The following is a 56944-nucleotide window of genomic DNA, read 5'->3' on the forward strand; positions in this document are numbered from 1 at the left end:
ATTCCGGATAAGTACGGCGAAGCGCATTAAACGCATACACACCGTCGCCACAACACACTACCACATCGGTTGCTGTGAGGCTTTTTAATATAGCCTCTGCGCTGCTATCAGGATGAAACGAAGCATAACGTACAAGCATTAAAAAGTTACCGTGTGTTCAGATTGGGTTAATAACTGGCGAAGTGCGCTGGCATCGAGTAATTCCAGGTCATCCTCATCGATACCCAAATCGGCAACGGTCAGCTGTAATGCGGTTAACGACGCCTGACAAACGTATACCGGCTCGATATCGTAAAAAGGTAATACCCGTGCCTGTTTTAATTGATTCTTGCGCAGAGCCGGTTGCTGGTTTGCTAGTAGCTGTAGTATTCCTTTACCGCTGAATACTACCTGGCATTCGTGGCCGTAATTGGTTGACGCCAGAGCAAACTCGATTCCGTCTGCCGCTTGTTGAGAAGCGTAGGGCGCCTGGGTTAATAAAACGGTGATAGTTGCCATTAAAATTGCACCAGTTTTGTGGAATTGTGCAGTAATGTGAAAAATTCGCCCAGGCCCACTTGTTTAAAGGGTTCAAACAAATTGTGCTGAGGTAAGCCCGCTTGCGTGGCCTGTTCGGCATCCACCACTCCCCGTTTACTGGCAGCCCCGACACAAACCAATAATGGAATAGCATGCTCTGCAGCCAGACTTTGCCACGCTTTAGTTAAATCAACTTCATTCGCAGAAGCATCCATGAGCCCGTTGGCATGATAAACGCCGGCCTGGTAAAAGAAGATTTGATCGATACTCTGGCCCTCATCGATGGCGGCACGGCAAAAGGCCACCGCATCCAGACAAGCGGTTAGTGATTCGGGAGAACTGGTGATTAGTACTGAAATTCGTTGCATAAAACAAAAACACCCCTTAACGGGGTGTTTTCTCAAAACGTGCAGTGCCGATTAATCATCGCCACCGAATGCACCCAGCAGTTGCAGCAGGGATACAAACAGGTTGTAGATGTTCAGGTACAAACCCACTGTGGCACGAATGTAGTTGGTTTCACCGCCGTGGATAATACGGCTGGTATCAAACAGAATGAAACCAGACATCAGGAACACGATAGCCGCGTTAATGGCCAGGTGTACCGCCGGTACCGAGAAGAAGATGTTTGCAATCGCCGCAACAACTACCACCATCATACCTACGAACAGAAAACCACCCATGAAAGAGAAATCTTTTTTAGTGGTAAGTACATAAGCAGATAGTGCAAAGAAAATTAATGCAGTACCGCCAAGCGCCTGTGCAATCAGGGCAGGGCCACCAGGGATAGAAGCATAAAAGCTAAGCATATAGCCCAGAGAGCCGCCCAGCAGGCCAGTGAAAGCAAAGATCCAGTAAATACCTGAGGCAGAATCTGCTTTCTTGTGTACAACAAAAAGTGTAATGAACGCACCGATTGTCATAACCAGTGACGTGATGGGTGAAATGCCAATAGCCATAGTGACACCAGCACACACGGCACTGAACAACAGTGTCATGGCTAACAACATGTAAGTATTACGCAAAACCTTATTGGTTTCTAAAACCGAAGGCCTTGATGCGCTAGTATACACCGAACGATTATCCATTGTTTCCTCCAATAGGACAGGCAGAATTAAACAAAACCATATTACGTTATAGTTTAGTGCATTTGTATGGGTTTTAGTTCCGTTTTTCAATAGGTAAAAGCTATCACCGGGGTGAATTTATGGTTTTTTTTGTTGGCATTAGCGAAATAATCGCATTTTTGCTTAAAACTCAGGCAAACAATTCGTTTTTTAAAAATTAACCCTTTACAGTCATAAAAATTTCATTAAGATTCGCATCACTTCAGGAGAGTTGGCAGAGTCCGGTTGAATGCACCTGACTTGAAATCAGGCGAAGGGTCAAACCTTCCGGGGGTTCGAATCCCTCACTCTCCGCCATATTTAAGAAACCCGCACACGTTGCGGGTTTTTTATTGCCTTTAGAAAAGCAAAACGGCTGACTGTGAGGGTGAGAACCCCTGGGAGGGGTTTGACAAATCGATAGGATAGTCGATTTGCACAGCCTTCAGGCTGCCCTTGATTAATTAAGGGTGAGCGCCATGGACGGCGCGAATGAATCCCTCACTCTCCGCCACATTTAAGAAACCCGCACATGTTGCGGGTTTTTTTTTATTGCCTTTAGAAAAGCAAAACGGCTGGCTGTGAGGGTGAGAACCCCCGGGAGGGGTTTGACAAATCGATAGGATAGTCGATTTGCACAGCCTTCAGGCTGCCCTTGATTAATTAAGGGTGAGCGCCATGGACGGCGCGAATGAATCCCTCACTCTCCGCCACATTTAAGAAACCCGCACATGTTGCGGGTTTTTTTATTGCCTGAAATAAAGTTCGCTCTGACTTTTACACCTTCCCAATATTAATCGCAATGGTGTTCAGTAATCGTAAACTCAAAAGTTTCGCCATCTTGCTCTTTAACTAACAGTTGCTCGCCATCCAGGGTGAAACTGAAATCTCGCATCCAGTTTAGCCTCGATACCATATTTAACTGATAGCGTCCCAGAGGCGCGGGGCATTTTATATAAAAATAGTGATAGGCTTTTCCCATTGCACCGGGATCGAACGTATACACATAAACGGTATCGTTGCCAAATGTTTGCTCGCGGTGCACGTAGTCAGCCGGAGCACTTAATACTTCGCCAAATAAAATACCCAGTAATAACATTGGGATCTGCACTACCACTAACATCCAGGTTGAGATAACGAAGACAGCTCGCAAAACGCCATGCCTGATGGTGTTCTGCATAATCTGATATTTGAAGGCCATTAAATAAGCGGCCACTAAAACCATGACTAGTTTAACTAATTTCAGATAACCTTTTGTTGCATCCATCAGGGCAGGCGATTGCCAGTTTAATCCCCAAAGAGTGGCGCCATGCAGGCTTTCCATAAAAGGCAGATAGAGACAAAAGATAATAAGAATAATGAGTCTGGGCGACGCTTCCGTGTGTGGCAACGCAAAGGATCCTTATTTTGTGCTTAGCATAAGTAAGCAATACTTATAAAAAGTTTATACGCCTGCGCGCGGTAAGGTTCAAGCGTTCGCACGCAGAAGGAGGACTGGTTGCGGCCGATAAAACTGAGTTTGCGAAGCGAAATGTGGGTGAAGAACTAAACAAAATCCAACGGTAGTGTCGGTTTTCTAAGCAAATGGCTTGGTTGCTTAAAGTTTCCCTTTACAGACACAAAAATATCATTATGATACGCATCACTTCAGGAGAGTTGGCAGAGTCCGGTTGAATGCACCTGACTTGAAATCAGACGAAGGGTCAAACCTTCCGGGGGTTCGAATCCCTCACTCTCCGCCATATTCTGTACAGGCCTCGCAAATCGCGGGGCCTCGTCGTTTCTAGGGCTTGGAAGAAGGACTACCTCTTGTCGACTGGTACATTGAGGTGGTACAAATGCCAATTATGACTAGTCCTTGGAAACATCCCTATACTGGCGTCTATTATTTTCGACGCGCCGTTCCTGCTGACCTCAGAGAGTCGGTAGGGCGCTCCTTACTTAAAAAATCCCTTGGAACCAAAGATCCGAACGAAGCTAAGCGGCTTATCGTTCCTCATATTGTCGAATCCGACGAGCTGTTCCACATGGCCCGCCTAAGGTTGTCCAAAGGGCCTGACTCTTCGTTAACCCCTAAAGACGCGGCAATAATTGCTTCCCGTTGGTATGAGCGGATGGTCCGTGAGATTGACGATAAGGCCGGGGACGTGGGACTCGTTAAGAAGGTCGTCCACGAGAACGGCTCCGTATCATTCGAAGAGGCGTCCCTAGGGTTAACCGTCGACGGGAGCGACATTTACAGGGCGAGCCGTAAAGAATTGGACCGTCTCGCATCTCAATTGGCTGAGTTTATCGACGAGCAACTCCGGGAGGAGGTCTTAACGGTGCCTAAGGACTCCGACCAATACCGTTGGTTAGCTAAGGAATTCTTCGGCTATCTGTACAGCCTTGAGGGTCTCTGTAAGGCCAGACTCTTAAGCGATTGGTCCTATATGCCGCCTAAGTCGATTGCCGACAGTAAGTTAAGCGTTGAGACAAGCTCAGGGGCGTCCACAGGAAGCAAAAAGGACAGCGGTAAGGGAATCCTCCTATCTCAGTTGTTGAAGGACTACAGGGCCTCTCAGGACGTACAACACGCCGGGAACCTTAGTCGCATGAAGACCCTCGACAGCTACGAGTCCAGCTTTAAGCGTCTTATTGATATCGTTGGGGACGTTCCTGTCGATGGTCTTAAAGCCGCCGACATTATGAGATTCCGGGACACGTTGTTACAGATGCCGAAGAAGAAGCTCCCGGAGATCCGCTCCTTATCGGTAGAGCAACAGATCGAGTACGCCAAAAAGTATGACCTTGAGTGTATTAGCCCGGCGACCGTTAAGAACAACCTTAAGCACATAACGACGATCCTAAGCTATGCCGTCGAGGCTGAGCATATCGACTATAACCCGGCGATGAAGGTCAAGAAGCCAAGCTCGAAGCAGGTAGTCGACGCTGACGAACTCCAAAGGGGCTACACGAAGGACGAACTCACTAAGATCTTTAGTCACCCGATATTTAATGACCCCAAGGCACACAAGCGCCACGGGTGGGCGTCTTACTGGATCCCCCTTATCTGTCGTTACACTGGGGCTCGTCTTAACGAAGTGGGACAGCTCTTAACGGCTGACATTATGCAGAAGGACGGCGTCTGGTGTTTTAACTTCAGACGTGGGGAAGGTCAGTCCCTTAAGAACAATAGTTCGGTTCGTTATGTGCCGATCCATCATCACCTGATTGACCTGGGCTTCCTTGAGTATGTCCAAGGGACGACGACTCAAAGATTGTTCGACGAGGTCCCCAATACGAACAAATACGGTAAGACCACAAGCGTCCTCAGTACATGGTGGGGGGATATCGTAAGGGGTCAAGGAGTTGATCCTAAGGCCCCGGCCCATGAGTTCCGCCACACCATTAAGTCGGAGCTTAGGGAGCTAGGCGTCCCGGATAGTACGAGCGACCGCATAACAGGCCACGGACCAGCGAACGAAGGGGCAGGCTATGGGGGCGTCGGTATGGCGGCTCGTAAGGAGACGATCGATAGGGTGGAGTCTTTATCAATAAGGTCATTAGACTAGTTTGGTTAAGTGTTTTACCAGATAGCGTTGGGCTGATTTGGCGCTACCTCTACTGGTAGCTCAAATTCAATACCATCCTGAACTCTCACAACAGATGCTATGAACACCTTGTCTACACCCTTTGTTTTGAATGATCTAGCAACCGCTAATAAGTAAGTTTCATCAACTTGAAAATTACCTAATTTAAATAATTCATGGCCAAGTCTTGTAGCAGCAAGGACTGATGTTCGTTGTTTGAATATAAAGTTTGGGTCAGCACACTGCAGAACTACAGCACGATCATTGAGGCTGTTAGCAACGTATATGTATCTATCGGTTTCTAGTGAATTGCAGGATGTTGTGAGCGACCCTGCGGCGACTCCACTCAATACGTTGAGCTCTTCGAGGTTTAGAAGGTCTACAAAGTTTAGGCCTGACCTTTCCAAGATGAGGTCTTTATGTTCCCAAAAAATGCTTCCTTTCAGGATAAACCTCGAAACCGTTTCGATGACTTTTGCTTCTTCTTTAGATAAACATTTAAGAAATTCTAATGTTCTAACTGAAAATGTACCGGGTTGTTTAATTTCACCGGCTAATACTTTCCCCCACAAGGTTTGTAGTTCTTCATCGGATACTTTACCTGCGTTATCTCGCCACGTATAAATCCAATCATCATTCAATGGGTCGTCATTCGGTGGAGCTTTATCGTCACAAAGTTCGTCTTCAGCGACTACAATCGCCTTTGCAACATTAACCTCTTTTCTAATTTGTTCTAAGGTTTCCGTTTTTCTGCAAATATCTATGGTGGATAACTCGCCGATGTAAGGTTCAACTCGTTTTTCAGTTCCTAGTAGATAAATTGAATCATCACTGCCACTTTTGATAAGTTCGACTTGCTTTTCTGCTTTTGCAATTAGTAATAACTCGTCTTTTTTTGCTTCTGCCCTAGCTTTAGACAATCGCTTTATCTGATATGGCTCAAGAAGTCCTCCTATACCTTTATCAATAAGCGTATCCCACATTTTCATCAAAAATTGTTCGCCAGGCGCTTCCATTTGTAATCCTATTTTTCCTTAATAGATTTATCGATGATATTAGGGCATGCATTGGTTAGCAAGTGTATCCTATGGGTAATAATAATAAGCCCCTCAAGATCCCTGCCAGAAATGAAACAGCGGGGTGCGAATTACCCTCCGGGATCAAGCCTCCAAAGGACCCGCGAGACTCTACCTAGATGCGCGTGTGTGCCGCGTTCTTGTTGAACTCGATAAGATGCTTTAGCGGCGAGGAGAGGCCCTCAGGTGGGGTCTGTGGGCTACTCTTCGGGGCTATCTTTCGGACCTCCGGGGGACTAAATTCCCGAGACTTCTTTCTTGAAGTTGGACGCAATGACCCGGTCGAGGGTATGCGCTTTTCGGCTGTTCTCCGAGGGCCTTAACGGCTGCAAATTGTCGATTGCCCAACAGTCTCGCGCTTCGGCTGGATCGCTAAGGTTGAAGACTCGTTGCGGGATCTTATGGTCTATTTGCCATGAAGACGGGACCTCGACGCTCATCCCACTTTCAAACTGTGAGGTTAGGGATTGAAAGAGGGCATCCAAGGGGTAGCCGAGGATCCGCTCCACGGCGCAAGAGGACTCAAATTTAAGTACCCCGGGGGAGGCTTCAAGAATGTCCTCAAAGCCATTCAATGAGGGTTTTTCCTCAGGGCGATCCTTCTCCAGTTTCTTTGCGATTTGTCGTTTAAGCCGTTCTCTTAGCATGAAGACCGGATCTAATTTGTATCGGAGGCGATAGGACTCGGCCTTAGTCAATGCAGAAGACAGCCAAGGCTTAGCCGCAACGAGTTTCCTCCGTTGTTCTGCTCGCTTGGACCGGCGAAGGGCCTCGTCTTTGGCTCTCTGTGCGGCGTCCCTCTGGATCTCCTCCTTTGGTTTGTACTCGAAGGTGAAGCCCTCAAGGCTCCCGTGAGTCTCGACATAACGGCGCATAGCTTCGTCTTCGGCTCGTTTCCGTCGGACTTCCTCGCGTTGCCTGTTAGCTCTCCTTGCGGCAATAGCCCCGGGGGTCTTTTGTTTTGCCCTTGAGCATTGGCGACAATATGACGAGAGGCCGTCCTTACGGGCGCTGTCCTTGGTAAAGTCTTTGCGGGGCTTAGTGGTGTTGCATCTGATACAGGTTTTGTCTTGTGGGTCGTGGGTCGTAATTTTCATAGGTAGGGGGGGTATATTTGATTGTTCGTGCGTGGGACTTTAAGGCTCGCTCGATATGGAGAGCCGCAAAGCCTATTACGGAGACTATTCGCCAGCCGTTATGGTGAGATACGCCGAGGGCCGCTGAGACCCGCTTCGGGGTTAGGTCTCCGGGTAAGGCGTTAAGGACCCTAACGACCTTCATTAAGCTGACATAGGGACTCTTTGTCGTTGCCCTCTGGTCTCGTTCTCCAATGGCCCTAATGGCTCCGGTGAGTATGTCGTCAAGCCAGATCAAAGGACGTCCGTCTTCGTCCATGTAGGTTGTCTCAGGTACAAGATCGAGCGGGTTTCTTACGGTTAACGGAGGTCGTCCTCGGGTTCTCATTGGAGGCCCCGGATCGGAGGCCATAAGGTCCGGCTCGTCATCGAAAAGATCAACGAAGTCTAACTGTGAAAAGGTCATAGGTATTTTATTAGGTAATATAAAGAGAGTCATAAGGGGTAGTCCAAAAGGGGCCTTTAAGACCATCGATTAATTTATGATGTAATATAAAGAGAGTCCTAAAGACGGGTCCCAATGAGAGCTAAAGACCCCGGATCCTTTTTGTCTGGTATAAGTAAGGGGATCGTTGAGGCTGTCTTTAAGACGAGGCTTCGAGGGGCGACCTCAATGTCCTAAAGATTCAGCCTCGAAGGTGAGTCGATAAGGTGTCCTTGGATTGGCTGTTAATTCTGCTTAGTAAACAGCCCTTCCTTAAGGAGCGTCCTAAAGACGACAGGAAGGGACTTAAAGACTACCAGCGAATATCCCGAAACTGGTCTGAGAGCGACTTAAAGTTCGCCCCTAAGTTCGAGGTGTGTCTTTGGCTCTCCTCAAGGTCCCGTATCTGTTCCTTTGCCTTACCGAGAAGGATTCGGTAGACGCCTATAGCCTCGTTTTCGGATAAATCGTAGGTCCTTTGGAGCCAGTCTTTAGTCTGCTTCTTGAGGACAAACGGTTGATAATTACCGAAGTCACAAATTACGACCCTCACTCCTATGTCTCCGGCCTTACGGTCTTCATCCGCATCGCCGTGTCTTAGGGTCACAAAGGCTCCCTTAGCCTCACTTATTGCCAGCTCAAGGGCAGGGCTTCGGGACTGCTTGTCGGTTTTCTTAAAGATTTTCATTGTTGATTACTCCTTTTAGTCTGGGAACCCCGAGGTCTCCCCCGGGGCTAGTCTTTTGGATCGGACCTATTAGGCGATCCCTGTCACCTTAACGAAGCTCTCTTGATTCAGGACTTTAGCGTCCACGTCGAAAAGAGAACGGATTCTTGTGGAGCCAGTCTCCGGGACGCCTTCGGGTGTGTACGTATGAGCTAAGAACTCAATGTCCGATCCTGTGACTGCCTGATAGTCGGCATACCGTCCCGCAATAAGAGTGCCTGAGGGCATGAATTTTGAGACCAACATCTTATTGGTCTGTAGGCTTAAGGCCGGGTGAGTCTTTGCGCCGGTCTCAAGGCGGAACTTCTTGGCGACATCCGGAGCCATTAAGACAGAAACATCTTCCTTAGCTAGTCCATTACCTTCGAGGACCTCAAGGGCATCCCCAAGGATTACAAGGCCAGTCTTCGAGGCCCCGGATAAGACCTGATCGACTACCTGCTTTACGAGGCCGTCCGGTTGGTTCGTATCGACTGCCTTATCGCCATTAATCAGGGCCTGCTCTACAGCATTCCGGATAGCGATAGACTGAGCGATCTTAACCTGTGGGAGGGCCTGAGGGGCCAATTTAAGGAATCGTCTTGAGGCAATCGAGAAGGCTCCGACCGTATGGATTGAGTAAGGGAAGGCGACCGTTGCGGCTGTCTGTTCCGGTAGCTCAGCGTTCTCTCCTAACCATGTCGTCTGGAAGTGGGAATCGAAGCCAGGGAAATAAGGAGTCCCCTCGAAGTACCCGCTCGTATCGAATGACACGCCGGCTTTCGCGAGGATCCCTGAGGCTAAGATCATGTGTTTCCACGTCGCTGTATTGGGCTTTGAGGCGTTCACTAAGTCAGGACTATTTGTGGTCGTCAAGTCACGTCTTAGGGCCGCTCGGGCGGCAACAGGAAGGCCGTTAAGCTCGTCCTTAGTGGCGATAGCGTCGTCCAGTGAGACCTTAAGCGTTGAAGGCGTCGAATAACGGAAACCCTTAAAGGCTTCGGTCTGTTTGTCGAACGTTGGGACCTTCTCTGGTTGAGCGTTGGCGATAAGATCCTGAAAGTTACGGTTCATAATGGTGTTTAGTTGCATTGCGCAATTTCCTTTAGTTATGTTGAGGTTGAGCCGTTAGGAAGTGGCTCGGGAGGTGGCTAAGGTTATTATTCACTAGGGTCCGTGAGAGGGTCTTAAGGACGCAAAGCTAACCCACCTAAGCCGGGGGATTCGTTACAGTTAATGGAGGGCGTCGAGGAGACGTTCTGCAAGGGCTTCATAGTCTTCCCGTTCTTCTTTCTGTTTGGTTGCTCTTCGCTTGTGAGCTAAAAGTCTCCCGGCGTTTAGTTGCAAGGCGACCTCTGTTCTAGAGCGTCTTTTTGTCTCTAAAATCCAGTAATGGAGCAGGGCCTCTATGGCAATAATGGGAGAGACTTTCTTCCCGGAGATATACTGGATGTCTCTAATGACTTCTTTTAAAGCCTCTTCTGAGGGCGTACTCATACAAGGAGCCAGATTAGGGGCCGGGGAATTTAATTTACCCTCCTTGAAGCTCAACAGAGGAGGAGCTGGCTTAAGGTCTGTCCCCACGACATAACGTTTCTTCATTCGGCTGTCTCCTTAAGGATCTCTGCTACCTCTGCGGGCCAGCGTTCCTTATTGATGGCGTTGTAAACAGCGGTGTAGACGAAAGGGTTATCGATCTCCGTCATGGTCCAGCCCTTGGGAACATCATTAGGCCAGATACGACCGCACTCGAAGACGTGGTCTAAGTTCGGGAGGCGGTCTTCAAGGTGGGTGCCTATCAACACAAAATAAGTGTTGTTCTCCTTAAGCGTATTAACGAGGAACTGTTCTCCGTTAGGTCCAGACCATAGGGTGATAAAGATCATTGCCTTGAGGTCTTCAAAACGAGCTTTGGTGTCCATTGGGTTTACTCCTTGGGTTCGTGGTTTGAGGTTGTGGCCTTCTTTAATGAGATAAGTCATAGCGACAGACAGGCTAGGCTTCGCCCCGGTAAGCTCCGTAAGGCGCTCCTGAGCTTCCAGAATGAAGCTCTCGGTTTGCTTGTCGGCGCATAGCATTACCCGGCGTCGAGTCGTGCCGTAGTGCTTACGTAGTTGTCGTTCTGTGGTCATGGTGTTGATTCCTTATGTGGTGGTTAAAAGGTGTTCAGCGAGTTTGCAAAAAGGGGGGGACGCCCCGGAGGACGTCCAAAGTTATCCACTTTGCGCAGGAACTAATGGAATAGGATTGCCCGACGGCTTACCTACAAGACGGTTCGGTAAGTCTGACGTCGGGACTTGGGCCTAACGACCACGTAGGCAGGAGTGGACCTCGTGGGGTGTCGTTAGGATTGAAATCGTTCTGTGTCCTTTCTCCTATACGGAGCGACTTTGACGGAGGCCGCATTCTGTAAGGGGCGGCTTTTAGGTTCACTGCGTCTCTTCTTCATGTTTGAGGGGACAAATCTGTAGGGCCTATTCTGTAAGGGTTTGCCCTTAAGGTTCCTTTGGAGCGGGAGGACTCGTTCCACTCGACGAGGAAGAAAGAGACGGACTCCTTAAGATGTCCTAGGGGGTTGTCCTAAGGACTATCCTTAAGACTGTCCTAAGGGTCCACTTCGTCGAATGTTCTTTCTCCTATATGAGGGGACTTTGACGGAGGCCGCATTCTATAAGGGTTTCAGCGATTCCCCGGATCGGCCCTTTTTAGGCCGGATAAACCCACTCACCGGACATATTCGAGACGGAATAATCCGCGACTCTCTGCTCGAAGAAGTTGGTCAACTGGTCCCTGTGTCGATGTGTCCTTTCTCCTATATGGGGGGAGTGTTACGGAAGCCTTATCAGACAAGGAGGAAGCGAAGGGGAGGTATGTCTTTTCTCCTATATGGAGCGAGAGCCACGGAAGCCGCATTCTATAAGGGTTTGTTCTAATGGCTTTCTTGTTTCTTTTTCCTATATGGGGGGACTTTGACGGAGGCCCCTAAAGACGAGGCCTCACGACATCTCAGTGACTCAGCTTCTTACCGGCATAGAAGTCTGCCCCAACGATAATGAAAGGACGCCACTCTCGGATTGTCTCGGCGATCGTCTCCGGGTCGGTAACTTCATCCCATTGGTACTTAAGAACGTTGTTCACAGTGACATTGAAGAGGTCTTGTGGGGCCGCTGCCCACAGGAAATCAGGGATGAGGTCCTCAGGGTAATTGGCGGCGGCGCATTGCTTCTCACAGAAGACTACAGGCTCGTTAAAGTTCATTGTGTTTGCTCCTTGTGGTTGAACTCGGGAGACATCCTAAGATGGGGTTAAACCTGTTGTAAATCATTAAATTAAGTCCCATTCGTGGGATTGTTCCACTAGTGGGACGGAGCCCTTTAGCTGAGGTCTTGGAGGCTTTAACTCAATGGAAGACGTCCTCAATCCTGTGGTGTAATATCCCTTGTATACGTAAGAAAATAATTTTAGTTGTAGGCCGGAGGGAGAGACCTTTTGGTCATCTTTTAGACAGGGAGACGTTATGCGTTCAAAGATTAAGTGGGGCCGTAGACGAACAATTAGCAAGCTACGGTGGTACTACAGGTTTAAATGGTTCTGGCGTGGGGCTGCTCTCGTCGTTACTTTCTGGTTGTTTAATGCCTTCATTTATCCTTTGTGGGTCCCGAGTCTGTCCTCAAGAGCGTCCAATGGTGATGCCTTCGGGGCCGTCAATGCGCTATTCAGTGGGTTAGCCTTTGCGGGTCTTATTTACACTATGATTATGCAAAGACAGGAACTTGAGATGCAGCGTAAAGAGCTTGCAGCTCAAAGGAAAGAGATGAAGGAGTCTCGGGGAGAGCTTGTGGAACAAAATAGAATTCAGGCTGAACAAGTGGTACTTAGGAATAAGGAACTTAAATACCAAAGGTTCGATATGGAATTCAGATTTTTGAAGGGGAAACTCGATAATATGAAGTGGTCTTATGCAAATTCAACGGACAACAATAGTCGAATAAAGCAGAAGAATGCTATCTTCAAGTTAGAAGAAAAATTAAATGGTTTGGTTAGTCAAATGGATGAATTAACTTAAGGTACAAAAAACTGGTACATTTCTCCAAAAGGCGCTATCTTTAAGTTGTTGTATTAATTTAGGTTTGTCGATAGGTTGTAGTTCCGGGGGTTCGAATCCCTCACTCTCCGCCAAATTTAAGAAACCCGCACATGTTGCGGGTTTTTTATTGCCTTTAGAAAAGCGATACGGCTGACTGTGGGGTTTGACAAATCGACAGGAAAGCTGCTTTCACTATCCAAACTTTCAATTCATTTCTAAAAAGCTAAATACGCCGGCTTTCGCTGCGAATAAGTTGTGCAGTAATAGCCGTTGGCGGCGGGAGCTTTATTTTCAGTGGGATGGGGTGGTTGGCGAAAACGATAAAAGCTTACTTAGCTGGCAGTTTGACCAAGCCGGAGAGCCATTACACGTGCTAGCGGCGGAAATATCGGCCAGCAGCGGCTTCACGTTGGTCACAGGGGCCGCAAGCCGGGGCATTGTGACTGGCACACATTATGGTTCAGGTAAGGTCGCCATTAGCCTGACTAATCAAAGTCGTGAAGGCAATTCACTGGCTCTGCTGCCTCAGGTCGATCACGTTTACCAGAATCTTGCCTGCAGTGTGATTTACCCGGCCTCAGCTGGCCGGCAACACTTAAGGTTATCGGCAACCAATGAAACCGTCTCCCAGGCCTTGTATATATATGATGATAATGACTGGCAACCGGAATATTACGGGTCTTTGCTGGATTAAATATCGCCGAAGACGCGCTGTCGTGTTTAAAGTGAGGGCTGACAGCGCGGGTTTATTGTCTGATTTATACCCATGCCGCTAAATTAACATTCATTTAGGCTTACCTTTACCCGTATTTTTGATTAATATGCGCTGTATTGGCACAGGAAAAGGTGCAATTGCTCGTTTAATAAGTGAGAGACGAGCGGGGTACAGGACACCTTTCATAAATAATGACTAAAACAGCCGAAGTGAGTAATACATGATCAAGATAGCGCTAGTAGATGATCATGACCTGGTGAGAACGGGTATCAGACGTATTCTTGAGGATGTCGCCGACTTTTCTGTTGTATGTGAAGCAAAAGATGGTGAATCAGCCGTAAAGAACTGCAGGAAGCTTGCGCCTGACGTTGTATTAATGGATTTAAATATGCCGGGCATTGGTGGTCTTGAAGCCACACGCCAAATTTTGCGCATTGGTGAGAGCATTAAAGTAATTGGCCTTTCCATGCAAAAAGAAGATCCAATTCCATCTCAGGTAATACAGGCGGGGGCGTTTGGTTTTTTAACCAAAGACGCTGAGCCGGATGAGATGATCAACGCGATTTACAAAGTGGCCTCTGGTCAGAAATACCTGAGCCCGGAGATCGCCCAGCGCATCGCAATGAGCAAGTTATCGCCAGACAACGATAACCCTTTTAGTGACTTGTCGGGACGAGAGCTGGATATTGCCATTCGCATTACCCGTGGTCAGAAGGTGCCGGATATTGCTGAACAATTGCATATTGCCGCGAAGACAGTAAACACGTATCGTTATCGCTTGTTCGATAAACTTGAAATCAGCACCGACGTTGAGCTAACCCACCTGGCATTGCGCCATAAGCTTATTGAACTGTCGTAGTTGCTGACAGGATTCAATGACAGAATTTGATTCTAACGCTTTTCTTAAATCGTTAACTCATCAGCCCGGCGTGTACCGCATGTACAACGCCGCTGATGAAGTTATTTATGTAGGAAAAGCCAAAAACCTGAAAAACCGCGTTTCCAGTTATTTTAAACAACACCTGGATAACCCGAAGACGATTTCGCTGGTCAGTCAGATAGCCCGTATGGATGTGACGGTGGTAAACAGCGAAACCGAAGCCTTCCTGCTTGAAAATAACTTCATCAAGAAATACCGGCCACGTTATAACGTGCTGTTGCGTGACGATAAGTCTTACCCTTTTATTTTTCTTTCTGCCCATGAACACCCAAGGCTAGACTTTCACCGTGGGCCACAAAAGCGTAAAGGGGAATACTTCGGACCTTATCCCAGCGCCTGGGCGGTAAGAGAAAGCCTGCGCACCATGCAGAAACTGTTTCCGGTACGCCAGTGTGAAGACAGCTACTACCGCGCACGCAGTCGCCCGTGTTTGCAATACCAGATGCAACGTTGTTCGGCGCCTTGTGTAGAAGGTTATATCAGTGATGAAGAATATGCCGAACAGGTTCAGCTGGTCCGAATGTTTCTTAAAGGAAAAAACCAGCAGGTCATCAATTCTTTAGCCGACAAGATGGAAGCCGCCAGTGAACAGCTTAACTTTGAGGCTGCAGCGCGTTATCGTGACCAGATTGGCGCATTGCGTAAAGTACAGGAGCGCCAGTGGGTGGCTGGCACACAGGATGAAATGGATATCTTTGGGTTTGCCTACCGTGGTGGCATGGCCTGTATTCAGGTGATGTTTATCCGCGACAGCCAGCTGTTAGGCAGCAAAGCGTTCTTCCCGAAAATTCCATCGACCACCACCGAGAGCGAAATTTTCGAAGCATTTCTGCTGCAGTTCTATCTGGCCGGCAATAAAATTATTCCGAAACAAATTGTGTTACCCCAGGGACTGTCGGATGAAGCCGCTATTGCCGATCTGCTCAGTCAGGAAGCCAAGCACAAAGTACGCTTTTACCGCGGCGCGAGAGAAGAAAAGAAACAATACCTGCAACTGGCACAGGCCAATGCGAAGAATGCCCTGGATGCCCAGTATGGTCAGCAAAAGTCGGTGTTTGCCCGGTATATCGATTTAGAATCAGCACTGGAGTGGGACGATCCTATTCAGCGCATGGAATGTTTTGATATCAGTCATACCTCCGGTCAGCAAACCGTGGCCTCTTGTGTGGTGTTTAACCGTGAAGGGCCATTAAAGAGCGATTACCGACGCTACAATATTGAAGGCATTACACCCGGTGATGACTATGCCGCCATGGCTCAGGCCTTAAAGCGGCGTTATAAAAACGTGCAGGATGCGGAGAAAATCCCTGACATTCTCTTTATCGACGGCGGTAAAGGGCAGTTGGGCCAGGCTGAAGATTTCTTTGCCGACTGGCCGCACGACAAAAAGCCACTGCTAATTGGGGTAGCCAAGGGCACCACCCGTAAACCCGGTCTGGAAACGCTGATCCTGGCTGATACCCACGATACCATTCCCCTTAACGCAGACCGTCCGGCACTGCACCTTATACAGCATATTCGGGATGAGTCGCACCGATTCGCCATAAGCGGGCACCGTAATCGCCGTCAGAAAGTCAAAACAACCAGCTCACTGGAGTCTATCCCGGGAGTCGGGGCTAAGCGACGTCAGGCGCTACTGAAATACATGGGGGGTCTGCAGGGGCTTAAAAAAGCCAGCCGCAATGAGATTGCCAGTGTACCGGGGATCAGCGATGAGCTGGCCGAGACGATTTACGACCATTTGCATAATTAATAAGAGTCACCTTATATTAAATTCAATTGGCAGTTTCTTAATCGGTTATATCGTGTGACAATAGCCTTAATAAAAAGGAAACCCCTTCCGAGTAGTTTATGTGGACGATCCCTAACGTAATTACCCTAATCCGGGTAGTGCTAATTCCAATTTTTGTAGGTGTGTATTTTCTCGACTGGCGTTGGGCGCACGAAACGGCTGCTTTTATTTTTTGGTTTGCGGCCATTACCGATTGGTTTGATGGCTACCTGGCCCGCAAGTTACAGCAATCAACACCATTTGGTGCGTTTTTAGATCCCGTAGCTGACAAACTGATTGTTGCTGCGGCTTTATTAATGATTACTCATTCTTATGATTCAGTCTGGATCACCGTGCCGGCTATTTTACTGTTAGTGCGGGAAATTTATGTTTCCGCCTTACGGGAATGGATGGGTTCTCAGGGAGTACGGGATACTGTTCAGGTGTCTTTTATCGGTAAAGCGAAAACCACTGCGCAAATGTTAGCCTTAATTGGGCTGTTGTCGGGCCTGGAAGAGTTTATGGGTTTTCCAATTTACTGGGTTTCACTGGGTTATATTTTACTCTATATCGCTACCTGGCTGTCGGTTTGGTCAATGATTAGCTACACGCGGGCAGCCTGGCCGCATTTATCAGGCATTAAAAATTAGCAATTTTTGAGCTAAATGACGGATTTATGACCAAACGATCCGTTTTTGGTGAAAATAGCGTCGAATGTGGTTTTTTAGTAGTTGACACATTCGTGAGGGCAAGTAAAATGCCTCCCACATTCGAAGCAGGACATACTGACTAGAACGGAGCACAACAACTCTCAGGAGTTTTACCATCAGGTAAGTGAGCCATTCGGTAAGTTAACCAGCACGAAATTAAAGCGGGAATAGCTCAGTTGGTAGAGCACAACCTTGCCAAGGTTGGGGTCGCGAGTTCGAATCTCGTTTCCCGCTCCAATTTCTCGAATGTTGCGTTTGCAGTAGACGGCCTGTCGTCACAACGCAATCAAAGGCGGAATGGCAGAATGGCTATGCAGCGGATTGCAAATCCGTGGATCTCGGTTCGACTCCGGGTTCCGCCTCCATTTTTTAAGGGCAACCAGCCCGCACCAGCACACCAGTGCAACCCATGCCCGGGTGGTGAAATTGGTAGACACAAGGGATTTAAAATCCCTCGCTGGTAACAGCGTGCCGGTTCAAGTCCGGCCCCGGGCACCATTTCAAATATAAACTTCTCTATTATTCACAAACTCAAACAGACTTTGATATCTGCTATTGTGTCCGGATTATATTGTTTTACTTCTGCAATTTTCCTTTTTTAAAACTCCCCCTGAATACCGATTATCATAACGGGTAAAATCGTCATTCCGCACCTAATTAACTGATTTATTTTTCTTGACACCGATCCCCCATTTTGATCTATTACTCATCTTTGGGTGCAACAAAATGGCTATTTCTACTTCCTCCCTATCAGGGTTAACTATCAAACGCATGGACCATCTTGGTTTAGTATCCGGTATGTGTCGGGAGCTTGGTATCGCTAAGATGATTGACGCGGTTATCCCAAAAAACAATGAGCATAAGGTGACTCATGGAGAAGCCTTTGTCGCCATGCTTCTCAATGGTTTGGGTTTTCACAGTCGCACCCTACACATGTTTGCAGATTTTTTCGCTGACAAACCCACTGAACGCCTGATTGGTCCGGGTGTACAGGCCAAGCACCTGAATGATGATGTACTTGGTCGGTGTCTTGATGCCCTCTATGAAGCAGACGTGTCGTCGCTATATCAAGTCATGGCTGAGCGAGTGGTCGACACGCTGGGGTTAGCCAGTAACGCTGTGCACCTGGATATCACCAGTTTTCATGTCGATGGTGAATACGCTGTTGATGAACAAGATAGCGAGACTAAACGCATTGAGCTGGTTAAAGGTTACAGCCGGGACCACCGGCCAGAATTAAACCAGGTGATACTGGAGCTGATTTGTGAAAATCAAGCCGGTATCCCTGTCTATATGCAGGCTTTAAGTGGCAATACGAATGACCAGAAAGCTTTTGCAGAAGTCACCCGTCACCATATTCAGTGTTTAAAGGCCGCACAACAATGCCGATATTTTGTTGCCGATGCGGCGCTTTATACTGAAGAATCTATCACTGCCCTGGCAACACAGAACCAATTGTTTATCTCACGAGTCCCCATGACCATCAAAGACGCCAGGCAGCACGTAAGCAACGTGACGGAAGCCAGTCTCACTGCCATGGGTAACGGTTACCACGGTTGTTGGGTGGATGCAGACTATGCCGGAGTGAAACAGAAATGGTTGATTCTGCGCAGTGAGCAGGCGACTAAACGGGAGCAGCAGACACTGGCCCGCAATTTACTTAAAAGCAGTGAAAAAGAGCACAAGCAATTTATTAAATTGTGTAAGCAACGCTTTGCCTGCCAGACCGATGCCGAGACGGCAATGAAAGTCTTTAGCAAGACGTTAAAAACAACCCGCATCAGTGAGTTTGACTGTATAGCCCACCCCGTGTTCTTAGGTAAAGGTCGCCCCAAAAAAGGACAACAGCCAGCATACTATGAATACCAACTCGATGGGCTGATAGCCACCTGTTTGGATAAAGTTGGAATAGCTCAGGCGCAAACCGGGATGTTTATCCTCGCAACCAATGATTGTAGCGGGGAACTCAGTATGCAGACAGTGTTAGATACCTACAAATCCCAGCAACATGTTGAGCGGGGATTTCGTTTTCTCAAAAGTCCGGAATTTCTGACATCCTCACTGTTTCTAAAGAAACCGGAAAGGATTGAAGCGCTGCTCATGGTGATGACGTGCAGTCTGATGATATACGCCGCCCTTGAACACCGGATCCGAACGTCATTAAAAGAAAGACAACAATACTTCCCTGACATGAAAAAGAAACCGTCCCAGAAGCCAACGGCACGATGGGTATTTCTGTGTTTTAGTGGGATCCACGAAGTCAGCATTGGTGACTCTCCCCCCGTAATCACAGACAAACAGGAGCGCCAGCAGGTGATCATTGATGTACTTGGCACATTATACCAAGAGATTTATTCCTGAATTTGATGCGGAATGTCGGGTAAAACCAAATCTGATTAGTTATTAAATTGTTAATGTCGTATTGTATTATGATAACTTAATAAGGATAGGCTACTAACTAATACAGGATACTCAATGAAACGCTACGGAATGATATTGCCGATTTGCCTGGCAACCGTTATTGCGCCCAAGACGGCGTTGGCTGAACTACTGGAAACAATCAAAGGGCCGGATAATCAACTCGCCGTTTCATTGTCACTATCAAAGGGTAAACCTCATTACACTGTTACCTATATGGGTGAAGTATTTCTGGAAAGTTCACCGCTGGGACTAAACAGTTCTATTGGAGATTTTAGTCAGAACCTGACGTATATCGACAGCAAACGTAACACCATTCTGGAACAGTACGAACTCGATAGAGCAAAAGTCAGTCAGGTGACTTATGAGGCCAACGGTTTAACCAGTCGCTTTCGTAATGCAAAAGGGGATGAGATCAGCATCATATTCCAGGTGTCTGATAACGACATCGCACTGCGTTACCACGTGGTATCCAATAATGAAGCGACCCGCTTCAAGGTACTCAGTGAAGCCACCAGTTTTAACCTGCCAAACAAAGCGACAACTTTTATTACCCACCAAGCCCTGCCTATGACAGGCTGGAACGGCACTAAGCCCAGTTACGAAGAAGGGTATACCTACCATGAATCGATGGCCAAAGCCTCTGTAAACGGCGTTGGCTATACTTTTCCGGCATTGTTTAAAAATGACGACAAGGGCTGGCTATTACTGTCTGAAACCGGGGTAGACAGCCATTACGTAGGCTCTCGTCTCAGTGAGGGCAATGCCGAAGGGATTTACAAGATTGCCTTTCCACAACCCGGTGAAAATGCCGGTATTGGTGATACCTATGCCTCTATGGCATTACCGGCAACCACCCCCTGGCGCACCATTACGGTGGGGCAGGATTTAGAGCCCATTGTTGAAACAACAGTGAGTTACGATGTGGTTAAGCCTTTGTATGAGCCATCTGAAGACTACAAGATGGGTAGGGCAACCTGGAGCTGGATTGTCTGGCAGGATAACAGCATTAATTACGAGGACCAGATCAAGTACATTGATATGGCCGCCGAACTTAATTTTGAATATGTGCTGATTGATAACTGGTGGGATGCCCGTATCGGCCGGGATAAAATGGAAGAGTTGGTGCAGTATGCTGCGGATAAAAACGTAGCCGTGATCCTGTGGTACAACTCAAACGGTTGGTGGAACGATGCGCCACAAACGCCTCAGGACAAAATGAATACGTCTATTGCCCGAAAACAGGAAATGGCCTGGTTGCAAAAGATTGGCGTAAAAGGGATTAAGGTTGATTTCTTTGGCGGTAATAAACAAGCCACCATGGCGCTTTACGAAGGGATCCTGTCAGACGCTAACGATTATGGCATAGGGGTAACCTTTCATGGCTGCACGTTACCGCGGGGTTGGGAGCGCATGTTTCCGAACTTCGTCACCTCAGAGGCCGTTTTAGCGTCTGAAAACCTGGTATTTAGCCAGAATGCACTGGATATGCACGCGTACAGCGCCACCATGTTGCCGTTTACGCGTAATACCGTTGCTGCAATGGATTTTGCGCCGGTTTTTTTAAATGACCGCTTATCCCGCGATCAGCAGCGCGGAACGATTCGTTCAACCACCGACACCTTTGAACTGGCAACCAGTGTGCTGTATCAGTCACCGGTGCAGCATTTTGGCTTAACGCCTAATAACCTCAATGAGCAACCTGAGCATGTACTCGACTTTATTCGCGAGGTCCCCGCCACATGGGATGAAACCCAGTTTGTCGACGGCTATCCGGGTAAACATGTTGTACTGGCCAGACGGCAGGGCAGCCATTGGTATGTAGTAGCGGTAAATGGCGAGAAAAGTGCCAAAGAGCTATCTGTTAACCTGCCGATGCTAGCCGGAAAATCGGTGCAATTATTGTTTGATAACGCAAATAACAAAACGCAAAGCAAAAAAGTCACCGTACCTGAAAATGGCCGGATGACGCTGTCATTAAGAGGCCAGGGCGGCGTTGTGCTGGTTGCCAGATAGCGAAGCCTCATAATCCCTCTATCTATCCACGATGTTCGTAGCAACGGGCATCGTGGTTTAGCTATTATTTTAAATGTTTTCGTGAGATTTTCTTGCTGACGACTAGCGCAACAATGATTCCACGGTAATTGCATCTATCTGGTCTTAAAGGTAAGTTAACCCTATTAGTTTGTCGTTAACGCACTAAAGGGATTTTTGTGTTTAAAGCTAAGGTTTTCGCGTGTTGTTGTTTTTTATTTTTTTTCTTTCCTGTTGCTCAGGCCGCCGAGGCTGAACCATCGCTTTACCAGTATTCCGGTCTCTTTCATTATCGAAATAAAGATACTGCAGAATTTATTGAAGCAGCCAGACAAACCGATCTGTTGACTGCGAATACCCCCGTTGCCCGTGTGTTTCGCTATATTTATGTTCAGGGTGGTCAGCCAGAATTGGCTCAATATACCCCATGGCAATCCATCGAGTCTCCGTCAGAAGCAGACTGGCAAACACTAAAAGCCGGTGATGAAGTTTATTATGCGGCTGCACGCTCTCTGATGGCGGGCTTTATTGAGCAGGACGAAGCTAAGCTTCAGGCGCTTAAACAGGAGCTCTTAATTACCGGCAACAAAGTTGCTGTTGCTCAGGTTGCCAGTATGCTGGCCGTTTTTTATCTCGATTTTAAACAGGACTCATTAAACGCGCTGGAAGAGTTGATGTACGCGCTACCTGAAATACAGGCCAATACCGGTAATGATATGTATGGCCTGTTATTCGATAAGGAATTTGTTCTCTTTCACCTATTTGCCATTCTTTATGACTTAGGAGCTTATGAGTCATCTTACCAATATGGCGAAGCCTATTTTGATTTGGCAACGAAAACTTCACCGCAAATGATGGCCAGCAGTGATTATTTTTTAATGGTTTTGTTAGCCAGCCAGCTGGGTAAATACAACGAGGCGCTTGCTTATGCTGATAAACTGCTGGTTATAGCCCAGCGAGAGCATCCGTCTGCGCAGCTCTATGCCTTACTGGCCAAGGTGTCTGTGTATGCGAGACGTGGGCAACCGGGTGATTTGCAGCAGGCTTTTCAATTGCTTGGGCTGGCCAGGTTGTCGTCAAAACCAGAAGACTGGGATGTGGTTGATGAAGCCAGAATGCTGGCCGTTAATACCACGGAAGCAGGTTTAAGCAGGGATATGCCTGCTGCAAAGGCACTACTTACGCAACTCAAACAGGTTATGGCCGAAAATGAAAACCAGTTTAATCTGACCGATTTTAAACATGTTACTGAGTTAGAACGTTTTTTAGCTGAATTTAACAGTGATTCTGAGCTAGCCATTAAGGCCAGTTATCAACTGGTAAAGCAAGAACGTGACAAGTTACTGAATGCCTTAAATAACCGGCTGGAAAAACTGAGCGGAGGCATGCAGGCAGATATTGAGCTGGTTAATTTTGAAAAATTAAAAGCCGACCACATCGCTCAGCAACAAGTCATCGAAACCGCCAACCTCAAAACGATCATCGCGTTGTTAGTGATGTTATTAATAGCCACTCTGGCAGCCTGGTTGTTTGTGCAACGGCGACGGATCCATCAGTTGGCTTATACTGATCCGCTTACCAATGCACCAAACCGACGTTTTATGTTTAATTTGCTGACCAAGGTTTTTACCAAACCTCGTAAAGGGAATTGTATTGCGTTACTTGATATCGACCACTTCAAGAAAGTTAACGATACCTACGGCCATCAAACCGGTGATGAAGTGCTGGTTAAGTGCAGTCAGATTATACGACAGCGATTACGCAGTACCGATCAATATTGTCGCTACGGCGGAGAAGAATTCCTGCTACTGCTAAAAAACACCACAGTACACCAGGCAAAAGAAGTGATGGATGATATTCGAGCGGCTTTGCAGGCCACTTCCACCTGGCAAAGTACCGCTGAGGAGTTTGCGGTATCTTTCTCTTGTGGGCTGGTCGAACTCAGCAGTTATGAGGATATCGATCTGGCAATTGCCCACTGCGACCAATTACTCTACACCGCCAAAAAGCAGGGTAGAGGACAAACTATTCTGCCCGTCGGAGCTATGCAACCCGCCTGAACAGGCTGTTAATCACTAAACCGGGTAACAATTGCCGACAACTCGTTATCCAGCAAAGTATTACATTGCTCCATGGTGTGACTGGCTTTGGCGAAGTAATCCTGATTGGTAATACTAACCTTATCGGGGCCGATTAACTGCTCGTTAATTAAACAGACCATTTGCAGGCAGGCTTGTTTTGCCTGGTGCAACTGGCTGCTTTCTGAAACGCTGGCGACCTGATTTAACTTACCGAACACGGTTTCGCTCATCAGATTAATCTTTTCGCACAGATAGCCCAGTTTTACTTTATCAATTTGGGTAGACACGCCTTTAGTCGCCGTGGCAACGCCTATTGCTCTGGCCTGACCGATATATTCCACCAGTTGGGGAAATTCCCGCCATAAAAAGTGAGCGTCGTTGATGGATGGGTCCGTCTCGGCAAACTCAATGTGCTCGGCTACGTCCTGTAGCAGGTATAATAAGGTTTCAATCAGGCTGGTATGCTGTTTAAAACTCTCTGGTGGTGTAAGTTGCATACTGGTTGATTCGAGCCGTCGCCAGTGATCCAGGTAGGCTTCCCAGCGTGCCTCACTGGTTGTCAGGCCAATCTGGTTAGCATCACTAATGAGCAACTCAATGTTGCGCCTGATTTCGTGAAGTTCACCCGCTACCGCCTGATTGCCTTGCAGATAAGTAGCGGTTAATCCCCGGTGCTTCTGGCTAAGGCCAATGATGCGCTTAATAATGGCAACCAGTTTTAATGTCGCTCTGAAGTTTTCTTTTTGCTGTTTTCTGGTAATGGATAGCTGAATACCCACCAACACAAACAACAAGATAATCATCCCGGAAATGACAGCAATCATTGGTTTCTCCTAGCGGGTTGTAAGGGTGCGCAGATAATCGGCCACGGTAGACGTCTGACGAGCAATGCTGGCATTTTCCATGGCGCCTTCCACAACTCGTTCAATACTTTTTGAAATTTCCTCGGTGGCTTTACTTTGTTGGGTGGTAATGGCCGAGACTTCAATGACCTGAGATTTAGAGTTTTCAGATTCGGTTTCAATCTGAGCCAGCATTTCGGCGGCACTGTTCGCCTTGTCTGAGCATATTTGCGAGTGGTCGGTAACGCTTTGCATTTTATCGGCTACCTCAATGCGCTGGCTATCAAGCTCAGCCATTCGCTGGCTAATGGTGTCGGCCGTTTTACGGCTGTCTTCAGCGAGGTTGCGCACTTCATCGGCTACTACTGCAAACCCGCGGCCCATATCGCCAGCCCTGGCAGCTTCAATGGAGGCGTTCAGAGCCAATAAATTGGTTTGTTCTGCGATACTTTGAATCGCACTGGTCAGGCTCAGTACTGCTTCTACGGATTGTCCTAACTCTATTATCGCTTGCTGTGTTTGCGCAACCTCCTGTTGTACCAGAGCAAATTCACTCACCAGGTCAGCAATATTTTGCGAGCCCTGATGAGCAAAATCGCTCGCCCGTTCGGCCGCTTCGTTTACCAGGGTGAATTTTTCTACAATCTCTCCCAGAGATACCGTAAGCTCATTTACTGCAGCAGCGGTAGATTCAGTAGCGGCCGATTGTTCGGTAGCATTGACCGATACCTTGTTGGCCGATTCAATCATCTGCAGCGAGGAATATTTCATTTCGGAGAAGTATTCTTCCAATTTGTCCCGCTCCCGTGAAATTTCCTTAGTTAAATCAAATACCGACTTCATGTGATTGGTCAGGATGCGTGGTGCTCTGGTGATCAACTCAAATTCATTATGGCTCTTACTGGCGTCGGCCAGGAGGGCATCAATAATGAACAGTTCATCGAGTAAACAAGTCAGCATAGAAGCAACCAGCCAGGTCATCAGTAATCCGCACACTACGGTCACGGGCAGGTAGGCGACAGGCGTAAAGGCTATATATAAATAACCGGCCATATTACAAAATACAATTAGAAACGCTGTCTGCTTTAAGCCAAATGCCTGTATCAGTATCAGAGCAGGTGATTCAATCAGTGTCTTCATTCGGCTTCCTTTTCCGCTTTAATCCATTTACCAGACAATGTAGTTAACTTATTACAGACTAATAACTAGCAAAGTAGAGACCAGTTTTTAGCATTGTTGAAGTAAATAAAATGAATAACTTATAGTAGATAAGTGGTAAATTTGCACCGAAATGAATCAATCTTGCCCCAACGTAGGTATTTTTATCATTTTTTATGTCTGAGGCACGCTAGTCATCCCCATGCCGAATACATTAAGTCCCGCACTGGCGCATCAATTAACACAGGCAGGCCATTTGCTTGTGAAGAACGGCATTGTTGTTTATTCTGTTAACTCTTTTAGTCATTCCTATGCCGGCTATTATGCAAGAAGAATTACAACAAGCTCAGGCCCTTTACGATACTCTGATTGAATATGCCGTTACCTACAGCTTTCAGATAGCCGGTGCGCTGGTTATATTGCTGATTGGTTGGTGGATTGCCGCCAAAATCGGTAATGTAGTTGAGAACATGATGGTGGGGCGTAATATTGATATTACGCTTAGCCGTTTTACCGGGGGTGCCAGCAAACTTATTATTTTAGGTCTGGTGATCATTATTGCGCTGGGCAATATTGGTATCAGTATAACACCGCTGATCGCCGCCGTTGGCGCCGTGGGTTTAGGCGCTGGCCTGGCTATTCAGGGCATGCTGGCTAACTATGCCGCAGGTTTTACCATCATAATTACCCGACCGTTTGTGGTTGGCGATACCATCCAGGTATGTGGTGTGGCCGGCGTGGTGGATAAGGTTATGCTGCCTTACACCATTCTGATCAACGAAGATAACGTTTCTATCCAAATCCCTAATAAATTAATAGTGGGTGAAATCCTGCATAACTCAGCTGCGCAAATGCTCATAGAGCTTGAGATTGGCGTAGCCTATGCCAGTGACATCGAAGGCGTTACCCGGGTAATTGCCGAAGCGGTTGCTACGGTAGATGGTTTGTCACAGGAGAAAGCCCCGGCCATTGGCGTAGACAGCTTTGGCGATAGTAGCATTAATTTTGGCGTACGGGTGTGGGCTGATCCCAACCGTCATTTCGAGATTCGTTATGCGTTAAATGCCGCCATATTTGCTGCGTTACAGCAAGCACAAGTCGATATACCCTTCCCGCAGCGGGAAGTCAGAATGTTTTAGCTCGCTATCGCAATATCTGTCGGGCAGGGCACTCCCGGGTTTGATAGGGTAGCCCTACCATCAGTTAGTTAAAGCAGGTACGCCGCTGTGCAAAACGTACTGGATTATCTCCAAACTCATCATGATCAGAGTATTTCCCTCAATCAACTGGCCAAAGTCGCCGGCTACAGTCCGAGCCATTTTCAGCGCCTGTGTCAGCAAAAACTGGGGGTGGGCCCGGGGAAGTTAAATGAACTTATCCGTCTTCAGCGCGGCTACTTTTTGTTGTCATTCCGTACCTGGCTATCGGTTACCGATATTGCTTTTGACTGTGGTTATGAGTCCCCGGACAGTTTCAGCAGGGCGTTCAAACGGGTAACCGGCTACACGCCAACTCAGTTTAAAGCTCAACCAGTCACTATAACGCCACCGTTACAGCCCTATTTACATCAATGGAATGAGGAAATCAGTACTATGTCAGTACCTTCACATGACAATTTTAACGCTCAAACCTCAATAGTTTCATTGCCTTCGCTGGACGTTTGCGCACTTCGTCATACCGGACATCCAGCCAGATTAAATGCCAGTATTCAGCGTTTTATCGGTTGGCGCCGGGAACACAAACTGCCGCCAACCCAGTACCGTACGTTTAACTTTTTGCATAACGATCCAACTACCGTTGCGCCAGAGGCATTTTGTTTCGATCTGGCCTGCGAAAGGCCTGCTAAACAGGTAGCACTGGAAGATGACATGCGGGTTGATACTATTCCGGGCGGGCGTTACGCAAGCCTGCAAGTCACCGGTGGTGATAAGGTACTGGAAGCAGCCGTTAATTTTATTACCACGGATTTTCTCGCCCAGCATAATGAACAAGTCGGTGATTTTCCGGTGATCGTAGAGCGACTCAGCTTTTATCCTGAAGTACCTTATCACCAGGCTCAGTCCCATATCCTGCTGTTATTAAGTAAATAATTTAAAATATCAGCGGAATTTTGGCATAATCATTCCAAGCAATATCTCATATCACCCTTGTACTGTTTACACAGGGTGATGCAGTCATTATTTGTTGCACTTTGGGGAGATAGCATTGCCGCGACTTATTTCGGTAAACGATATTAGCGCAAGCAACTTAACTGACTACGTTGTGTTGTTTGCTTCCATGACCAATCCGGTGTCAGGCCAGGCGGACGATCCGGCCGATGGATTTATTCCTGGAGCTATTAAGTTCAATTTGGACGGCGAGGGCAGCGATCACACCTCGACACTCCCGCATACCTTACCAGACCAGGTTTCGCTAAGCGCACTGTTTGGCAAGCTCGGTATCAACACCGACAAGCCTGTGCTGATTTACGATAACTCAGGCCTATTTTGCGCGCCCCGTGTTTGGTGGATGCTAACGGCAATGGGCCATAGTAATGCAGCCGTGTTAAATGGCGGGCTACCGGCCTGGAAAGCCGCTGGTCATGAAGTGGTCAGCCAACCCGCCGAACCTAGCCCCCAAGCGTTTACCGGTGCTGCCTGCGATGAATGGTTCTGCAACACCGACCAAGTCCTTGCTGCTATCAAAGAGCCGTCAGTCACTATCTGGGATGCCAGAAGCCGCCCGCGCTTTGAGGGCAGTGCTCCGGAGCCCCGCGCCGGGTTGCGCAGTGGTCATATGCCCGGGGCAGTTAACGTCCCTTTTACTGAATTACTGGATAACGGTACAACCCTTAAATCGCCCGCGGCATTGAAAGACTATTTTGTCGAACAGGGTATCGATTTAACCAAACCGGTTATTTGTTCCTGTGGGTCGGGTGTTACCGCCTGCGTAATTGGATTGGCAGCCCTGGAGGCCGGCGCAGAACAGGTAACTGTTTATGACGGCTCCTGGTCTGAATGGGGAGGTGATCCATCATTACCGGTTGAGGTTAACCATGAATAATACGTATAAACCCCGGGTCGTCGTGTTAACCGGAGCTGGCGTATCGGCAGAGTCAGGCCTTAAAACTTTTCGCGATAACAACGGATTGTGGGAAAACCATCGGGTTGAAGATGTCGCTACGCCTGAAGGTTTCGCTGCCAATCCAGCGCTGGTATACCGTTTTTACAATGAACGCAGAGCGCAGCTGCAACCCGATGTGCAGCCAAACCCGGCGCATAAAGCGTTAGCCGATTTGGAGCAGGCGTTGGGCGAACAATTTTTACTGGTTACCCAAAACGTCGATGACCTGCACGAGCGCGCCGGCAGCAAACGGGTTCTGCATATGCACGGTAAGTTACTCTCAGCTCGTTGCTGTAATACCGGCAGAGCAATTCCCTGGCACGATGACTTTGATGATACCACAGAGTGCCGTTGTTGTTTGCCAGGCGAGCAGATGCGCCCGGATATCGTGTGGTTTGGTGAGGTGCCGATGCATATGGACGATATCATTATGGCGCTGGCCCAGGCTGATGTCTTTATTGCAGTTGGCACATCCGGTCAGGTGTATCCGGCGGCTAATTTTGTGGCAATGGCAGCCGACAGCGGCGCGCGAACCATCGAAATCAACCTGGAGCCGAGTCAGCAAAACTCTTTGTTTGAAGAAAAAATTGTCGGGCAGGCGGGGAAAACCCTGCCGGAGTTTGTCACCCGGTTTATTCAGGATCATTGCTGAGCGAATCGTTACTTATGGATTATCTGAGTGAGTTTATCACCATTGCCCTGGTGCATTTGGTAGCGGTCGCGAGTCCCGGACCTGATTTTGCCATTGTTGTTCGTAACAGCATCAGTTACGGCCGGCGCATTGCCATGTATACCAGTGTGGGCGTTGGATTAGGAATATTGCTGCACGTAGCGTATTCGTTAATCGGTCTGAGCGTAGTTATTAAAACAACCCCATGGCTTTACTCGGCCATCAGCTATTTGTCGGCAGCTTATTTACTTTATCTTGCCTGGGGAGCGCTGCGTGCCGGCCCGTCGGATTCTGCTGCAACGGTCTCTGCAACAGGGCAGACCGCCGCTATCAGTCCTAAAAAGGCACTGCTAAGCGGGTTTCTTACCAATGGCCTGAATCCTAAGGCTACTTTGTTCTTTTTGTCACTGTTCACCGCCATTATTGATATTGAAACGCCCTTTGCCGTAAAGGCTATTTATGGCGTTTATCTGGCGTTCGCCACTGGCGTATGGTTTTGCTTTTTATCTTATCTGCTAAGCACCTCTAGAGTGGCCAAACTAATTGGCGATAAAGGTTACTGGCTGGACCGGTTAATGGGTGTAGTGTTAGTGGCGCTGGCAATACGATTGGTAACACTCTGAGTCGGTGGTTTGTAGTTTGGGCCAGCCTGATGGCAATGCTATACTCCCCGCCGGGATTATCCGATGAGACGACATTTTGACCGACAATAATCAACCACCCGCTAACAGCTCCGCTCTGGAACGTGCTCTGGCCGGTGAATATCAGTTTAATATCAGGCAACTGTTTGCTGAGGCACAAACCCATTATAAGCAGCATCTGGGCTTGCTGTTAAAAGCCACCGGGTTGCTGATGGCAATCGGTCTGGGGGCCATGATGGTGCTGATCAATGTACTGTCGCTCGATATGACATCTGTAGAAAGTATGCAAATCAGCAATGCCGGTTTGCTGGATATCGCTATGCTTATCCTGATGACGCCGATGATCGTTGGTTTCAGGATGCTGGGTATTAAACTTAGTCAAAACAAATCGACCAGCATTAATGAGTTATTTCAGTATTTTCCGCATATTCTGGTACTGGTAACAGCCAATCTGCTCATCAGTCTGGTGATGCAGGTAGGGCTTAACCTTCTCATTCTACCGGGCTTGTATGTGTATCTGGTAACCCAGTTTACCGTTGTGCTGATTGTTGAGAAACGGCTTGGTCTGCTACCGTCAATAATCCTTTCTGCGCGGGTTACCAACCGCTATTTATTATCTTTTACGTTACTGCTACTGGCGTTTGCCATGATGTTTGTATTGGTGTTGTTCACCATGGGACTTGCTATTTTGTGGGTCGGACCAATCTATACGCTGGTAATGGGGCGTTTGTATGCCGACCTGTTCGGGGTTGATGAAGCGCCGCAACAAATTCACCCGACCGACAAGGATTCGATACTCGATGCATAAACGGGAAACCAGTAAAATAATCCTGATAGCGATAGCCATTATGGCGCTGATAGTGGTTATTGCCTGGATGACCGGTACCAGCGAGCCTGACATTCTGGATGTTCCGGAAACTGAGCAGGCAGAGCAACCCGTACCGAACTTTAAAGCGATAGACGATACCACGGAAAAGAAGAAAGCATTTTTTGCCTATTTAAAACCCGAGGTGGAAAAACAAAACGATTACTTATTGAGTCTGCGCCATTATCTGCAAACCTTGCAGCGTCAGCTGGCCGCTGGTAACAGTCTGACAGAGGACGATGATGAACGCCTGGAGTGGCTCGCCGGCGAATACCGGGTAGGCCAGGATTTACCGGCCGATGCGCAAATTCCAAAACTACTCAATAAGGTCGATATTCTACCGGTTGAACTGGTCCTGATGCAGGCCGCTAACGAGTCTGCTTGGGGCACATCACGCTTTGCTCAGCAAGGGTATAACTTCTTTGGTTTGTGGTGTTACAAAAAGGGCTGTGGCTTTGTGCCGGCCCGTCGTAACAGCGGTGCTAATCATGAAGTGGCGAAATTTGAGAATTTATCGCGCGCTACTTACACCTACATGCGAAATATTAACCGTCATGACGCATATCGTGAGCTACGTCATATCAGAGCCTCTTTACGTCGGGCACAATTGCCGGTAACGGGGCTGGCACTGGCCGAAGGGTTAATGAACTATTCCGAACGCGGTGCTGCCTACGTCAATGAACTGCAAAATATGATCCGATACAACAAAGGGTTTATCACCGAATGAAACGTACCTTAGTCGCACTGAGTTTGCTGGCTTCTGCCTTTAACGTTAGCGCCGAGCAAATTGAAGTGGAATACAAACGCTTTTATAGCCATATCAACAAATTAGGCGATGAAAACACGTCTGCATTACAATTTGCTTTTGGGTTTATAAGAGTGGGCACCAGTAACCTGTGTCCTATCAACCAGGCCACCATAGTCACCCAGAAACAGGATATCCCCTTAACAATATCACCGGAACAGCGCTTTTTGGTTCCCAAAGAACGAGCCCTTAAACTGGCCGATGCGGCGATAGTGATTGATCTGGGGGATGCGGCAAATGTATGTGATATGTCGGTGCAAATCGAAACCACAGCAGAGCACCTGAAAACCGAGTACAGCGCCGAAGAACTGGGTTTCATCAAACAACAATACGAAGCTTTCTTTAACGAAATGGGCGGCTTTTTGTCGTTTATGATGCCATCGGTTAAAGGACTGACATTCCGTTTCAGTGATGATGAACTGGATGCACCGGTGCCCGGCGCGCCATCAATTACCAACGGTATGCTAATGCTGGATAACGAATGGCTGGAGCAGGGGAAATCGCTTAAATTACCCCAGGTCCCCTTACGAATTACGGCACTGGCCAAAAGCTAGTGTGAGCGTGTGACGCAAAATAAAAAGGGGCTATGAGCCCCTTTACTTATGCTTAATTCACTTCTTCGTTTTCTTCATCCGGTGCTTTAGGCGCTTCCAGTGCGTCGGTATCAACCTCTGACGCGGGCAGTACTTCATCGAGCACCAGTTGATAACGAATTTGTTCTGCCAGACGTTTTACTACCTGCTCACCGGTTTCACAGAGCTCTGCACAGCGGTGAAACTCCATCAGGCCAACATCGGTTAACGTTGGCTCGATTAAGATATCCGGCGGCTCGCCGGCAAGGCGGGAGCGGGTAACCCTGGCCTGAAGAATTTCCAGAGAGCTGCTCATCACACTTAATATGCCCGGCGCCTGTTTGTTGTTGTCCTTGGGCTCGGGTGAGAACCACTGGCGTACTACATCCTGACTTTTCTTAAAGAAATGCTCGTTCTTTTCCTGTGTTTCTTCGTGCTTGGCGGTTTCCCGGGCTATTTGCAATGGCCTGAAATCAGCGTTGAGATTAACCGCTATAACGAAGTCGGCACCTAACTGGCGGCACAGGTTTACTGGTACCGGGTTAACTACGGCACCGTCTACCAGCCACCGGTCATTGTACGCAATGGGCGAAAACAACGCCGGAATAGCACAGGATGCCTGAATTGAATTACCTACATCACCCTTATTAAAAACCACTTCGCGACCCGAATACAGGTCGGTAGCAACACAGGCGAAGGGTTTTTCCATGGTTTCAAAAGTAGCGGCGCAAAATTCGTCTGACAACTTATCAAAAACCTTCTGGCCGCTTGCCAGTCCGCCCCGGCGAATACCAATGCCCATTAGACTCAGGGTTTGCCATTCTGTTAACGATGAAGCCCAGCCTTTTAACTCTTCGAGTCGACCGCTGGCGTAGGCAGCGCCTACATACGCGCCAATAGAACAGCCTGCAACTACGTCGATTTTAACGCCAAGTTTTTCGAGTGCCTGTATCACGCCAATGTGAGCCCATCCACGGGCTGCACCAGAGCCCAGGGCAATGCCTATTTTCATAGCAACCTTATTCCGTCAGGTTTACGATATTGATGGAGTCTGCAGCGTCAGGGCGGCTCTCGGGTTCAAACTCGGGGGCATCGAAGGCGATGTCACCCTCTGGTTGTGCTTCACCTGTTGCTTTGATGGCTTTAAAGTCATGAAGGTTTTTATCAACCAAATGCGAAGGGGTAACATTTTGCATCGCCCTGAACATTGACTCGATGCGGCCCGGAAACCGTTTGTTCCAGTCCTGCAACATCATTTTGATGTTCTGTCGCTGCAAATTTTCCTGTGAGCCACATAAGTTACAGGGAATAATGGGAAATTCAACTGCAGTCGCGTATTTTTCAATATCCCGCTCGGTACAGTACGCCAACGGTCGGATCACCACATGTTTGCCATCATCGCTGACCAGCTTAGGTGGCATAGACTTCAGCTTGCCACCGTGAAACATATTAAGAAAGAGGGTTTCAAGCATATCGTCGCGGTGGTGGCCAAGGGCTATCTTCGTTGCACCCAGCTCCGTAGCGGTGCGGTACAATATACCGCGGCGTAACCGTGAGCAAAGAGAGCAGGTCGTTTTACCTTCGGGGATTTTATCCTTCACGATGGAATAGGTGTCTTCCTCTACAATACGGTATTCCACGCCGAGGCTTTGCAGATATTCTGGCAGTATGTGCTCTGGAAAGCCGGGTTGTTTCTGGTCGAGGTTAACCGCCACTATGTCAAAACTGATCGGCGCAATGCGCTGCAGGTACATCATCACATCCAGCATGGTGTAGCTGTCTTTCCCGCCGGATAAGCACACCATCACCTTGTCGCCATCTTCAATCATGCCAAAATCGTCAATGGCTTTGCCGACATTACGGCGAATGCGTTTTTGTAACTTATTGAAGCTGTATTTTTGCTTGGTTTGCGTTGCCGGCGCGGCGGCGTTGATGTGTAAACTCATGATAAAGAAAGGCCCATATTGCAATGGGCGTCATTATACGTGAAGCCAGAGTAGCCTGCATCCCTGATTAATGGCCAGGTAGTCGTGGCAGTAATTAAATCCTCCCACAGCTACCTGTATTAGCTTACCGGGCTTTCAAAGCCTTCGGGTTTAATTGCCAGTACATCACAGTTGAGTTCATCGATAACGTGTTCGGCGGTATTGCCAATGAGTGCTGCTGAAATGCCTACACGACCTACGGTACCAATAATCACCAGCTCGGCATCCAGCTCTTTGGCGACCTGCGGGATAACTTTTTCCGGTAATCCTTCTTTTACATGGCAATTATCCAGCGGAATGCTGTACTGATTACTGTGTTTTTCCATTTCCTCAAGGTGATGGTTTTTCACCGACGCATTGTAAGATTCGGGATCAAACTCAGGCACCTCAATGGCAATGTTTAGCGGCGTGCCCGGATAGCAGTTGGCCAGATGAACATGACCGCTCAGCAACCTGGCATAATCCAATGCAATATTAGTGAGGCGATCATTCAGCTGGGCATGTTCGCGGTCTTCCGTTCCTACGTTAACTGCCGCTACAATTTTGCCATCCCGGGGCCAGTCGTGCTCTTTAACCAGCAGTACCGGAGCAGGGCACTTGCGAACTAAATGCCAGTCGGTGGGGGTAAAGATTACTGAACGTAAATCATCGTGAGAGCGGGTTGCTTTCACCACAATGTCGGCCTTGCTGGCAAGGGCGTATTTAATAATGGCTTCATAAGGGCGGTTATTCCATTCCACGGCAGCCTCTATAGGCTGGCCGTACTCTGCCAGTTGTCCCTTAAGCCAGGCTGTTCTCTCGTTCACCACCGCCTGACGCATGGCCTCACGCTCTTCACCGGAAAGCATGGTGGTCATTTCGTAAGAGAAATCATAGATGGTCATTAAGGCGGTAATGGATGCGCCGGTTTTTTCGGCCAGTTCAATGGCTCTGGAGATAGCAGGCTGGTTGTCCGTTTCGGGTTCTACTACGGCCAGGATGTTGCTGTACTCAATCATAACGACTCTCCATGGGAAGTATTCATTATGAGTGTACGACGTGAACAGCTGTTTCTCCAGTTTCAGACTTGTCTGGGATCAAGTAATGCTACAAAACCAGAGAAAAACAGCTTTTTAACGGACTAACTAATAGTGGTGGAAGGAATATCCATGCTATGCAGTTTATTATCCATCGCTTCAAAATCGAGGATAGTGATAAGTTTGCCATCAACCTTGATAATGCCTTCCTTCTGGAAGCGAGTTAACAGACGCGAGATGGTTTCTACGGTCAGGCCCAAGTAATTACCAATCTCATTACGGGTCATACTCAGGTTATACTGACGCGGCGAAAAGCCACGGTCTTCAAAGCGTTTGGACAGATGCGCAAGAAAATATATCAGGCGTTCTTCGGCAGTACGCTTGTTAAGCAACATCATCAGATCGTGATCCTGCTTAATTTCGGCACTCATAAAGCTCATGATCTGGTGACGCAATTTAGGGAACTGAACCGCCATTTTATCCAGCGTTTCATAAGGTAACTCACAAACCATAGCGGTTTCGAGCGCCTGGGTGTAGCTCTGGTGAGCATTTTCGCGCAGCGCATCAAAGCCGATAATATCACCGGGAAAATGAAAGCCAATGATTTGCTCTTCGCCGTCTTTACTACTTACAAAAGATTTAAATGAACCAGCACGCACTGCGTAAAGCGAGTTAAATTTATCACCGGCTTTAACCAGTTTATCGTGCTTGTGAAGCGGCTTTTTACGCTCGATGATATCATCCAGCGAATCGAGTTCGGTTTTATTTAACGAAACCGGCAGGCACAAATGGCTGAAACTACAGCTTTGACAATGAATCGAAAATTCTGAGCCTTTTGACATAGATTACGTCTCCGTGTGGGAGTCGTTTAATTATTACCGGTTAGGGTGCGGTAAATCAAGAAAATCGCATATATTATCAGGCAACATGCGACTAATGACTTAGACTTTGGGTGTTGCAGGAGCGTTAACAACCAGCCAGCCCCCAGGCTCACGGCAATCAACGCGGGTAAAGTACCCAGTCCAAAGGCAGCCATTGTTGCAGCGCCATACAAGCCATCACCACTGACTAGTGCCCAGGTAAGGGTTGAATAAACCAGTCCACAGGGTAACCAGCCCCAGATAAAACCATAAGGAAACGCCGATAAAGGTGACCTGAACGGTATAAAACGTTTCGACCACGGACGAATGCGTTGCCAAAGCCCGTTCCCCAGTTTTTCCAGGTGAGCAAGACCACGCCACCACTGAGCCAGATATAACCCCATGGCAATCAGCATCACGGCGCTGAGTAACTGAAAAATCATCAGGCCATGGCTTACTGAGGCGCGGGCCACCTGACCAAGTACACCGGTCACGGCGCCGGCAATGGCATAACTGGTTATGCGCCCAAGGTTATAACTGACAATATAGGGCAGGGGGGGCTGACCGCCGGGTACTGCTGCTCGCAAGGCTCCGGCTATCCCTCCGCACATGCCTACGCAATGTAACGAGCCGGCAAGGCCTACGACAAAGGCCGAAATAAAGCTGTAATCACTCATTATCGTTGTTAGCTTTATCCTGGGTTTTGGCTTGTTGGTGACGTTCTTCTTCGGGTAAGTCGTCGTCGAACAGGATGCTGTAGCCCTGGCGCTCAAGATCCTGAAACTGATCGGATTTTACCGCCCAGAAGAAAATCCCCAGCGCCACCGCGACCAGAATAATAGCCAACGGGATCAGCACATAAATTATACTCACAATACCGCCTTACTTTAATAATCGGGTCGAGTTTGAGACCACTATGATACTACTTAATGACATACCGATCACGGCCATCCACGGCAACAGCAGGCCGGAAACTGCAAAAGGTAAAATAAGCAGGTTGTAGCCCAGCGCCCAGAAAATATTCTGGCGGATTTTGCGGCGGGTTTTTGCGGCAATATCCACCAGTGCTGGTACGGTGCTGAGTGACTCGCTCAACAACACAACGTCCGCCGCATTGCGGGCAATATCAGTGGCATTACCCACCGCAACCGAAACATCCGCACTGGCCAGTACCGGCGCATCGTTAATACCATCACCCAGCATCATGACTTTATGTCCCTGAGCCTGCAGTTTTTGCACCGCCTGATATTTTTGTTGTGGAGTTAATTCACCGGTGGCCACTGCCAGGGGCAGCTTAGCGGCCAGCTTATCAACATTCTGCTGGGTATCTCCACTTAATAGCACCAACTGAAAGCTGTCTAACCCAGCGAGGGTTTCAGCCGTATCGCTCTTAAGACTGTCGGTAACTTCATAGGCCGCCAGGCACTCGCCATTGCAAACCAGGTACACATTGGCGCTTACCGGTACAGCAGACGGGTCTGCCTGGGTAAACGTGGCTGAGCCGAGCAGGTATTGTTTACCCTCTACCGAGCCACGAATACCGCCGCCGGCAGTGACTTCAAATTCACTCACCGCAAATGACTCGCTGGCAGAAAATGCCTTACTGATAGGGTGTTCAGAACGAGCCTCAAGGCTTGCCGTTACATTAAAGTGATACTCCGCCTGCGTTGGATCCGCAAACCAGCGATCGGCAATGCCGAATTTACCTTCGGTGAGGGTACCGGTTTTATCCAGGGCAATGGTATCGATACCGGTGATTTGCTCCAGCGCATCGGCGCGCTTGAGCAATATTCCCTGTTTGTTGAGTCTGGCCATGGCACAGGTAAGCGCCGATGGCGTAGCCAGGCCCAACGCGCAGGGGCAGGTAGCTACCAGTACCGCAATTGCTATCCAGAATGCCTCGTTGTTACCCTGTACAGTCCAGTAAGCAAAGGTGAGGGCACTAATCGCTAATACCGCCACAACAAAATAACGGGAAAACGAATCTGCCATTTGCGCCGCTTTGGGCTTGTTGGCCATGGCGGTGGATTGCAGGCGTATAACCTGATTTACCAGTGCATATTTGAGTTGCTGATGCACTTCTATGGTGAGGGTATTTTGTTGATTCACCGTACCACCAAATACCGCCGCGCCAGTTTCTTTCAGGACCGGCTCAAACTCCCCGGTGAGCATGGACTCATCAATGGCTGAAGCGCCTTCGATAATGCGGCCGTCGACCGGAATGGTTTCACCCGCTTTCACCAGTACCTTATCGCCCACGGCAAGGTGTTTTGCCAGGCAGGGTTCAACTTTGCCATCATCGCTCAGCCGGTGAGCGGTAACCGGGATGTACTGCATCATATTGGCAGATATCTGCGTTGCCCGATGACGGGAGCGGTGCTCCAGGTAGCGGCTTAGCAGCAGCAAAAAGATAAACATGCAGATGGATTCAAAATACACGTCACCGGTTTCCAGCAACGTAGATTTGATCCCCGCAATATAGGTACCGAAAACGGCGATAGTCACCGGCACATCCATATTAACTGTACGGGCACTGATGGCTTTTATTGCCCCCAGGTAAAAAGTACTGCCGGAATAAAAAACCACCGGCGTAGTAAGAACCAGTGCAACCCAATAAAAATACTGGCGGGTTTCCGTTTCGATAGCACCAAACAAATCAAAATACAGGCCCGTCATTAACATCATGACCTGCATGGTCATCAGCCCGGCAAGTCCCAGTTTTTTGAGAAACTGCTTTTGTTCGTTCTGGTAAGAGGCTTCATGTTGATCCGGCTGAAATGGCAGTGCTGCATAGCCTATTTTCTTAAGCGCCTTCAAGATGCCGCTCAGATGAATAACTTCGTCAGACCAGGTAACCGCAGCCCGGCGCTCCGAAACATTCACGGAAACCTGGTTGATGCCGTTTACCCTGGCCAGTTGCTTTTCTATCAGCCAGCCACAAGCCGCACAGGTGATCCCCTCTACCGTGAGCTGAATTTGCTTGTTATTTCCTTCATCAATAACGAAGTCTTCCTGCAGGGCAGGGTCGTCATACATCGCCAGTTTTCCCAGCGTGGCCTGAAATTCAGTATCACCCCGGGCAGCCGGTTCGGTGCGAAACTGATAATAATCTTCCAGACCATTGTCGACGATGGCTTCGGCTACCGCCTGACAACCGGGACAGCACATAACCCGGTCTTTACCGAGTATAGTGGCATGATAGGGGCTGTCTGCTTCTGCCGGTAACCCGCAGTGGTAGCATTCGATGGCGGTAACGTTCATTAGGGAACGAATCGAATCTTATCTTTACGAGGCAGAGAGACTTCCTGCTGTACTTTCCAGCTGTCATCGATAGGCGTTAGAGATACGCGCCATTTACCGTTGGTGTCCTGCTCGGTAAAGCCACGATAAATCCCTTTTGCATCGCGGGTTAACAGCAGCGAGAAGTCTTTTTCCTGCAGTGTGACGTGATAAAAGTTGAGCTTAAGGGCGTTACCGGTGCTGGGAATACCGCTATGAAATTCCAGCGCAATCTGGCCTTCGTTAACCGTTAGGTCGGTCATGATCCGTAACCGGCGGGCTTCTTCTACCTTTGCCATGCTGGCGTTAATGGCTTTACCTTCTTTGTAATAATCGTCAACTACCAATGAATCTTCGGTGTTGGCGGCAAAATTTACTAAGAAATAGGCCATAACAAATGATGAAACCGGCACGGCTATTAGAAACCACGGCCAGAAGTATTTATACCAGGGTTTGGTATCGGTTTTTTCCATTACTGCATTCCCGATGAACTTTATGGAACGATTAATACGAATTCGGATAACACCTGATCAGGGCTTTATGCGAATTGATATTACGCTAGTGGTGAATAAAAAAGCCCCGTAAAAAACGAGGCTTTTGCATTATATTTTAAAATCTTAGTTAGACAAGCTGTACACGTAAGTAGCTACTACGTGGATCTTGTTGTCACCCAGTGTTTTCTTGAACGAAGGCATAACACCGTTACGACCGTAGGTCAGAGTTTCGGTGATAGCACGCTCAGAGCCACCGTACAGCCAGATGTTATCTGTCAGGTTAGGCGCGCCAAGCATTTGGTTACCTTTTCCGTCCATACCGTGACAGGCTGCACATGCCATGAAGCGGGCTTTACCAGCTTCGGCCAGTACATCGTGATTTTCTTCCATTTCACGACCACTCAGGCTCAGCACGTAAGCAACAGTTTCTTTAATGCCTTGCTCACCCATAGCGTCGATCCATGCAGGCATGGCTGCAATACGACCGTTAGTCAGGGTTTCTTTGATCTTGGCACCCGAACCGCCATACAGCCAGTCATCGTCAGTCAGGTTAGGGAAGCCCATGTTACCGCGGGCATCTGAACCGTGACATTGTGAACAGTTCTGCATAAACAGACGCTGACCCACTTTAACCGCTTCTTCGTTTTTAACCAGTTCTTCTACCGGTACCTGAGCGTACGCTTCGAAGATTGGGTCAAATTTTTCAGCCGCAAAGTCTAATTCACGGTCATACTGAACCAGATAACCTTCTTCTTTCGCTTCAATACGTGCCTGAGCTGATTCTTCTAAAGACTGTACATTCTGGTTAGAGCTCTTCCAGCCCCAGAATCCTTCCCAGGAACCTAAACCAGGATACAGAGCTAAGTAAAAGAAACTCCATACGATTGTGATGTAAAACAGAATGGTCCACCATCTTGGCAGCGGATTGTTGATTTCAACAATCCCGTCAAACTCGTGTCCCATTGACTCGCCTTCCGGATGGCCGGTGTAGTTGGTCAGGTTCCAACGTAACAGCAAGTAACTTCCGACTATGGTTCCCAGTGTGATCACAGAGATCCAAATTGTCCAAAACATGCTCATGAGTGTTAACTCCCGCTATTCTTTCTTTGATTCTTCTTGGTCTTCGTCGGCAAAGGGGAGGTTAGCGGCCTCGTCGAACTTTTTCTTGTTTCGACCGCTAAATGCCCACCACACAATGCCCATAAATATGACGAAGACGATGACAGTAAAAATGCTGCCTACAGTACCCTGGTCCATACTATTTCAGGTATGTGCCAAGGGATTGTAGATAAGCAATAAGGGCTTCCATTTCGGTTTTGCCTTTTACTGCCGCCTGTGCACCTGCGATGTCTTCCTCTGTGTAAGGCACGCCCAGCGTCTGGAATACTTCCATCTTCTTAGCGGTGTCTTCACCGGTCAGCGTGTTTTCTGCTAACCACGGGAAGCCTGGCATGTTTGACTCAGGTACAACATCACGAGGGTTAATCAAATGAACGCGGTGCCACTCATCACTGTAACGGCCACCAACACGGGCCAGATCAGGACCAGTACGCTTGGAGCCCCACAGGAACGGGTGCTCCCATACTGACTCACCAGCCACTGAATAGTGACCATAACGTTCGGTTTCAGCACGGAATGGGCGAATCATCTGGCTGTGACAACCTACACAACCTTCACGGATGTAGATATCACGACCTTCTAATTGCAGGGCCGTGTAAGGCTTAAGGCCTTTCACCGGTTCCATTACCTGCTGTTGGAACATCAGCGGCGTGATCTGAACCAGAGCACCCAAGCTGATTGCAACTAAGATAAGAACGGTTAACAGACCAACGTTCTTTTCGACTAATTCATGTGGATTACGCATTGCTACTACTCCTTATGCTGCGGCTGGTTCTGGAACCAGGCTACCTTTCGGTGCACTTACTGTTCTGTAAGTGTTGTAAGCCATGATTAACATACCGGCAACAACGAAGCAGCCACCCACGAAACGCACAACATAGAAAGGTTTAGACGCTTCCAGAGACTCAACAAAGCTGTAAGTCAGGGTACCGTCTGCGTTAACTGCACGCCACATCAGACCTTGCAGAACACCAGACATCCACATTGCTACGATGTACAGCACCACACCAATGGTAGCGAACCAGAAGTGAACGTTAACCAGTTTGGTTGAGTACATTGCTTTTTGACCGAAAAGGTGCGGGATCAGGTGGTAAATTGAACCAATGGATACCATGGCAACCCAACCCAGTGCACCAGAGTGTACGTGACCTACGGTCCAATCAGTGTAGTGTGATAACGCATTTACTGTTTTGATTGCCATCATCGGGCCTTCAAAGGTAGACATACCGTAGAAAGACAGAGAAACAATCAGGAAACGCAGAACAGGGTCGGTGCGCAGTTTGTGCCATGCGCCAGACAGCGTCATGATACCGTTGATCATACCACCCCAGGACGGTACGAACAGGATCACAGACATAACCATACCTAAAGACTGAGTCCAGTCAGGCAGGGCAGTGTAATGTAAGTGGTGAGGACCCGCCCAGATGTACAGTGAAATCAGCGCCCAGAAGTGAACCACTGACAGACGGTACGAGTAAACCGGACGTCCGGCCTGCTTAGGTACGAAGTAGTACATCATGCCTAAGAAGCCCGCAGTCAGGAAGAAGCCTACCGCGTTGTGACCGTACCACCATTGCATCATGGCATCTACGGCACCAGCATACATTGAATAGGATTTCATGAATGAAACAGGAAGCGCCATACTATTACCAATATGTAACACCGCAACCGTCAACATAAAGGCACCCAGGAACCAGTTCGCTACATAAATGTGCGATACCTTACGAATAGCAAGGGTTCCGAAGAAGTTAATGATGTAAGCAACCCACACCAGGGCAATCAGGATATCGATTGGCCATTCCAGCTCTGCGTATTCTTTACTGGTTGTATAACCGAAAGGCAGGGTCAGCACTGCGGCAACGATAACGGCCTGCCAACCCCAGAAAGTAAAGGCGGCGAGTTTATCGCTGAACAAGCGAACCTGAGATGTACGCTGAACGATGTAGTAGGAGGTTGCGAACAATGCACAACCACCGAAAGCAAAAATTACGGCGTTGGTGTGCAAAGGACGTAGGCGAGAATAGGTTAACCATGGAATGTCGAAGTTCAGGGCCGGGGCAAATAATTGCGCTGCAATAAATACCCCAAGGCTCATTCCCACAATACCCCAAATAACGGTCATAATGGTAAATTGCCGTACAACTTTATAGTTGTAATCTGGCTGTGCTTGGCTTATTTCACTCATTGTAATGAATCTTCCACTTCTTTTAAAAAAGGGTTTCCAACCGTGATACTAACGTATTTCAGGTGAGGTTGCGGACATCCCCTGAAGCCTATAGTTTGTGATTTATTGTCTACAGGCCAGTTGGTACCGCGGATAATAAAGTTTTTAATAATAAAAAGATACCATAAACTAGGAGCGCTTGATCCTAGTCAATAAAGAAAAACTGACATTTACAAAATAGTGATATTAATGATCAAAAAATTAACATTTGAGCGATTGCATAGGGTTAAACATGTCATTGTTTTTGCGGTAATTCTGCTAACTGCGGTAGTGGTCGGAATGGTGAATATTCTTAGCGAGAATAATAACTATAAGCCTGATAATAAAACGTCATGTTGGCTGGCTGGTAATTCTTGTGAAATTGAACTACCAGAAGGTACACTGATGGTAATGATGGATCGTTTGCCGACAATCGAAGAACAAATCCCACTCACTGTGACATTGCCTGAGGGGCTACAAATAGACTCAGCTTACATTGAAGGCGTGAATATGTTTATGGGTAAAATTCCGGTACCACTTAAGGCTGAGGGTAGTCGGCAATGGCGCGGTTGGTTTATGCTGGGAGCTTGCTCAGAACCCACCATGCAATGGCAAATGGTGATCACAATAAAAAACCGGCCGGAGCCGGTTTGGGTATTTTATACTACACAGATGTAGCTTACATCTGAGACTGCAGGTAATTAGGTAAGCCGAGAATTTTAATCAGCTTAAGCTGTTGTTCAAGCCAATGTGCGTGGTCTACTTCGGTGTCGTCGAGCAGTTCGACTAAAAAGTCACGCGTAACGTAATCCTGGGCTTCCTCGCATACAGCGATTACATCTTTTAATTTAGCACCTACTTCGTACTCTACGCGTAAATCGCTTTCGAGCATTTCTGGTACGTCTTTACCCACTTTAAAGCCGGTACGCTGAGTCATATCCGGCGCATACTCAAGCATCAGCATACGATCAATAAGTTTGGTGGCATGACCTTTCTCATCGTCAAACTCATGATTGATGCGTTCATACAATTTATTGAAGCCCCAATCGAGGTACATCTGTGCATGAATGAAATACTGATCCATCGCCGCTAGCTCGTATGAGAGCAGTTCGTTGAGGCCGTCAAGGACTTTTTGATTACCCTGCATTAGTCGTCTCCCATTACTTGCGCTTGCAGATAGTTCTCGATACCCATGTTTTCAATCTGGTATTCCTGGGTTTCGATCCAGTCTAAGTGTTCTTCTTCATATTCGAGCAACGATTCCAAAATATCGCGACTCACATAATCCTGTTTTTCCTCACACAGGGCAATTGCCTTGCGGAGCAGGGGAAGTTGCTCTTCCTGAAATTTCTTATCGCACTGAAGCATTTCTTCGGTGTGCTCACCGATATACAGCTTACCCAGCGCCTGTAGATTAGGCAGACCTTCCAGAAACAAAATGCGCTCAATGAGTTCGTCGGCTTGTTTCATGTCTTTAATTGACTTTTTGTAGTCTTTCTCATTGAGTTCTTCCAGGCCCCAGTTTTTAAACATACGGGCATGAAGGAAGTACTGATTGATCGAGGTCAACTCACTGGTTAACACTTCGTTTAGTATGGCAATTACCGATTTATCGCCTTGCATAATCTGATTCCTGAGCGTTTAATGGCTTAAGTCTAGGTGGTATTGTACAGCATATCAAGTTTTTCTATAAAAAACAGTCACATACAAATGATAACGATTATCGGTTTGTCCTTTGTTAGTATTTGGCGTAACACCTTGATTACTCAACTAAAGACAAACTTTCCTCGGCAAAACCCAGCCCGGCCTCAGTAAAAAAGTTAAACACTTTATCAACACCGTTATCGGCCAGAGCAGACACTTCGTCTTCATAGCGGGCAATTGCGGCTATCTTACCGCTGTAACCTGCATTTTTTAGCTGCTTGGTAATGTTGATGGCATCCTCAATAGACGGGAGGGCCAGCAGAACCAACTGTACATGACGGATATCCAGGTTTTCCCACAGGTCAATGTCTTCACCGTCACCATTGATCACATTCATGCCGTCTCTGCGCATCCGCTGTATTTTTGTGCGGTCGGCATCCATTCCCCATACGCGGGAATCCGCAATCTTGTTTAACGACGTAAAAGCACCTATACCAACCCTACCAAGGCCAACCACTAGAATTTTGGCGCGGGTGATTTCAGGGTAAATGTCCTCTTTAAGGCGGACCGGACTCTCCAGCTTTTTCACCGGCTCTTTAATGCGCTGATAAATACTGTGTGAATAACGGTACACAATACTGGTAAAAATAAACGAAATTGAAGTAGTTACCGCCAGTACCACCAGCCATTTTTCACCCATCATGCCCAGGCTCACCGCCAACGCACCAACGATAAGGCCAAATTCACTGTAGTTAGATAGCACCAAACCACCGAGGTAGGCTGTACGACCACGCAGTTGCAGGCGGGTAAACAACCAGAAGAAAAGCATAAATTTTATTGGAATGATAAGCACCAGCAGACCGGACATCATGAGCATGTTAATGTCTGGTAGTGCGGTTAGCCCGATGGATAAGAAAAAACCAATCAGGAAAAGATCTTTAAACGCAAGCAGGGACTTTGCCATTTCCGACGCTTTCGGATGGGGAGCAAATAACAACCCAAAGATAAGTGCGCCCAAATCGCCTTTAATATTAACCAGTTCAAATAAATGATATCCGCCCAGGGCAAAAATAAATCCGGTAAGAGGCAATAACTCGCCGTGACCGGACTGATTAAGAACGCGTTTCAAAACAGGCATTAGTGGAATAATCAACAATAACAGCGGTGCCCACAAACTGGGAATTTTACCGGTTGCAACAACCAGAAATACCACGGCAAAGATATCCTGCATAACCAGCACACCAATAGCCAGCTTGCCATGGCGGGTTTTTGATTCTCCCGCTTCTTCAAGGACCTTTACAACGCAAACAGTACTGCTGAACGACAGGGCAAAAGCAATCAGGGCAGCAGATTGCCAGTCCATCTGACCGGTTAATGCACTCAAAACCGCGCCGGCAGCTATTAAAAACGCAGTTATCACAACCACCCACAACAGCGTATGAGCAATACTTCCGGCCCAGACTTCCCGTTTGGATAAATCTTTCAAATTTAGTTTAAGGCCAATCGTAAACAGCATAATGGTAATGCCCAGATTGGCGAACGTTGTAATGGCGGGGGTGGCAGAAAAACCAAATGCGTTAAGCAGGAACCCGGCAACAAGATAGCCAACTAACGGCGGGATGCCGATAAGTTTTACACCCAGACCGCAAACAAAAGCGAAGAGTAAAAATATATATTCCATTAAATGCTATCGAAAGACTGGTTTCAGTACAAAATATCACGATAACTCAATGGCTGGCAAAGCCAGTACGCAAAAATTCCCGCCAAGCCATGCCGATATACCAAGGTCTTAGGGCGACAAACTGGCCTGAGCAGAACTTCAGGGTACTTAAAAGTGTAAAAGCAACGCCTAAAGCAAGCGCTAATGCGCTTCGGCCAATTTCTCACTGTGTTCCAGAATATTCAGTTCCTGTAACAATTCATATTCGCGAACCTTAATGGTGCCCAGCTCAAACGTGATCTCGCGTTTACGTTCGTTTGGATCAACAGACAGCGGTTTTCGACGAACCTCAGCTTTGTTTAAAGGCGTTACGTTAGAGTAGTGAGCTGACGAGGAGTGATTCTGTTCGAAAGAACCGGGTAGGTAAGAAGACTTTTCAAAAGACAGCGCTGAGTGTGCAGAGCCATTGGATTCGTTCTGAGCAGCCATTGATTGCTCTTTATGAGCGTTGATCTCATCGGCTCTGTCCATGGTACGAAGTTTGCGAGCAAATATTTCCAGACCAACACGGTTAACAGTAACGCCGAGTTCCTGGCATTGCTTATAAGTAATGTCGTTGTCTTTATAATTGTTCTGACGAACTAATCGTTTTACGGTTTCTAATTTTTCCATTTTTGCGCACTTATTATTTTATCCGACTGATTTAATGCCAGAATTTATATTTATGGATTATTATGATGTTAAGAATCGTAAACACACCGATTTCTCAGACCGATGTTACAGGTGATTAATTGAGCACGCAATGCTACAAAAGTCAAATATTTGACGTCTATTTAAGCGTTTTGCACATTTATTGCGTTTAACTGTATGATTCGCGCTGTAAATTTACTTGACGGAATAAGGTGGAAGTCAGTTGTCAGCAGCCAGTAAGGAAACGTCAAAAAACCGCGCCATCACTCGCGTACTTATCATCGAAGGGTCGGTTAACCTGTTATTGTGTCTGGTGAAACTGGTCATTGGCCTAGTCACCCAATCTTCGGTGATCCTCGCCGATGCACTCCATTCACTGACTGACTTAACCAACAACATTATTGCTGTGGTGGCACTGCGGATCAGTCATAAACCACCGGATCACTCTCATCCGTATGGTCACCAGAAGTTTGAATACCTGGCGATATTTATTCTGGCAGTACTGCTTAGCGTGGTGGCCTTTGAATTAGTAGCCTATGCCTATGAAAATCATGGACAGGTGGTTCAGCAAAGTTATGCCGGACTAGGCATTCTTATTCTGGCCATTATGGTCAATTTTACTCTGAGCCAGTGGGAAGGCCGCCAGGCTAAAAAACTCGGTTCAAAACTCCTCGCCGCCGATGCCAAACATACGTTCAGCGACGTGCTGACATCCATTGCCGTATTGGTAGGGTGGCAGTTGGCGGCAATGGGCTATTATTGGTTAGGGAAGATGCGAATAAGTCCCCGATGTGAGATCATAGCTGCATAGTAAATCACAGCCATTACCGCCCATGAGCCAACAGTTAACTTTTGCCGATAGTGAGTTTTCCAGCAAGCGCCGCCAGACTCGTAAAGAGATATTCTTATCCAGAATGGATAAACTGCTGCCGTGGCCTCAACTGCTGGAAGTGATTGAACCCTTTTATCCTAAAGCTGGCAATGGTAGACGTCCGTACGCGCTTGAGACCATGTTTCGCATTCATTGTATGCAGCAATGGTATAGCCTCGGTGATGAAGCCATGGAAGATGCGTTATATGAAATTGCCTCGATGCGTCAGTTTGTGCAACTGTCATTGGATAAAGCCATTCCAGACCGCACTACCATTATGAACTTTCGGCACTTGCTGGAAAAGCACAAGCTGACTCGCAAATTATTCAAAACGGTCAACCAATGGCTGTCTGACTGCGGTGTGATGATGACGCAGGGTACACTGGTGGATGCGACGATTATTGAAGCACCCAGCTCCACTAAAAACAAAAAGAATGAACGAGACCCTGATATGCATCAGACCAAGAAAGGCAATGAATGGCACTTCGGTATGAAAGCCCATATTGGTGTGGATGCCAAGAGTGGCCTCACCCATACGCTGGTGACCACCGCCGCAAACGAGCATGACCTGAACCAGTTGAAGAACCTGTTGCATGGCGAAGAAGAATTCGTTTCCGGCGATGCCGGTTATCAGGGCGCTTCGATGCGGGAAGAGTTGCAAGATACGAATGTGGAATGGCTGATTGCTGAACGCCCCGGAAAAGTCCGGGCACTGAAAAAGCATCCTCGCAAAAACAAAACGGCCATTAACATCGAATACTTAAAAGCCAGCATCAGAGCAAAAGTGGAGCATCCGTTTCGGATCATCAAATGTCAGTTTGGCTTTATCAAAGCACGTTATAAAGGGCTGATGAAAAATGACTCACAGTTAGCCATGTTATTCACCTTAGCGAACCTGTTTAAAGTAGACCAGATGTTAAGGCGACAGCCAAGATCTATCTGAAATCCGGGAATAACCCGGAATAAGGCCGAAATCAGGCCTAAAACGGCAGTATATTTGCCGAAATTGAAATTTTAGCGTTCAAAAATTAGACGGTAAGTGCAAAGGCTGGTTCAAGAACTAAATTGCAGGACTTATTCGCAGTTTCCTTAGATACCCTGTTTTGTTTGCTGGTTGCCATCGTTGTTGGCAAGCTGGCCTGGGAGTTGTTTCAACAGGCTTTGCCGGTACTGGTAGATGCGGATGTGACCGCTGAGCAATTTTCGCCTGAGCAACTGGCCCGGGTGGTCAGTGAGTTTGTGGAGATCGATGGCGTCACGGATATTCGCAGTCGGGCAATGGGGGAGCAGGTGATATGTGATTTAACCCTGCAAATAAACCCTGAACTGTCACTTACTGCGGCGCATGCCCTGTCTCATGCGTTCGAAGACCGCCTCAAAGAAGAGTTTGAGCTGTATGATGTCATCATTCATATAGAACCTGCTAAATCAACATAATCAAGGAGTTGATGTGCGACAGCTAATTTTTACCTATCTGATTGCAGCGTTGGTACTCAGTATTTTACTTAGCCTTTGGCTCCCAGGTTTAGGGTGGTTGGTGTTGTTAACCGGCGGGCTACTGGGAGTTGCTGTTTACGATGCCCGGCAGCACAAACACTCTTTATTGGTAAATTTTCCTCTGATTGGCAGAATGCGCTGGATCATTGAAGATTTCAGGCCGTTTTTTCAACAATACCTGTTGGAAACCGAAACCAGCGGCCGACCCATTAGCCGGATGTTTCGCTCGATCGTGTATCAGCGTGCTAAAGGCAGTATGGACAGCGTTCCGTTCGGCACTCAAATCGATACTTACAAATCGGGCTATGAATGGATCGGCCATTCATTATCGGCGTTAAGCGCCGAAGATCTGGATGATGATCCACGGGTGATCATTGGCGGACCGGATTGTAAACAGCCCTATGCCGCCAGTATTCTTAATGTTTCTGCTATGAGTTTTGGTGCCCTGAGTAAAAATGCCGTTATGGCACTCAATAAAGGCGCCGCCCTGGGCGGTTTTTACCAAAACACCGGGGAGGGCGGGCTCACTCCTTACCACCTGGAAAACGGTGGTGATATTGTGTGGCAGATCGGTACCGGATATTTTGGTTGTCGTACCAAAGATGGCCGCTTTAATGCGCTGCAATTTGAAGAAAAAGCGAAGCTGCCAGCAGTCAAAATGATAGAAATCAAACTGTCGCAAGGGGCAAAACCTGGCCATGGTGGTATTTTACCCGCTCACAAGAACAGCGAGGAAATTGCCAGCATCCGCGGCGTGACTGCCGGTGAGGATGTGATTTCACCGCCCACCCATAACGCCTTTAACACGCCCATAGAAATGCTCGAATTTATTCAAAAATTGCGTGAGTTATCTGGCGGTAAGCCCATCGGTTTCAAACTGGCGCTGGGCCGTAAAAGTGAATTTCTGGCTATCTGTAAGGCCATGAAGGAAACCGGTATCACGCCGGATTTTATTACTGTGGATGGCGGGGAAGGTGGTACGGGTGCTGCACCGTTGGAGTACTCAAACTCAATTGGTTTTCCACTGAGAGAAGCCCTGGCGTTTGTTGATGATGCTCTGGTGGGATTTGACCTTAGGGATCGTATTAAGATTATCGCCTCAGGCAAAATCATCACCGCTTTTCAGATTGTAAAAAATCTATCTCTGGGAGCAGACCTGTGTAACAGCGCCCGTGGAATGATGTTTGCCATTGGCTGCGTACAATCTCTTTCATGTAACACCAATACCTGCCCAACCGGCGTGGCTACGCAGGATCCTAAGCTTTATAAAGGCCTGGATGTGAATCATAAAAGCCACCGGGTAGCGACGTTCCATAAAAAGACCATCCTGGCGATGGTGGATATTTTATCGTCCACCGGACACAGCAGCACTGAACACTTAAATCGCACCCACATTTTCCGTCGGGTCGATCAGCACACGGTGTTACGTTACGACGAAATATTCCCATTAATCAGTCCGGGCAGTTTTCTGGATGAAGATGATGCCCCCAAAGCTTACCAGCTGCATTTAAAAGAGGCCTGCGCCTCAACATTCAAACCGACCAATACCCTGGCAGAAGTAGACCATGAAACCCAGTCGGTTTAACGACGGCAACGCTAAGTGGCTTTTACAGATAACTTAATTTATTGATAAACATCAAATAGTCATCGTGCAGATGTACTACACTAAGATTAACAAAACAGCCAAACAAGGAGGCTGACAATGAGTGGTTATAATAGCGTTTTAGTAGCAATTGATGTGTTTGCTAACGAGCACAGTAAAGTGGTTGGAAAAGCCCTGGAGCTGGCTGGCTCAGCAGGCAAGATAAATCTGATATATGTGGCCTATCCACAAACTAATTTTGAGCCCTACGGCTTATTTCTGGAACGTGATTTCTCGGAAGAAGTTCGCGAACAGGCACTGAAAAAACTGCAGGGAATTGCTGATGGACACGGTATTCCACGTACCCATCTGCACGTGGCAATTGGCTCTGCCGCCGAAGAAATCCACGAAATGGCGAAAAAGCTCAGTGCCGATTTAATTGTTATGGGCACTCATGGCCAAAGTGGCGTGCAATTGCTGCTTGGCTCCACAGCTAATTCTGTGTTGCACGGCATTGAATGTGATTTGCTGGCCGTAAAAGTCTAAATGCACCCACACAGCCCACTCGGGCTGTGTGGTGGTTTTACTGACCTTCGGTAGATTCGGAATGACCGGCATTAAGTTGCTCGGCATACCTGCCTGCCATGACGTTTTCGGCGCCTTCCTGCTGCAAGTTAAGCGCGGTAATCGGGAAGGGAATCACTATCTGCTCTTCATTAAAACGCTTGTGCAGTGCTTTAATAAACGTCGATTTAACAAAATACCGATTGAAATACTCTTTGGTTCTTAGCATCACCGTAAAGTTAATGCTGGATTTATCAAAGGTGTGATACACCACAAAAGGGTCGTAAGACTCAACGCCCCATTCGTGGTCCAGCAGCACCTGATTGGCCACTTCCAGGGTGACCTTCTCGACAAACTCCAGATCCGAATTATAGTGCACCCCAACCTCTACCGGAACAGAAAGCTCCTTTTCAGGATAGTAGTAATTTATAATTTTCGACTGGGAGACTTTGCTATTTGGCACTATCACAATGTTATTGGGCAGCATTTTAATCCAGGTTGAACGCCAGCCAATTTTATCGACGAAGCCTTGTTCACCGCTTTCCAGTTCAATGAAATCTCCAATGCGAAAAGGCTTGTCGATAAGGATTTGCACACCGGAGAAGAAGTTCTCCAGAGTAGGCTGCAATGCTAAGGCAACCGCTAACGATGTGATCCCCAAAGAGGCAATTAAAGGCGTAACGGATATGCCAAGGGAGCCCAGTACCAGCAGTATGCATAACCCAATCAGTATGGCTCGGATGGCGCCACTGGCGATACTGCGGGTATTGTTCAGTAATGGTGAACGGGAGGCATACACTTTAATAGCGTAGGTTACCCAGCGTTCGATAAACAAAATAAGGGTGATGATGACCATTGCTTTGATGATATGGCCGAGAATTTCGGTATCTTCTTTGGGCAACACCCCGGTAATGGTGACACCATAACGACCCAGCCACAGCAGAATAGTGAGAATAGTAAGGTTGAGGGGGGCGTTAAGTGCGAGAATAAGTACCAGATAAAAATGATTATGTTCGCTGTCCTGTTGCTGCATCTGGGCGCGTAAACGCACCAGAAAAAGGCGTTTTGCGATGAACAGAATCACGATAATGGCCAGGCAAGCGCCGGCAACCATACTTTGCTTTGTTGTCAAAACATCAATAAATTCCATGACTTAAGATTCCCTTAGTCTAATTGCGTTACACTACAGAAAAGCAACCAATAATTATTCTTGCAATCTGTACACCACACATTCATTTTTGCGGCGTAAGTTTGTGTTATAAAGTAGTCCGGCGTAATACGCAGAGTAGTCATGGAGCAGCGATGTTTGTCACCAAAGTTACCGGCATTAAACGGTTATATTATGCAACCTGGTATTCACTGAAAGGGCTGAAAGCGGCTTTTTTGAGTGAACCCGCAGTCCGGCAGGAGCTGGCTTTACTGGTATGTGGCGTGGCACTGAGTTGGTGGCTGGACGTGACTGCAGTAGAGCGGGTATTGATGGTGAGCTGTTTGCTACTGATAATTATTGTTGAGTTACTTAACAGCGCAGTAGAAGCCGTGGTGGATAGAATAGGCCCTGAAATTCATGAGCTCAGCGGCAAGGCCAAAGATATTGGTTCGGCAGCGGTGTTCGTGGCCATTATGCTGGCGCTGTTTTGCTGGGCAACTATCCTGTACCCGTTAATTTTCGATCTTTTTCAAGCGTCGTAGGTCTTTAAACCAAACTGCGCCGCCTACGGCAATAACCATTGCACAGGCTCCGCCAGCCAGGGTAGCTGCTACCGGGCCTACCGCCGCGGCTACCGCACCGGCACGGAAGTCGCCAAGCTGGTTAGAAGAGGCGATAAAAATAGAATTGGCCGCACTCACCCGTCCGCGCAGTTCATCCGGGGTATTTAATTGCACCGCCGCACCGCGGATCACCACACTTATCATATCTGACGCACCATAAACAAATAGCGCAGCGGCAGCCAGCCACATAGTATCAGACAAAGCAAAAGTAATAATGGATAGGGCAAACACGCCCAGTGATACAAACAACGTATTGCCTGTATTGTCAAATTCGGTTTTAAATCGGGAGAGATAAATGCCCATTAATACTGCACCCGCTGCTGGCATAGCGCGCAAAAATCCCAGCCCTTCGGGACCGACTTTCAGAATGTCTGCCGCATACACTGGTAGCAACGCCACCACACTACCCAGTAACACAATAAACAGATCCAGGCTTAAACTGCCCAGGACTATTTGATTGTGTCTGACGAATCGTAAACCGCCAAGAAGGTCTCTTTTCCCTTTGCCGGTGTTAGCAGCCCCCATGGTCGGGATCTGATAAAAGCAGGTAAGGGTAGCAAGGGCAGCGGCCACTAATAACCAGTAGATATGGCGATCTAACAAGGCAATTAAAATCCCGGCTACAAATGGCCCAACTGTTAGCGCGATATTCCAGACGGTACTGGTGATAGCCACAGCCTGGTTTAAGTGATGGGGCGGAACCAGATTAGGTAACGTTGCCTGTAATGCCGGCGACATGAATGCTTTACCACAACCATGTAAGCTAATTAAGGCCAGCAGGTACCATTTATTAAACTCCGGGGTCATCATCAAGAGAGCGAAACCGCTGAGCACGGCGAGCTGCATGGTAGCGCCCGCCAGTAGAATTTTACTGCGGGAAATATGATCAACGGCCCAGCCGGTAATCGGAAAGAGTAAATATACCGGCACAATCTGGAACAACCCCACCAGTGCTAAATCGAAGGGATCACCGGTGCGTTCATACAAATGCCAGGCAAAAGCCACTGCCATGATTGATTCAATGGCACTAAAAATACCGCGTCCAAACAAAAACCAGACAAAGCGAGATGTAAAAACCGAAGATTGCGTCATTATGGGAAATATTGGGGAGCAGGGCGTTGAAGCCATTAATAAAGTAGCGATATGCTAACAGATTCGCTCGACGCTGTGGGCTAACTTAGGTCAGGAATAACAGATTTTAGGTTTAAATTAACCACCCATAGGGAAAAAAGGCGCAACCTAAACGGTGTTAGGTTGCGAAACCGGCCGGGAACAGCCAATGAAACCTTTAATACATTTTGTAGGGCAGGAATTTACCTGACATCACTACGTGAACTCTGTCGCCCTTGGGGTCTTCCTCACGCTGTAAATCCATGGAGAAGTCGATAGCACTCATGATGCCATCACCAAATTCTTCATGGATAAGCTCTTTAAGGGTGGTGCCGTAAACATTAACCAATTCATACCAACGATAGATTAATGGATCGGTTGGGACTTCGGTGGGCAATGAGCCTTTATACGGGGCAATTTGTAACCAGGCAACGGCTTCATCGCTCAGGTCGAGCAGGGCGCCAACACCTTCGGCTTGCTCTTTAGTCATAGCCATCTGGCCTAAACACGCGGCAGTGCTCCATTCTTTTGACTGCCCTACAACTTCGGCGATTTCAGACCATTTAATGCCCTTAGTAATTTTGGCAGACTGAATGATTGCTGTAACCTGGGTACGATCGGTAATCATGGTGATAGCTTCCTGTATTGTGTTAAACATTGTTAAATTTTGGGCACAAAAAAACGCCCATACCGCCTCCAGCAAGCTGGAACAGCATGAGCGTCTTTGCTCAAACACATAGACCGTGTTTATGAATTAATTTGTTCATTAACCCAAAGCATTATCGATGCCATATTAATAAAGCTATAATAAACAAAGGTGTGGCTTTTTTTAGGGGGCGTTAGGCCGCACTAATGAACTATAATGGCGCATTGATACCCTGGTAAAGCACCAGGTTAGCGCGCCAGGGTCAGCTCTAAATGAAGAAAGCCGCAACGAAGCGGCTTTTTAGTTCATGAACAATCTACTGAAAGACCGGCATGTCGCTGGCATCGCCGTAATCTTTTATTTTCGGCAGATTTTTTAAGGTTTCCATATCTTCATCGCTGATGACAAAATCTACGTTCGCATTATTTTTCATATGCTCCGGATTGGTTGACTTAGGCAGTGGCAGCAGGCCAAGTTGTAAATCGTAGCGAATTGCCAGCTGTGGCACCGACACACCATATTTCTCGGCTAACGCTTTGATTTTGTCATTTTTAAACAGTTCGCCATGGCCTACCGGTGAATAGGCCTCAACCAGCATTTCCTGTTTCTGAACGAATTCAATCAGTTCAAAAGGGGTGTTACTGGCGTGTGCCAACACCTGATTAACGACCGGTTTGATCGCACAGTTATCGAGAATGTTCTGAATATCCTGTTGCTGAAAGTTTGATAAGCCGATGGCGCGGAGCTTGCCAGCGCTATAGGCTTCTTCCAGCGCTTTCCAGGCTTCGAGGTTTCCCTCAAAGTAACGATCATCGTCACCAAAGTTTGCCCAGGGTTGCGGGCTATGGATAATCATCATATCGATGTAATCAAGCTGTAGTTTGCTCAGAGACTCATCGATGGCTTTTTTTGCTTCATCGTATGATTTAGCCTCGGCCACCAGCTTGGTAGTGATAAACAATTGATCGCGCGGTATGCCACTTTCTTTGATACCACGGCCGACACCCGCTTCGTTTTCGTACGCCTGCGCTGTATCGATATGGCGATAGCCGGCTTCTATAGCGCTGGCAACGACTTGATTGGCGTCTTTGTCTTCAACCATCCAGGTACCCAGGCCAATCTTGGGAATGAGAACGTTGTTAGCTAATGTGTAATATTCGTTCAACATATATCGTCTCCTTGTTGTCTTATCCAAAATTTAGACGCGCAGTGCGACGTTTGCTGTCACGTATAAACCTATTAAATCAGCGACGTTGTGGTGCTGACTTAACATGTGTACTTACTTATTCCGTTATGACTCTGAATTGGATTTGAAGGATACTCTGAAATCCTTGCCTATTTGTATGAACCAGCAGAATGCTATTAATTTGCTGGTAAGTGTGGGGATTGTTATAACACTTATTACCTGGTTACTGGTGATGTCGGTGATTGCCAGTATGGGACTCGACGTGTCAGCACTGGCCATTTCATTCTGCGTTGCGACTCTGGTTGTCATTCTTGGCGGTAGAAAACTGATGGCAACCTACGTGAGTCAAAAAATACAGCGCCAGTTTGAAGCATTAAACGAAGAATACAGTGAGTTAGAAAAGCATTTTTACCAACAGGCAAATGCTATGGGTTAGTTGCATTGCGCTAACTTCAGCCCTGAAGCTTACTATGCATTACAATCTGGCCGCGTATTCATGCGGCTTTATTCTTTATGGCCTGCAGGTACAGATACCAGTTAATGTTCAATTGCGATGACATCCGGCTTTCCCTGGCTTCCAATAATTTTTGCGCACCATTATAACGGTGAAACAGCTCGCTTAACGTAGTTAGATACGTCTCATAACTGGCCAGTAATGACTGCCTGCGCGAAGGATTTTCGATTTGCGCAATCGCTGCAAATATTAAAGCAGGTTGGCGGCGGGTTTCTAAGTTATACAAAGATAAAAATTCAAACAAACTTCGTTGGCTTGCTGAGCCGCAGGATAGCTGGCGTTCTCGGTAAGCATTAGTGAA

Annotated in this window: 60 protein-coding genes and 5 tRNA genes (2 of these 65 cut by a window edge); 30 read left to right on the plus strand and 35 right to left on the minus strand. The window is 47.7% G+C overall.

Features of this window, described 5'->3' with window-relative positions:
- The 4 genes in view from AC566Q_RS11730 to AC566Q_RS11745 are tightly spaced (at most 51 nt apart) and all read right to left on the minus strand, a layout consistent with a single transcriptional unit that may run on beyond the window.
- Nucleotides 1–139 carry the 5' portion of a DsrH/TusB family sulfur metabolism protein gene (locus tag AC566Q_RS11730; protein ID WP_105935287.1) on the minus strand. Its footprint begins 125 nt before the window's first position, so 139 of the gene's 264 nt are visible here — the first part of the coding sequence; it begins with the start codon at nt 137–139; its stop codon lies off the left edge, out of view.
- Nucleotides 139–498, minus strand: a complete 360-nt coding sequence (locus AC566Q_RS11735; RefSeq protein WP_499616893.1) for a DsrE family protein — start codon at nt 496–498, stop codon at nt 139–141. The genes AC566Q_RS11730 and AC566Q_RS11735 overlap by 1 nt, the downstream gene beginning before the upstream one ends.
- Complete coding sequence (gene tusD, locus AC566Q_RS11740; RefSeq protein ID WP_105935289.1) at nt 498–887, minus strand: sulfurtransferase complex subunit TusD; 390 nt, start codon at nt 885–887, stop codon at nt 498–500. Before tusD ends, AC566Q_RS11735 begins: the two co-directional genes overlap by 1 nt.
- A 51-nt stretch (nt 888–938) precedes the next feature.
- Nucleotides 939–1607 carry a Bax inhibitor-1/YccA family protein gene (locus tag AC566Q_RS11745; RefSeq protein ID WP_105935290.1) on the minus strand — a complete coding sequence of 223 codons (669 nt, stop codon included), beginning with the start codon at nt 1605–1607 and terminating at the stop codon, nt 939–941.
- Nucleotides 1608–1851: 244 nt separating this feature from the next.
- Between AC566Q_RS11745 and AC566Q_RS11750 the strand changes: the two genes are divergently transcribed.
- Nucleotides 1852–1943 (plus strand) — tRNA-Ser (locus AC566Q_RS11750).
- A 475-nt stretch (nt 1944–2418) separates the two neighbouring features.
- Here the strand turns inward: AC566Q_RS11750 and AC566Q_RS11755 are convergent.
- A complete protein-coding gene (locus AC566Q_RS11755; RefSeq protein WP_499616898.1) occupies nt 2419–3015 on the minus strand; it encodes a hypothetical protein in 597 nt (198 codons plus the stop codon).
- Nucleotides 3016–3275: 260 nt separating this feature from the next.
- Here AC566Q_RS11755 and AC566Q_RS11760 point away from each other — a divergent pair.
- Both AC566Q_RS11760 and AC566Q_RS11765 read left to right on the plus strand, forming a co-directional pair.
- A tRNA-Ser gene (locus AC566Q_RS11760) sits at nt 3276–3367 on the plus strand.
- A 96-nt stretch (nt 3368–3463) separates the two neighbouring features.
- Complete coding sequence (locus AC566Q_RS11765) at nt 3464–5179, plus strand: DUF6538 domain-containing protein (protein WP_499616901.1); 1716 nt, start codon at nt 3464–3466, stop codon at nt 5177–5179.
- 14 nt (nt 5180–5193) lie between these two features.
- On the opposite strand, the gene AC566Q_RS11770 is transcribed toward AC566Q_RS11765, so the two are convergent.
- The 7 genes from AC566Q_RS11770 to AC566Q_RS11800 form a co-directional block, all read right to left on the minus strand.
- The gene (locus AC566Q_RS11770) at nt 5194–6213 is read right to left on the minus strand and encodes a DUF2806 domain-containing protein (RefSeq protein WP_499616904.1); all 1020 of its coding nucleotides are present in this window, start codon (nt 6211–6213) and stop codon (nt 5194–5196) included.
- Nucleotides 6214–6509: 296 nt separating this feature from the next.
- Complete coding sequence (locus AC566Q_RS11775; RefSeq protein ID WP_499616907.1) at nt 6510–6920, minus strand: hypothetical protein; 411 nt, start codon at nt 6918–6920, stop codon at nt 6510–6512.
- 1226 nt (nt 6921–8146) lie between these two features.
- Entirely contained in the window at nt 8147–8521 is a 375-nt protein-coding gene (locus AC566Q_RS11780; RefSeq protein WP_499616910.1) for a hypothetical protein, read from the minus strand.
- 69 nt (nt 8522–8590) lie between these two features.
- Nucleotides 8591–9631, minus strand: coding sequence for a phage major capsid family protein (locus AC566Q_RS11785; protein WP_499616913.1), 1041 nt, complete (start codon nt 9629–9631; stop codon nt 8591–8593).
- Nucleotides 9632–9772: 141 nt separating this feature from the next.
- Nucleotides 9773–10141: a hypothetical protein gene (locus AC566Q_RS11790; RefSeq protein ID WP_499616916.1), complete on the minus strand. Its 369-nt coding sequence runs from the start codon at nt 10139–10141 to the stop codon at nt 9773–9775.
- A complete protein-coding gene (locus AC566Q_RS11795) occupies nt 10138–10671 on the minus strand; it encodes a hypothetical protein (RefSeq protein ID WP_499616919.1) in 534 nt (177 codons plus the stop codon). The genes AC566Q_RS11790 and AC566Q_RS11795 overlap by 4 nt, the downstream gene beginning before the upstream one ends.
- Nucleotides 10672–11545: 874 nt before the next feature.
- Complete coding sequence (locus tag AC566Q_RS11800; protein WP_499616921.1) at nt 11546–11797, minus strand: hypothetical protein; 252 nt, start codon at nt 11795–11797, stop codon at nt 11546–11548.
- Between the two features lie 259 nt (nt 11798–12056).
- On the opposite strand from AC566Q_RS11800, the gene AC566Q_RS11805 reads away from it, so the two are divergent.
- The 11 genes from AC566Q_RS11805 (at nt 12057) to AC566Q_RS11855 (ending at nt 23274) form a co-directional block, all read left to right on the plus strand.
- Nucleotides 12057–12605 carry an MreC domain-containing protein gene (locus AC566Q_RS11805; RefSeq protein ID WP_499616924.1) on the plus strand — a complete coding sequence of 183 codons (549 nt, stop codon included), beginning with the start codon at nt 12057–12059 and terminating at the stop codon, nt 12603–12605.
- 184 nt (nt 12606–12789) lie between these two features.
- Entirely contained in the window at nt 12790–13320 is a 531-nt protein-coding gene (locus AC566Q_RS11810; RefSeq protein ID WP_499616927.1) for a hypothetical protein, read from the plus strand.
- Nucleotides 13321–13561: 241 nt separating this feature from the next.
- A complete protein-coding gene (uvrY, locus tag AC566Q_RS11815; RefSeq protein ID WP_105934399.1) occupies nt 13562–14200 on the plus strand; it encodes a UvrY/SirA/GacA family response regulator transcription factor in 639 nt (212 codons plus the stop codon).
- A gap of 16 nt (nt 14201–14216) precedes the next feature.
- The gene (gene uvrC, locus AC566Q_RS11820; protein WP_487123209.1) at nt 14217–16034 is read left to right on the plus strand and encodes an excinuclease ABC subunit UvrC; all 1818 of its coding nucleotides are present in this window, start codon (nt 14217–14219) and stop codon (nt 16032–16034) included.
- A 98-nt stretch (nt 16035–16132) separates the two neighbouring features.
- Entirely contained in the window at nt 16133–16702 is a 570-nt protein-coding gene (gene pgsA / locus AC566Q_RS11825; protein ID WP_296049189.1) for a CDP-diacylglycerol--glycerol-3-phosphate 3-phosphatidyltransferase, read from the plus strand.
- Nucleotides 16703–16923: 221 nt separating this feature from the next.
- A tRNA-Gly gene (locus AC566Q_RS11830) sits at nt 16924–16999 on the plus strand.
- Nucleotides 17000–17053: 54 nt separating this feature from the next.
- Nucleotides 17054–17127, plus strand: a tRNA-Cys gene (locus tag AC566Q_RS11835).
- 46 nt (nt 17128–17173) lie between these two features.
- Nucleotides 17174–17260: transfer RNA gene (locus AC566Q_RS11840), tRNA-Leu, on the plus strand.
- Between the two features lie 228 nt (nt 17261–17488).
- On the plus strand, nt 17489–19123 hold the full coding sequence (locus AC566Q_RS11845) for an IS1634 family transposase (RefSeq protein ID WP_283645260.1): 1635 nt from the start codon (nt 17489–17491) through the stop codon (nt 19121–19123).
- A 114-nt stretch (nt 19124–19237) separates the two neighbouring features.
- Nucleotides 19238–21196 carry a glycoside hydrolase family 97 protein gene (locus AC566Q_RS11850; RefSeq protein ID WP_499616931.1) on the plus strand — a complete coding sequence of 653 codons (1959 nt, stop codon included), beginning with the start codon at nt 19238–19240 and terminating at the stop codon, nt 21194–21196.
- A 197-nt stretch (nt 21197–21393) separates the two neighbouring features.
- Entirely contained in the window at nt 21394–23274 is a 1881-nt protein-coding gene (locus AC566Q_RS11855) for a GGDEF domain-containing protein (RefSeq protein ID WP_499616934.1), read from the plus strand.
- A gap of 8 nt (nt 23275–23282) precedes the next feature.
- Here the strand turns inward: AC566Q_RS11855 and AC566Q_RS11860 are convergent, their stop codons facing one another.
- A complete protein-coding gene (locus tag AC566Q_RS11860; RefSeq protein WP_499616936.1) occupies nt 23283–24119 on the minus strand; it encodes a nitrate- and nitrite sensing domain-containing protein in 837 nt (278 codons plus the stop codon).
- Between the two features lie 9 nt (nt 24120–24128).
- Nucleotides 24129–25277: a methyl-accepting chemotaxis protein gene (locus tag AC566Q_RS11865; RefSeq protein ID WP_499616938.1), complete on the minus strand. Its 1149-nt coding sequence runs from the start codon at nt 25275–25277 to the stop codon at nt 24129–24131.
- Between the two features lie 341 nt (nt 25278–25618).
- Here AC566Q_RS11865 and AC566Q_RS11870 point away from each other — a divergent pair, with 341 nt between their 5' ends.
- The 8 genes from AC566Q_RS11870 (at nt 25619) to AC566Q_RS11905 (ending at nt 31932) form a co-directional block, all read left to right on the plus strand.
- Nucleotides 25619–26434 carry a mechanosensitive ion channel family protein gene (locus tag AC566Q_RS11870; RefSeq protein ID WP_499616941.1) on the plus strand — a complete coding sequence of 272 codons (816 nt, stop codon included), beginning with the start codon at nt 25619–25621 and terminating at the stop codon, nt 26432–26434.
- An 87-nt stretch (nt 26435–26521) separates the two neighbouring features.
- Entirely contained in the window at nt 26522–27385 is an 864-nt protein-coding gene (locus AC566Q_RS11875; protein WP_499616944.1) for an AraC family transcriptional regulator, read from the plus strand.
- 115 nt (nt 27386–27500) lie between these two features.
- The gene (locus AC566Q_RS11880) at nt 27501–28337 is read left to right on the plus strand and encodes a sulfurtransferase (protein ID WP_499616945.1); all 837 of its coding nucleotides are present in this window, start codon (nt 27501–27503) and stop codon (nt 28335–28337) included.
- Entirely contained in the window at nt 28330–29049 is a 720-nt protein-coding gene (gene cobB / locus AC566Q_RS11885; protein WP_499616947.1) for a Sir2 family NAD+-dependent deacetylase, read from the plus strand. The genes AC566Q_RS11880 and cobB overlap by 8 nt, the downstream gene beginning before the upstream one ends.
- 14 nt (nt 29050–29063) lie before the next feature.
- A complete protein-coding gene (locus tag AC566Q_RS11890) occupies nt 29064–29690 on the plus strand; it encodes a LysE family translocator (protein WP_499616950.1) in 627 nt (208 codons plus the stop codon).
- A 76-nt stretch (nt 29691–29766) separates the two neighbouring features.
- A complete protein-coding gene (locus AC566Q_RS11895; protein ID WP_499616953.1) occupies nt 29767–30516 on the plus strand; it encodes a hypothetical protein in 750 nt (249 codons plus the stop codon).
- Nucleotides 30509–31300, plus strand: coding sequence for a glucosaminidase domain-containing protein (locus AC566Q_RS11900; RefSeq protein WP_296049210.1), 792 nt, complete (start codon nt 30509–30511; stop codon nt 31298–31300). Before AC566Q_RS11895 ends, AC566Q_RS11900 begins: the two co-directional genes overlap by 8 nt.
- Complete coding sequence (locus AC566Q_RS11905) at nt 31297–31932, plus strand: DUF2987 domain-containing protein (protein ID WP_487123230.1); 636 nt, start codon at nt 31297–31299, stop codon at nt 31930–31932. Before AC566Q_RS11900 ends, AC566Q_RS11905 begins: the two co-directional genes overlap by 4 nt.
- A 52-nt stretch (nt 31933–31984) precedes the next feature.
- Here AC566Q_RS11905 and rssA read toward each other — a convergent pair whose 3' ends face one another.
- From rssA to ccoN, 12 genes are all read right to left on the minus strand, one after another.
- Nucleotides 31985–32962 carry a patatin-like phospholipase RssA gene (rssA, locus tag AC566Q_RS11910; protein ID WP_499616956.1) on the minus strand — a complete coding sequence of 326 codons (978 nt, stop codon included), beginning with the start codon at nt 32960–32962 and terminating at the stop codon, nt 31985–31987.
- Between the two features lie 7 nt (nt 32963–32969).
- On the minus strand, nt 32970–33896 hold the full coding sequence (gene ttcA / locus AC566Q_RS11915; protein WP_499616959.1) for a tRNA 2-thiocytidine(32) synthetase TtcA: 927 nt from the start codon (nt 33894–33896) through the stop codon (nt 32970–32972).
- Nucleotides 33897–34015: 119 nt separating this feature from the next.
- The gene (gene uspE, locus AC566Q_RS11920; RefSeq protein ID WP_499616961.1) at nt 34016–34933 is read right to left on the minus strand and encodes a universal stress protein UspE; all 918 of its coding nucleotides are present in this window, start codon (nt 34931–34933) and stop codon (nt 34016–34018) included.
- A 122-nt stretch (nt 34934–35055) separates the two neighbouring features.
- Nucleotides 35056–35793, minus strand: a complete 738-nt coding sequence (gene fnr / locus AC566Q_RS11925) for a fumarate/nitrate reduction transcriptional regulator Fnr (protein WP_123323705.1) — start codon at nt 35791–35793, stop codon at nt 35056–35058.
- Nucleotides 35794–35819: 26 nt separating this feature from the next.
- Nucleotides 35820–36488: a sulfite exporter TauE/SafE family protein gene (locus AC566Q_RS11930; protein ID WP_499616964.1), complete on the minus strand. Its 669-nt coding sequence runs from the start codon at nt 36486–36488 to the stop codon at nt 35820–35822.
- Complete coding sequence (ccoS, locus tag AC566Q_RS11935; protein ID WP_499616967.1) at nt 36481–36684, minus strand: cbb3-type cytochrome oxidase assembly protein CcoS; 204 nt, start codon at nt 36682–36684, stop codon at nt 36481–36483. Before ccoS ends, AC566Q_RS11930 begins: the two co-directional genes overlap by 8 nt.
- A 9-nt stretch (nt 36685–36693) precedes the next feature.
- Nucleotides 36694–39072 carry a heavy metal translocating P-type ATPase gene (locus AC566Q_RS11940; protein ID WP_499616970.1) on the minus strand — a complete coding sequence of 793 codons (2379 nt, stop codon included), beginning with the start codon at nt 39070–39072 and terminating at the stop codon, nt 36694–36696.
- Nucleotides 39072–39563: a FixH family protein gene (locus tag AC566Q_RS11945; protein ID WP_499616973.1), complete on the minus strand. Its 492-nt coding sequence runs from the start codon at nt 39561–39563 to the stop codon at nt 39072–39074. The genes AC566Q_RS11940 and AC566Q_RS11945 overlap by 1 nt, the downstream gene beginning before the upstream one ends.
- Nucleotides 39564–39707: 144 nt before the next feature.
- The gene (gene ccoP / locus AC566Q_RS11950; RefSeq protein WP_499616975.1) at nt 39708–40664 is read right to left on the minus strand and encodes a cytochrome-c oxidase, cbb3-type subunit III; all 957 of its coding nucleotides are present in this window, start codon (nt 40662–40664) and stop codon (nt 39708–39710) included.
- Nucleotides 40665–40679: 15 nt separating this feature from the next.
- On the minus strand, nt 40680–40841 hold the full coding sequence (locus AC566Q_RS11955) for a cbb3-type cytochrome oxidase subunit 3 (protein WP_296049228.1): 162 nt from the start codon (nt 40839–40841) through the stop codon (nt 40680–40682).
- A gap of 1 nt (nt 40842) precedes the next feature.
- Entirely contained in the window at nt 40843–41448 is a 606-nt protein-coding gene (gene ccoO, locus AC566Q_RS11960) for a cytochrome-c oxidase, cbb3-type subunit II (protein ID WP_499616978.1), read from the minus strand.
- A gap of 12 nt (nt 41449–41460) precedes the next feature.
- Nucleotides 41461–42888 (minus strand): cytochrome-c oxidase, cbb3-type subunit I, encoded by a 1428-nt coding sequence (gene ccoN / locus AC566Q_RS11965; protein WP_123323713.1) that lies wholly within the window; start codon nt 42886–42888, stop codon nt 41461–41463.
- A gap of 228 nt (nt 42889–43116) precedes the next feature.
- Between ccoN and AC566Q_RS11970 the strand changes: the two genes are divergently transcribed.
- Nucleotides 43117–43584, plus strand: a complete 468-nt coding sequence (locus AC566Q_RS11970) for a hypothetical protein (RefSeq protein WP_499616980.1) — start codon at nt 43117–43119, stop codon at nt 43582–43584.
- 1 nt (nt 43585) lies between these two features.
- Here the strand turns inward: AC566Q_RS11970 and bfr (AC566Q_RS11975) are convergent, their stop codons facing one another.
- The 4 genes from bfr (AC566Q_RS11975) to AC566Q_RS11990 form a co-directional block, all read right to left on the minus strand.
- Nucleotides 43586–44053, minus strand: a complete 468-nt coding sequence (gene bfr, locus AC566Q_RS11975; protein ID WP_499616983.1) for a bacterioferritin — start codon at nt 44051–44053, stop codon at nt 43586–43588.
- On the minus strand, nt 44053–44529 hold the full coding sequence (gene bfr, locus AC566Q_RS11980) for a bacterioferritin (RefSeq protein WP_499616986.1): 477 nt from the start codon (nt 44527–44529) through the stop codon (nt 44053–44055). Before bfr (AC566Q_RS11980) ends, bfr (AC566Q_RS11975) begins: the two co-directional genes overlap by 1 nt.
- A gap of 139 nt (nt 44530–44668) precedes the next feature.
- Nucleotides 44669–46231: a cation:proton antiporter domain-containing protein gene (locus AC566Q_RS11985; protein WP_499616989.1), complete on the minus strand. Its 1563-nt coding sequence runs from the start codon at nt 46229–46231 to the stop codon at nt 44669–44671.
- 180 nt (nt 46232–46411) lie between these two features.
- Nucleotides 46412–46882, minus strand: a complete 471-nt coding sequence (locus tag AC566Q_RS11990; RefSeq protein WP_296051986.1) for a hypothetical protein — start codon at nt 46880–46882, stop codon at nt 46412–46414.
- 241 nt (nt 46883–47123) lie between these two features.
- On the opposite strand from AC566Q_RS11990, the gene AC566Q_RS11995 reads away from it, so the two are divergent.
- The 5 genes from AC566Q_RS11995 (at nt 47124) to AC566Q_RS12015 (ending at nt 51396) form a co-directional block, all read left to right on the plus strand.
- Nucleotides 47124–47711: a cation diffusion facilitator family transporter gene (locus AC566Q_RS11995; RefSeq protein ID WP_499616992.1), complete on the plus strand. Its 588-nt coding sequence runs from the start codon at nt 47124–47126 to the stop codon at nt 47709–47711.
- Between the two features lie 22 nt (nt 47712–47733).
- Entirely contained in the window at nt 47734–48714 is a 981-nt protein-coding gene (locus AC566Q_RS12000) for an IS5 family transposase (protein WP_230237739.1), read from the plus strand.
- Between the two features lie 122 nt (nt 48715–48836).
- Complete coding sequence (locus AC566Q_RS12005) at nt 48837–49208, plus strand: cation transporter dimerization domain-containing protein (protein ID WP_499616994.1); 372 nt, start codon at nt 48837–48839, stop codon at nt 49206–49208.
- A gap of 13 nt (nt 49209–49221) precedes the next feature.
- Nucleotides 49222–50853 (plus strand): FMN-binding glutamate synthase family protein, encoded by a 1632-nt coding sequence (locus AC566Q_RS12010; RefSeq protein WP_296051989.1) that lies wholly within the window; start codon nt 49222–49224, stop codon nt 50851–50853.
- Nucleotides 50854–50970: 117 nt separating this feature from the next.
- Nucleotides 50971–51396 (plus strand): universal stress protein, encoded by a 426-nt coding sequence (locus AC566Q_RS12015; protein ID WP_296051992.1) that lies wholly within the window; start codon nt 50971–50973, stop codon nt 51394–51396.
- Nucleotides 51397–51433: 37 nt separating this feature from the next.
- Here the strand turns inward: AC566Q_RS12015 and AC566Q_RS12020 are convergent, their stop codons facing one another.
- Complete coding sequence (locus AC566Q_RS12020) at nt 51434–52564, minus strand: mechanosensitive ion channel family protein (protein ID WP_499616996.1); 1131 nt, start codon at nt 52562–52564, stop codon at nt 51434–51436.
- A 152-nt stretch (nt 52565–52716) separates the two neighbouring features.
- Between AC566Q_RS12020 and AC566Q_RS12025 the strand changes: the two genes are divergently transcribed.
- Complete coding sequence (locus tag AC566Q_RS12025) at nt 52717–53106, plus strand: diacylglycerol kinase (protein ID WP_499616999.1); 390 nt, start codon at nt 52717–52719, stop codon at nt 53104–53106.
- Here the strand turns inward: AC566Q_RS12025 and AC566Q_RS12030 are convergent.
- The 3 genes from AC566Q_RS12030 to AC566Q_RS12040 all read right to left on the minus strand — a co-directional run bounded on the left by AC566Q_RS12030 (nt 53077) and on the right by AC566Q_RS12040 (nt 56111).
- A complete protein-coding gene (locus tag AC566Q_RS12030) occupies nt 53077–54279 on the minus strand; it encodes an MFS transporter (protein WP_499617002.1) in 1203 nt (400 codons plus the stop codon). The genes AC566Q_RS12025 and AC566Q_RS12030 overlap by 30 nt on opposite strands.
- A 196-nt stretch (nt 54280–54475) precedes the next feature.
- The gene (gene cynS, locus AC566Q_RS12035) at nt 54476–54925 is read right to left on the minus strand and encodes a cyanase (protein ID WP_296052010.1); all 450 of its coding nucleotides are present in this window, start codon (nt 54923–54925) and stop codon (nt 54476–54478) included.
- 334 nt (nt 54926–55259) lie between these two features.
- Nucleotides 55260–56111, minus strand: a complete 852-nt coding sequence (locus AC566Q_RS12040; RefSeq protein ID WP_499617005.1) for an aldo/keto reductase — start codon at nt 56109–56111, stop codon at nt 55260–55262.
- Between the two features lie 142 nt (nt 56112–56253).
- Between AC566Q_RS12040 and AC566Q_RS12045 the strand changes: the two genes are divergently transcribed.
- Entirely contained in the window at nt 56254–56565 is a 312-nt protein-coding gene (locus AC566Q_RS12045) for a hypothetical protein (RefSeq protein ID WP_499617006.1), read from the plus strand.
- Between the two features lie 58 nt (nt 56566–56623).
- Here AC566Q_RS12045 and AC566Q_RS12050 read toward each other — a convergent pair whose 3' ends face one another.
- Nucleotides 56624–56944, minus strand: the 3' portion of a protein-coding gene (locus AC566Q_RS12050) for a hypothetical protein (protein ID WP_499617009.1). The gene runs 516 nt beyond the window's last position; the window shows 321 of its 837 coding nt (coding positions 517–837); its start codon lies beyond the right edge, outside the window — the gene reads right to left on this strand; it ends in the stop codon at nt 56624–56626.

This window comes from Alteromonas sp. H02 (assembly GCF_059682525.1).

Coding starts and splice junctions, on each gene's coding strand:
- AC566Q_RS11790 (WP_499616916.1), bottom strand. CDS start 10,141: ATGAAGAAACGTTATGTCGTGGGGACAGACCTTAAGCCAGCTCCTCCT.
- AC566Q_RS11870 (WP_499616941.1), top strand. CDS start 25,619: ATGCAAGAAGAATTACAACAAGCTCAGGCCCTTTACGATACTCTGATT.
- AC566Q_RS12030 (WP_499617002.1), bottom strand. CDS start 54,279: ATGACGCAATCTTCGGTTTTTACATCTCGCTTTGTCTGGTTTTTGTTT.
- bfr (WP_499616986.1), bottom strand. CDS start 44,529: ATGCAAGGCGATAAATCGGTAATTGCCATACTAAACGAAGTGTTAACC.
- AC566Q_RS12025 (WP_499616999.1), top strand. CDS start 52,717: ATGTTTGTCACCAAAGTTACCGGCATTAAACGGTTATATTATGCAACC.
- AC566Q_RS11770 (WP_499616904.1), bottom strand. CDS start 6,213: ATGGAAGCGCCTGGCGAACAATTTTTGATGAAAATGTGGGATACGCTT.
- ccoN (WP_123323713.1), bottom strand. CDS start 42,888: ATGAGTGAAATAAGCCAAGCACAGCCAGATTACAACTATAAAGTTGTA.
- AC566Q_RS11745 (WP_105935290.1), bottom strand. CDS start 1,607: ATGGATAATCGTTCGGTGTATACTAGCGCATCAAGGCCTTCGGTTTTA.
- AC566Q_RS11990 (WP_296051986.1), bottom strand. CDS start 46,882: ATGGAAAAATTAGAAACCGTAAAACGATTAGTTCGTCAGAACAATTAT.
- AC566Q_RS11930 (WP_499616964.1), bottom strand. CDS start 36,488: ATGAGTGATTACAGCTTTATTTCGGCCTTTGTCGTAGGCCTTGCCGGC.
- AC566Q_RS12020 (WP_499616996.1), bottom strand. CDS start 52,564: ATGGAATTTATTGATGTTTTGACAACAAAGCAAAGTATGGTTGCCGGC.
- AC566Q_RS11905 (WP_487123230.1), top strand. CDS start 31,297: ATGAAACGTACCTTAGTCGCACTGAGTTTGCTGGCTTCTGCCTTTAAC.
- AC566Q_RS11800 (WP_499616921.1), bottom strand. CDS start 11,797: ATGAACTTTAACGAGCCTGTAGTCTTCTGTGAGAAGCAATGCGCCGCC.
- bfr (WP_499616983.1), bottom strand. CDS start 44,053: ATGCAGGGTAATCAAAAAGTCCTTGACGGCCTCAACGAACTGCTCTCA.
- AC566Q_RS11985 (WP_499616989.1), bottom strand. CDS start 46,231: ATGGAATATATATTTTTACTCTTCGCTTTTGTTTGCGGTCTGGGTGTA.
- ttcA (WP_499616959.1), bottom strand. CDS start 33,896: ATGAGTTTACACATCAACGCCGCCGCGCCGGCAACGCAAACCAAGCAA.
- AC566Q_RS11970 (WP_499616980.1), top strand. CDS start 43,117: ATGATCAAAAAATTAACATTTGAGCGATTGCATAGGGTTAAACATGTC.
- cynS (WP_296052010.1), bottom strand. CDS start 54,925: ATGATTACCGATCGTACCCAGGTTACAGCAATCATTCAGTCTGCCAAA.
- AC566Q_RS11780 (WP_499616910.1), bottom strand. CDS start 8,521: ATGAAAATCTTTAAGAAAACCGACAAGCAGTCCCGAAGCCCTGCCCTT.
- AC566Q_RS12015 (WP_296051992.1), top strand. CDS start 50,971: ATGAGTGGTTATAATAGCGTTTTAGTAGCAATTGATGTGTTTGCTAAC.
- AC566Q_RS11795 (WP_499616919.1), bottom strand. CDS start 10,671: ATGACCACAGAACGACAACTACGTAAGCACTACGGCACGACTCGACGC.
- AC566Q_RS11845 (WP_283645260.1), top strand. CDS start 17,489: ATGGCTATTTCTACTTCCTCCCTATCAGGGTTAACTATCAAACGCATG.
- AC566Q_RS11945 (WP_499616973.1), bottom strand. CDS start 39,563: ATGGAAAAAACCGATACCAAACCCTGGTATAAATACTTCTGGCCGTGG.
- AC566Q_RS11735 (WP_499616893.1), bottom strand. CDS start 498: ATGGCAACTATCACCGTTTTATTAACCCAGGCGCCCTACGCTTCTCAA.
- AC566Q_RS11860 (WP_499616936.1), bottom strand. CDS start 24,119: ATGATTGCTGTCATTTCCGGGATGATTATCTTGTTGTTTGTGTTGGTG.
- cobB (WP_499616947.1), top strand. CDS start 28,330: ATGAATAATACGTATAAACCCCGGGTCGTCGTGTTAACCGGAGCTGGC.
- rssA (WP_499616956.1), bottom strand. CDS start 32,962: ATGAAAATAGGCATTGCCCTGGGCTCTGGTGCAGCCCGTGGATGGGCT.
- ccoO (WP_499616978.1), bottom strand. CDS start 41,448: ATGCGTAATCCACATGAATTAGTCGAAAAGAACGTTGGTCTGTTAACC.
- AC566Q_RS11940 (WP_499616970.1), bottom strand. CDS start 39,072: ATGAACGTTACCGCCATCGAATGCTACCACTGCGGGTTACCGGCAGAA.
- AC566Q_RS11900 (WP_296049210.1), top strand. CDS start 30,509: ATGCATAAACGGGAAACCAGTAAAATAATCCTGATAGCGATAGCCATT.
- AC566Q_RS11805 (WP_499616924.1), top strand. CDS start 12,057: ATGCGTTCAAAGATTAAGTGGGGCCGTAGACGAACAATTAGCAAGCTA.
- AC566Q_RS11785 (WP_499616913.1), bottom strand. CDS start 9,631: ATGCAACTAAACACCATTATGAACCGTAACTTTCAGGATCTTATCGCC.
- uvrC (WP_487123209.1), top strand. CDS start 14,217: ATGACAGAATTTGATTCTAACGCTTTTCTTAAATCGTTAACTCATCAG.
- fnr (WP_123323705.1), bottom strand. CDS start 35,793: ATGTCAAAAGGCTCAGAATTTTCGATTCATTGTCAAAGCTGTAGTTTC.
- uspE (WP_499616961.1), bottom strand. CDS start 34,933: ATGATTGAGTACAGCAACATCCTGGCCGTAGTAGAACCCGAAACGGAC.
- pgsA (WP_296049189.1), top strand. CDS start 16,133: ATGTGGACGATCCCTAACGTAATTACCCTAATCCGGGTAGTGCTAATT.
- AC566Q_RS11865 (WP_499616938.1), bottom strand. CDS start 25,277: ATGAAGACACTGATTGAATCACCTGCTCTGATACTGATACAGGCATTT.
- AC566Q_RS11765 (WP_499616901.1), top strand. CDS start 3,464: ATGCCAATTATGACTAGTCCTTGGAAACATCCCTATACTGGCGTCTAT.
- AC566Q_RS11775 (WP_499616907.1), bottom strand. CDS start 6,920: ATGCTAAGAGAACGGCTTAAACGACAAATCGCAAAGAAACTGGAGAAG.
- AC566Q_RS12040 (WP_499617005.1), bottom strand. CDS start 56,111: ATGTTGAACGAATATTACACATTAGCTAACAACGTTCTCATTCCCAAG.
- uvrY (WP_105934399.1), top strand. CDS start 13,562: ATGATCAAGATAGCGCTAGTAGATGATCATGACCTGGTGAGAACGGGT.
- AC566Q_RS11890 (WP_499616950.1), top strand. CDS start 29,064: ATGGATTATCTGAGTGAGTTTATCACCATTGCCCTGGTGCATTTGGTA.
- tusD (WP_105935289.1), bottom strand. CDS start 887: ATGCAACGAATTTCAGTACTAATCACCAGTTCTCCCGAATCACTAACC.
- AC566Q_RS12000 (WP_230237739.1), top strand. CDS start 47,734: ATGAGCCAACAGTTAACTTTTGCCGATAGTGAGTTTTCCAGCAAGCGC.
- AC566Q_RS11955 (WP_296049228.1), bottom strand. CDS start 40,841: ATGGACCAGGGTACTGTAGGCAGCATTTTTACTGTCATCGTCTTCGTC.
- ccoP (WP_499616975.1), bottom strand. CDS start 40,664: ATGAGCATGTTTTGGACAATTTGGATCTCTGTGATCACACTGGGAACC.
- AC566Q_RS11850 (WP_499616931.1), top strand. CDS start 19,238: ATGAAACGCTACGGAATGATATTGCCGATTTGCCTGGCAACCGTTATT.